General features: G+C 63.3%; 55 protein-coding genes and 1 pseudogene (2 of these 56 running past the window's edge). 23 read left to right on the top strand and 33 right to left on the bottom strand.

Translation table 11 applies throughout. From position 1 onward, the window contains the following. Positions 1 to 694, top strand: the 3' portion of a protein-coding gene (locus RPG13_RS01170) for a fatty acid desaturase (RefSeq protein ID WP_095488368.1). 329 nt of this gene lie to the left of the window's left edge; 694 of the gene's 1023 nt are visible here — the last part of the coding sequence; its start codon lies beyond the left edge, outside the window; it ends in the stop codon at positions 692 to 694. 202 nt (positions 695 to 896) lie between these two features. On the opposite strand, the gene RPG13_RS01175 is transcribed toward RPG13_RS01170, so the two are convergent. From RPG13_RS01175 to cysG, 5 genes are all read right to left on the bottom strand, one after another. Further along, positions 897 to 1433 (bottom strand): DUF934 domain-containing protein, encoded by a 537-nt coding sequence (locus RPG13_RS01175; RefSeq protein ID WP_292224213.1) that lies wholly within the window; start codon positions 1431 to 1433, stop codon positions 897 to 899. Between the two features lie 159 nt (positions 1434 to 1592). After that, complete coding sequence (locus RPG13_RS01180; RefSeq protein WP_126104874.1) at positions 1593 to 2357, bottom strand: phosphoadenylyl-sulfate reductase; 765 nt, start codon at positions 2355 to 2357, stop codon at positions 1593 to 1595. Beyond that, a complete protein-coding gene (locus RPG13_RS01185) occupies positions 2332 to 4002 on the bottom strand; it encodes a nitrite/sulfite reductase (RefSeq protein WP_127292686.1) in 1671 nt (556 codons plus the stop codon). Before RPG13_RS01185 ends, RPG13_RS01180 begins: the two co-directional genes overlap by 26 nt. 46 nt (positions 4003 to 4048) lie before the next feature. Further along, positions 4049 to 4354: a DUF2849 domain-containing protein gene (locus tag RPG13_RS01190; RefSeq protein WP_337124248.1), complete on the bottom strand. Its 306-nt coding sequence runs from the start codon at positions 4352 to 4354 to the stop codon at positions 4049 to 4051. Further along, positions 4351 to 5805, bottom strand: a complete 1455-nt coding sequence (gene cysG, locus RPG13_RS01195) for a siroheme synthase CysG (protein WP_292503387.1) — start codon at positions 5803 to 5805, stop codon at positions 4351 to 4353. Before cysG ends, RPG13_RS01190 begins: the two co-directional genes overlap by 4 nt. A 440-nt stretch (positions 5806 to 6245) precedes the next feature. Between cysG and RPG13_RS01200 the strand changes: the two genes are divergently transcribed. Further along, positions 6246 to 6695 carry a baeRF12 domain-containing protein gene (locus RPG13_RS01200; protein WP_095488474.1) on the top strand — a complete coding sequence of 150 codons (450 nt, stop codon included), beginning with the start codon at positions 6246 to 6248 and terminating at the stop codon, positions 6693 to 6695. A gap of 9 nt (positions 6696 to 6704) precedes the next feature. Here RPG13_RS01200 and RPG13_RS01205 read toward each other — a convergent pair whose 3' ends face one another. Further along, positions 6705 to 6896 carry a hypothetical protein gene (locus tag RPG13_RS01205; RefSeq protein WP_126104871.1) on the bottom strand — a complete coding sequence of 64 codons (192 nt, stop codon included), beginning with the start codon at positions 6894 to 6896 and terminating at the stop codon, positions 6705 to 6707. Positions 6897 to 6901: 5 nt separating this feature from the next. Between RPG13_RS01205 and ybaL the strand changes: the two genes are divergently transcribed. Continuing rightward, on the top strand, positions 6902 to 8680 hold the full coding sequence (ybaL, locus tag RPG13_RS01210; protein ID WP_337124249.1) for a YbaL family putative K(+) efflux transporter: 1779 nt from the start codon (positions 6902 to 6904) through the stop codon (positions 8678 to 8680). Between the two features lie 89 nt (positions 8681 to 8769). Here ybaL and RPG13_RS01215 read toward each other — a convergent pair. After that, positions 8770 to 9578, bottom strand: a pseudogene (locus tag RPG13_RS01215) (AraC family transcriptional regulator). 243 nt (positions 9579 to 9821) lie between these two features. Between RPG13_RS01215 and RPG13_RS01220 the strand changes: the two are divergent. Then, positions 9822 to 10742 carry a zinc-binding dehydrogenase gene (locus tag RPG13_RS01220; RefSeq protein WP_127204935.1) on the top strand — a complete coding sequence of 307 codons (921 nt, stop codon included), beginning with the start codon at positions 9822 to 9824 and terminating at the stop codon, positions 10740 to 10742. A 20-nt stretch (positions 10743 to 10762) separates the two neighbouring features. On the opposite strand, the gene RPG13_RS01225 is transcribed toward RPG13_RS01220, so the two are convergent. From RPG13_RS01225 to RPG13_RS01265, 9 genes are all read right to left on the bottom strand, one after another. Continuing rightward, entirely contained in the window at positions 10763 to 11515 is a 753-nt protein-coding gene (locus tag RPG13_RS01225; RefSeq protein WP_023675240.1) for an SDR family NAD(P)-dependent oxidoreductase, read from the bottom strand. A gap of 104 nt (positions 11516 to 11619) precedes the next feature. After that, positions 11620 to 13875, bottom strand: a complete 2256-nt coding sequence (locus tag RPG13_RS01230) for a transglycosylase domain-containing protein (protein WP_337124250.1) — start codon at positions 13873 to 13875, stop codon at positions 11620 to 11622. A 453-nt stretch (positions 13876 to 14328) separates the two neighbouring features. Continuing rightward, positions 14329 to 14718: a hypothetical protein gene (locus RPG13_RS01235; protein ID WP_095488347.1), complete on the bottom strand. Its 390-nt coding sequence runs from the start codon at positions 14716 to 14718 to the stop codon at positions 14329 to 14331. 198 nt (positions 14719 to 14916) lie between these two features. Continuing rightward, a complete protein-coding gene (locus RPG13_RS01240; RefSeq protein ID WP_337124251.1) occupies positions 14917 to 15807 on the bottom strand; it encodes a YncE family protein in 891 nt (296 codons plus the stop codon). 183 nt (positions 15808 to 15990) lie between these two features. After that, the gene (locus RPG13_RS01245; protein ID WP_292406057.1) at positions 15991 to 16137 is read right to left on the bottom strand and encodes a hypothetical protein; all 147 of its coding nucleotides are present in this window, start codon (positions 16135 to 16137) and stop codon (positions 15991 to 15993) included. 25 nt (positions 16138 to 16162) lie between these two features. Then, complete coding sequence (locus RPG13_RS01250) at positions 16163 to 16417, bottom strand: GlsB/YeaQ/YmgE family stress response membrane protein (RefSeq protein ID WP_126104867.1); 255 nt, start codon at positions 16415 to 16417, stop codon at positions 16163 to 16165. 105 nt (positions 16418 to 16522) lie between these two features. Continuing rightward, a complete protein-coding gene (locus RPG13_RS01255) occupies positions 16523 to 16768 on the bottom strand; it encodes a hypothetical protein (RefSeq protein WP_126104866.1) in 246 nt (81 codons plus the stop codon). Positions 16769 to 16818: 50 nt separating this feature from the next. Next, complete coding sequence (locus RPG13_RS01260; protein ID WP_292627555.1) at positions 16819 to 17439, bottom strand: ribonuclease D; 621 nt, start codon at positions 17437 to 17439, stop codon at positions 16819 to 16821. Positions 17440 to 17557: 118 nt separating this feature from the next. Continuing rightward, positions 17558 to 18943, bottom strand: coding sequence for a M20/M25/M40 family metallo-hydrolase (locus RPG13_RS01265; protein ID WP_337124252.1), 1386 nt, complete (start codon positions 18941 to 18943; stop codon positions 17558 to 17560). 402 nt (positions 18944 to 19345) lie between these two features. Between RPG13_RS01265 and polA the strand changes: the two genes are divergently transcribed. Both polA and RPG13_RS01275 read left to right on the top strand, forming a co-directional pair. Continuing rightward, entirely contained in the window at positions 19346 to 22312 is a 2967-nt protein-coding gene (polA, locus tag RPG13_RS01270; protein WP_126104863.1) for a DNA polymerase I, read from the top strand. Between the two features lie 7 nt (positions 22313 to 22319). Beyond that, positions 22320 to 22808, top strand: coding sequence for a macro domain-containing protein (locus RPG13_RS01275; protein ID WP_127204943.1), 489 nt, complete (start codon positions 22320 to 22322; stop codon positions 22806 to 22808). 7 nt (positions 22809 to 22815) lie between these two features. Here the strand turns inward: RPG13_RS01275 and RPG13_RS01280 are convergent, their stop codons facing one another. The 8 genes from RPG13_RS01280 to RPG13_RS01315 form a co-directional block, all read right to left on the bottom strand. Beyond that, positions 22816 to 23220: a Fur family transcriptional regulator gene (locus RPG13_RS01280; protein ID WP_127204944.1), complete on the bottom strand. Its 405-nt coding sequence runs from the start codon at positions 23218 to 23220 to the stop codon at positions 22816 to 22818. A gap of 244 nt (positions 23221 to 23464) precedes the next feature. Further along, positions 23465 to 24511, bottom strand: coding sequence for an L-glyceraldehyde 3-phosphate reductase (gene mgrA / locus RPG13_RS01285; RefSeq protein ID WP_337124253.1), 1047 nt, complete (start codon positions 24509 to 24511; stop codon positions 23465 to 23467). Positions 24512 to 24661: 150 nt separating this feature from the next. Next, complete coding sequence (locus tag RPG13_RS01290; protein WP_127204945.1) at positions 24662 to 25825, bottom strand: Gfo/Idh/MocA family protein; 1164 nt, start codon at positions 25823 to 25825, stop codon at positions 24662 to 24664. Between the two features lie 12 nt (positions 25826 to 25837). Continuing rightward, on the bottom strand, positions 25838 to 26584 hold the full coding sequence (locus tag RPG13_RS01295; RefSeq protein ID WP_127204946.1) for a sugar phosphate isomerase/epimerase family protein: 747 nt from the start codon (positions 26582 to 26584) through the stop codon (positions 25838 to 25840). A 68-nt stretch (positions 26585 to 26652) separates the two neighbouring features. After that, positions 26653 to 27762, bottom strand: a complete 1110-nt coding sequence (locus tag RPG13_RS01300) for an ABC transporter ATP-binding protein (RefSeq protein ID WP_128243618.1) — start codon at positions 27760 to 27762, stop codon at positions 26653 to 26655. Positions 27763 to 27773: 11 nt separating this feature from the next. Then, complete coding sequence (locus RPG13_RS01305; protein ID WP_127204948.1) at positions 27774 to 28709, bottom strand: carbohydrate ABC transporter permease; 936 nt, start codon at positions 28707 to 28709, stop codon at positions 27774 to 27776. Then, positions 28702 to 29595, bottom strand: coding sequence for a carbohydrate ABC transporter permease (locus RPG13_RS01310; protein ID WP_127204949.1), 894 nt, complete (start codon positions 29593 to 29595; stop codon positions 28702 to 28704). Before RPG13_RS01310 ends, RPG13_RS01305 begins: the two co-directional genes overlap by 8 nt. Before the next feature lie 114 nt (positions 29596 to 29709). Beyond that, the gene (locus RPG13_RS01315) at positions 29710 to 30948 is read right to left on the bottom strand and encodes an ABC transporter substrate-binding protein (RefSeq protein WP_095488322.1); all 1239 of its coding nucleotides are present in this window, start codon (positions 30946 to 30948) and stop codon (positions 29710 to 29712) included. A gap of 421 nt (positions 30949 to 31369) precedes the next feature. Between RPG13_RS01315 and RPG13_RS01320 the strand changes: the two genes are divergently transcribed. Continuing rightward, positions 31370 to 32419 carry a LacI family transcriptional regulator gene (locus tag RPG13_RS01320; RefSeq protein WP_337124254.1) on the top strand — a complete coding sequence of 350 codons (1050 nt, stop codon included), beginning with the start codon at positions 31370 to 31372 and terminating at the stop codon, positions 32417 to 32419. A 237-nt stretch (positions 32420 to 32656) separates the two neighbouring features. Here RPG13_RS01320 and RPG13_RS01325 read toward each other — a convergent pair whose 3' ends face one another. Beyond that, a complete protein-coding gene (locus RPG13_RS01325) occupies positions 32657 to 32782 on the bottom strand; it encodes a hypothetical protein (protein ID WP_280953389.1) in 126 nt (41 codons plus the stop codon). A 133-nt stretch (positions 32783 to 32915) separates the two neighbouring features. On the opposite strand from RPG13_RS01325, the gene RPG13_RS01330 reads away from it, so the two are divergent. From RPG13_RS01330 to RPG13_RS01340, 3 genes are all read left to right on the top strand, one after another. Next, entirely contained in the window at positions 32916 to 33731 is an 816-nt protein-coding gene (locus RPG13_RS01330) for an oxidoreductase (RefSeq protein WP_337124255.1), read from the top strand. A 79-nt stretch (positions 33732 to 33810) separates the two neighbouring features. After that, complete coding sequence (locus tag RPG13_RS01335; RefSeq protein ID WP_095488315.1) at positions 33811 to 34401, top strand: TetR/AcrR family transcriptional regulator; 591 nt, start codon at positions 33811 to 33813, stop codon at positions 34399 to 34401. A 65-nt stretch (positions 34402 to 34466) separates the two neighbouring features. Then, positions 34467 to 35375: an alpha/beta hydrolase gene (locus RPG13_RS01340; protein WP_337124256.1), complete on the top strand. Its 909-nt coding sequence runs from the start codon at positions 34467 to 34469 to the stop codon at positions 35373 to 35375. 201 nt (positions 35376 to 35576) lie between these two features. Here the strand turns inward: RPG13_RS01340 and RPG13_RS01345 are convergent, their stop codons facing one another. The 7 genes from RPG13_RS01345 to RPG13_RS01375 form a co-directional block, all read right to left on the bottom strand. Continuing rightward, positions 35577 to 35807, bottom strand: coding sequence for a hypothetical protein (locus RPG13_RS01345; RefSeq protein WP_192243035.1), 231 nt, complete (start codon positions 35805 to 35807; stop codon positions 35577 to 35579). 187 nt (positions 35808 to 35994) lie between these two features. Beyond that, on the bottom strand, positions 35995 to 37422 hold the full coding sequence (gndA, locus tag RPG13_RS01350; protein ID WP_292626674.1) for an NADP-dependent phosphogluconate dehydrogenase: 1428 nt from the start codon (positions 37420 to 37422) through the stop codon (positions 35995 to 35997). A gap of 172 nt (positions 37423 to 37594) precedes the next feature. Continuing rightward, positions 37595 to 39232: a copper resistance CopC/CopD family protein gene (locus tag RPG13_RS01355; protein WP_337124257.1), complete on the bottom strand. Its 1638-nt coding sequence runs from the start codon at positions 39230 to 39232 to the stop codon at positions 37595 to 37597. 56 nt (positions 39233 to 39288) lie between these two features. Next, positions 39289 to 39807, bottom strand: a complete 519-nt coding sequence (locus tag RPG13_RS01360) for a YcnI family copper-binding membrane protein (RefSeq protein ID WP_337124258.1) — start codon at positions 39805 to 39807, stop codon at positions 39289 to 39291. 41 nt (positions 39808 to 39848) lie between these two features. Beyond that, the gene (locus tag RPG13_RS01365; RefSeq protein ID WP_337124259.1) at positions 39849 to 40388 is read right to left on the bottom strand and encodes a copper chaperone PCu(A)C; all 540 of its coding nucleotides are present in this window, start codon (positions 40386 to 40388) and stop codon (positions 39849 to 39851) included. 104 nt (positions 40389 to 40492) lie between these two features. Continuing rightward, positions 40493 to 40849, bottom strand: coding sequence for a DUF2946 family protein (locus RPG13_RS01370; RefSeq protein ID WP_095488301.1), 357 nt, complete (start codon positions 40847 to 40849; stop codon positions 40493 to 40495). Positions 40850 to 41068: 219 nt separating this feature from the next. Continuing rightward, positions 41069 to 41971, bottom strand: a complete 903-nt coding sequence (locus tag RPG13_RS01375; RefSeq protein ID WP_095488299.1) for a GntR family transcriptional regulator — start codon at positions 41969 to 41971, stop codon at positions 41069 to 41071. A 273-nt stretch (positions 41972 to 42244) separates the two neighbouring features. Here RPG13_RS01375 and RPG13_RS01380 point away from each other — a divergent pair, with 273 nt between their 5' ends. The 6 genes from RPG13_RS01380 (at position 42245) to RPG13_RS01405 (ending at position 49847) form a co-directional block, all read left to right on the top strand. Continuing rightward, the gene (locus RPG13_RS01380) at positions 42245 to 43750 is read left to right on the top strand and encodes a UxaA family hydrolase (protein ID WP_337124260.1); all 1506 of its coding nucleotides are present in this window, start codon (positions 42245 to 42247) and stop codon (positions 43748 to 43750) included. Positions 43751 to 43811: 61 nt separating this feature from the next. Then, positions 43812 to 44810, top strand: a complete 999-nt coding sequence (locus tag RPG13_RS01385; RefSeq protein ID WP_337124261.1) for an aldo/keto reductase — start codon at positions 43812 to 43814, stop codon at positions 44808 to 44810. Between the two features lie 346 nt (positions 44811 to 45156). Next, positions 45157 to 46152 (top strand): ABC transporter substrate-binding protein, encoded by a 996-nt coding sequence (locus RPG13_RS01390; protein WP_095488293.1) that lies wholly within the window; start codon positions 45157 to 45159, stop codon positions 46150 to 46152. Positions 46153 to 46243: 91 nt separating this feature from the next. Then, positions 46244 to 47797 (top strand): sugar ABC transporter ATP-binding protein, encoded by a 1554-nt coding sequence (locus tag RPG13_RS01395; RefSeq protein ID WP_292647086.1) that lies wholly within the window; start codon positions 46244 to 46246, stop codon positions 47795 to 47797. Continuing rightward, on the top strand, positions 47794 to 48759 hold the full coding sequence (locus RPG13_RS01400; RefSeq protein ID WP_095488290.1) for an ABC transporter permease: 966 nt from the start codon (positions 47794 to 47796) through the stop codon (positions 48757 to 48759). The genes RPG13_RS01395 and RPG13_RS01400 overlap by 4 nt, the downstream gene beginning before the upstream one ends. A 68-nt stretch (positions 48760 to 48827) precedes the next feature. Next, positions 48828 to 49847, top strand: coding sequence for a zinc-binding alcohol dehydrogenase family protein (locus tag RPG13_RS01405; RefSeq protein WP_337124262.1), 1020 nt, complete (start codon positions 48828 to 48830; stop codon positions 49845 to 49847). A 337-nt stretch (positions 49848 to 50184) separates the two neighbouring features. Here the strand turns inward: RPG13_RS01405 and phnF are convergent, their stop codons facing one another. Further along, positions 50185 to 50928, bottom strand: a complete 744-nt coding sequence (gene phnF, locus RPG13_RS01410) for a phosphonate metabolism transcriptional regulator PhnF (protein WP_337124263.1) — start codon at positions 50926 to 50928, stop codon at positions 50185 to 50187. A gap of 122 nt (positions 50929 to 51050) precedes the next feature. Here phnF and phnG point away from each other — a divergent pair, with 122 nt between their 5' ends. The 7 genes from phnG to RPG13_RS01445 all read left to right on the top strand — a co-directional run. Next, a complete protein-coding gene (phnG, locus tag RPG13_RS01415) occupies positions 51051 to 51512 on the top strand; it encodes a phosphonate C-P lyase system protein PhnG (protein WP_095488284.1) in 462 nt (153 codons plus the stop codon). Further along, complete coding sequence (gene phnH / locus RPG13_RS01420; RefSeq protein WP_095488282.1) at positions 51512 to 52123, top strand: phosphonate C-P lyase system protein PhnH; 612 nt, start codon at positions 51512 to 51514, stop codon at positions 52121 to 52123. The genes phnG and phnH overlap by 1 nt, the downstream gene beginning before the upstream one ends. A gap of 1 nt (position 52124) precedes the next feature. Further along, positions 52125 to 53237 (top strand): carbon-phosphorus lyase complex subunit PhnI, encoded by a 1113-nt coding sequence (locus RPG13_RS01425; RefSeq protein WP_337124264.1) that lies wholly within the window; start codon positions 52125 to 52127, stop codon positions 53235 to 53237. Then, entirely contained in the window at positions 53234 to 54145 is a 912-nt protein-coding gene (locus tag RPG13_RS01430) for an alpha-D-ribose 1-methylphosphonate 5-phosphate C-P-lyase PhnJ (protein WP_337124266.1), read from the top strand. Before RPG13_RS01425 ends, RPG13_RS01430 begins: the two co-directional genes overlap by 4 nt. Continuing rightward, entirely contained in the window at positions 54142 to 54918 is a 777-nt protein-coding gene (gene phnK, locus RPG13_RS01435) for a phosphonate C-P lyase system protein PhnK (protein WP_095520288.1), read from the top strand. Before RPG13_RS01430 ends, phnK begins: the two co-directional genes overlap by 4 nt. Positions 54919 to 55126: 208 nt before the next feature. Next, positions 55127 to 55834, top strand: coding sequence for a phosphonate C-P lyase system protein PhnL (gene phnL, locus RPG13_RS01440; RefSeq protein ID WP_126104837.1), 708 nt, complete (start codon positions 55127 to 55129; stop codon positions 55832 to 55834). Next, positions 55831 to 56242, top strand: partial view of a DapH/DapD/GlmU-related protein gene (locus RPG13_RS01445; protein WP_337124267.1) — the 5' portion only. Its footprint extends 206 nt past the window's final position; 412 of the gene's 618 nt are visible here — the first part of the coding sequence; the start codon lies at positions 55831 to 55833; its stop codon lies off the right edge, out of view. The genes phnL and RPG13_RS01445 overlap by 4 nt, the downstream gene beginning before the upstream one ends.

The following is a 56242-nucleotide window of genomic DNA, read 5'->3' on the forward strand; positions in this document are numbered from 1 at the left end:
CTGGCGACGCGCCCACGCAACCCATCACGCCAGCGCCGGCAATCTCGATGAGCGCGGCACGGGCGACATCAGGACGCTGACTGTTGCCGAATACCGGCAAATGTCCTGGCGGGGCCGCCTTGCCTATCGTCTCTATCGCCATCCGCTGGTCATGTTCGGCCTCGGCCCGATTTGGCTTTTCATCTTTGAGCAGCGACTGCCGGTCGGCATGATGCGAGGCGGCCTCACGCCCTGGGTCTCCTCAATGGCCACCAATGTGGCCATCGCGGTTGCCGCCGCTGCCCTCATTTGGTTCGTCGGCCTCGAAGCGTTCCTGGTTGTCCATTTGCCCATCGTCGTCCTCGCCGGTTCCGCCGGCATCTGGCTGTTCTACGTTCAGCACCAGTTCGAAGAGACCGAGTGGGCGAAGGATTCCGAATGGGAATTCCAGCATGCGGCGCTGCACGGCTCGTCCTACTATGACCTGCCGCCGGTGCTGAACTGGTTCACCGGCAATATCGGCGTCCATCACGTGCATCACCTCTCCGCCAAGGTGCCGTGCTACCGGCTCCAGGAGGTCCTGAGGGACTATCCGGAACTGCGCGAAATCGGCCGCGTCACGCTTCTCGACAGCCTGCGCTGCGTCAAGCTCGCACTGTGGGATGAGAGCCGCAGCAAGCTGGTGTCGTTTCGCGAAGCGCGGATGACTGCATAAAACGCGCAGCCGCACCTAGAGCAATTCCAGGAAAAGTGCGTAGCGGTTTTCCGTCCGGAATTGCGTAAAAATAAATACTTAGAGCGGTTCGGCGATTCTATCAAAAGCTGAACCGCTCTAAGTGCGGCGGTTTCCCAAGAGCCGACTCAAGCCGCTTTGCGTTCGTCGCGCGTCAGGATCTCGCCGTGGCCGGCGCAGGCGATCAGTCGGCGCGCACGCGCCGCCAGGAATATTTGGGGCCTTTGGCCTCCGGCTTCTCGGTCGGCTGATAGTGCAGAGGCAGGCCGCCAGTGCGGCCGGCCTCGAGCCTTTTCAAGAGCACCGGATGCGACACCTCGAACTCATCGAAGCCGAGGCGCAGCATATGCGGTAGCTGATCGACCAGAACCTGCCCGGTGGCGCGGACCGCGCCCTCGAAACGGTGGCGGCTGCGCAGCAATTCGCCCTTGGAGAAAGACCGGCCGTCACTGAAAGCCGGGAAGGCCAACGCCACCAGCGATGTCTGGTCGAGCAGGTCGGCGATCTTTTCGAGCTGGTCGCCGGGCTGAAGCAGCACGCCGATGCGTTCCTTCGCCGACCGGCGCACCGCTGGGTCGAGGTCGAGAAACACCTGCAGCGGCAGGATGAAGCGGCCATTGCCGGACAGTGCGTCGGCACTTTCCGCATGGGCCCACTCGTCCTCGCGAAAACCCTTCGGGGTCCAGAGGCGGGTAACGGTCACCGGCGTCGGTTCAGTCATCAAAAAATCCTAAAGTCCAAAAAATCCTAGGGTGGACTGAGATTCAGGTCCGGGCCGGGGATGGAGGCTTCCGAGAACCGGAGCGGCGCGCACTCTGGATACGTCAGCACCGAAGCGCAGGAACCTGCCGTTCGCAGGCCGGCTGAATATCAACATACCCTAAAGCGACGCGTCGGTCAGTGACTTCTCCAGCCCCGACAGATGGATGCCGCACTCGGTCTTGGCATGCCCTGCCCAGCGGCCGCTGCGCGCGTCCTCACCCGGCTGCACCGGCTGCGTGCACGGGAAGCAGCCGATCGAGAGATAGCCATAGGCGACCAGCGGGTTTTCGCGCAGCGCATGGGCGCGCATGTAGTTGGCCTGGTCAGCGGTCGTCCAATGCGCCAGCGGATTGATGCGGATGCGCGAGCCGACCGCCTCGAACACCGGAAGCGCCGCCCGCGTCGTCGCCTGAAAACGCTTGCGGCCGGTGAACCAGGCGCGGAACGGCTCAACGCCGCGCGCCAGCGGCTCGACCTTACGGACATCGCAGCAGGCGTCGGTGTCGGTCTCGTTCAGATTGCCGGTCGGATCGATCCGTTCGAGCGCCGCTTCTTCGGGCGTGATCACCCTTATATCGGTCAGCCCGAAATCGGCAACGAGCGCGTCGCGATAGCCGAGCGTCTCCTCGAAGTGCTTGCCGGTGTCGAGGAAGATGATCGGCAGCGTCCGGTCGATCTTGGCGATCATGTGCAGCAGCACGGCTGAATCGGCGCCGAAGGAGGAAACCGCGGCGATTTCACCGTGAAAGAATTCCTGGGCCGACCGCTCGATGATCTCCAGCGGCTTCAGATGACCATAGAGCGCATCGAGCCCCGCCGCTTCGGCAGCGATGCCGGCCTCGACGTCGACAATACGATCAAGCGGCCTTGGCTTCGCCAGCATAGAGCGCCTCCTTGAACGGCGCGGGACCGACACGGCGGTAGGCGTCGATGAATTTTTCGTTTCTGTCGAGCCGAAGGCCGAGATAGGTCTCGACGATCTGCTCGATGGCGTCGGTGATTTCTGCCGACGAGAAGCCGCGGCCGATGATCTCGCCGACCGATGTGTTCTCGTCGGCCGAGCCGCCGAGCGTGACCTGATAGAGCTCGGCGCCCTTCTTCTCGACGCCGAGGATGCCGATATGGCCGACATGGTGATGGCCGCAGGCGTTGATGCAGCCGGAAATCTTCAGCTTCAATTCACCGATCTCGCGCTGCCGCTCAAGCGAAGCGAAACGAAGCGAGATTTCCTGTGCCACCGGAATGGAACGCGCCGTGGCCAACGCGCAATAATCGAGGCCAGGGCAGGAGATGATGTCGGTGATCAGGTTTGAATTGGCCGTCGCCAATCCGATGTCGACCAGAGCGTCATAGACCGCCTTGAGGTCGGCGCGCGCAACATGCGGCAGGATCAGATTCTGCTCGTGGCTGACGCGCAGCTCGTCGAAGGCGTACTTTTCGGCAAGGTCGGCGATCGCTTCCATCTGGCTGTCGGAGGCATCGCCCGGCGCTTCGCCGATGCCCTTGAGCGAGATGGTGACGGCGGCATAATCGGGATGGCGGTGGGTCACCACGTTCTGGTCGAGCCATTCCGAAAAGCTCTTGGAATCGAGGCGGGCAAGCTTGACCGCCTCGTCGCCTTCCGGCCGGTCCGTCAGCGCCGGCGGCGCGAAATAGGCATCGATGGCGCGAATGTCGGCTTCCGGCAGCTTCAGGTCCGCATCCTTCAGCTCCTGCCATTCGGCCTCGACCTGGCGGGTGATCTCCTCGACCCCGGTTTCGTGGACGAGGATCTTGATGCGCGCCTTGTATTTGTTATCGCGGCGGCCGTAGAGGTTGTAAACGCGCAGGATCGCTGTGCAGTAGGACAGAAGGTCGGCCTCGGGCAGGAAGTCGCGGATTTTCTTGGCGATCATCGGCGTGCGGCCCTGGCCACCGCCGACATAGACGGCGAAACCGAGTTCGCCGGCCGCGTTCTTCTTCAAATGCAGGCCGATGTCATGCGTCTGGATGGCGGCGCGGTCGCGCTCGGCGCCGGTCACCGCGATCTTGAATTTTCTCGGCAGGAACGAGAACTCCGGATGAACCGACGACCATTGGCGCAGGATTTCCGCATAGGGGCGCGGATCGGCGACTTCGTCGGCGGCGGCGCCGGCGAAATGGTCGGCGGTGACGTTGCGGATGCAATTGCCACTGGTCTGGATGGCGTGCATCTCGACGCTCGCCAGATCGGCCAGGATCGCCGGAATATCCGACAGCGCCGGCCAGTTGAACTGGATGTTCTGGCGCGTCGTGAAATGGCCGTAGCCCTTGTCGTATTTGCGGGCGATATGGCCGAGCATGCGCAGCTGCTTGCTGTTCAGCGTGCCGTAAGGCACCGCGATGCGCAGCATGTAGGCGTGCAATTGCAGGTAAACGCCATTCATCAACCTCAGCGGCCGGAACTGATCCTCGGTGATCTCACCGGCAAGCCGCCGCGCGACCTGGTCGCTGAACTCGGCGACGCGGGCCTGGACGAAATCGTGATCGAACTCATCGTAACGGTACATGTCTGGTCTTTCCGGGCGCGTCCGCCCGTTTCATCAATGTGGTCGTTTACGCCGCCCGAGCGGCTTCCGGGCGCGCCTGCTTGCCCAGGTCGTTGCGGTTGGTCGGGCCGGCGGCGCGGATCTTTTCACGCAGCCGGACCGGCTCGACCACGCCATTGGCGACGGTCACGTCGATCAGATTGACGTCGACCACTTTGTTGTTGGCATAGGCCGTGGCGCCGATCGCCTCCAGCCGGTCTTCAGCCCCCTTGTCATGGGCGACGTCGGCATGGTCGATGGTCTCGGCCCAGCCGCCATTGGCGTACCAGACGGCTTCGCCATCGGTGAGGCGGTTTGCGGTCAGAACTTTCATCGTTCAGCTCCTTCGGCGGCCGTTTGGGCCGCGCCTTCATGCCTGTGTGCCGCGAGCGGCTCGGAACGTTCAAAGTTGGCGCCGGCGACCGCATCGCCAATGATCGTCATGACCGGGCCGGTAAGGTCGGCGCGGACCTCCAGCGACGGTAGGTCGGCGAGCGTGCCGTGGAAACGGCGGCGGTTGGCAAGGCTGGCATTCTCGACCACGGCGACCGCCGTGTCCGGCGACAGGCCCGCCTCGATCAGCCGGCCGGCAACCTCGGCCGCGACCGAGCGGCCCATATAGACGGCGACGGTGGCGCCGGAAATGGCGAGCTTTGCCCAGTCGGGCAACGAATTTCCCTTGAGGTCGTGGCCGGTGGTGAACACCATCGATGACGACACGCCGCGCAGCGTCAGCGGCAACTCGAAATCAGCGGCGGCGGCGAAGGCCGCGGTGACGCCCGGAACCACCTCATAGGCGACGCCGGCATCGCGCAGCGCTGCCATTTCCTCGCCCGCCCGCCCGAACACCAGCGGATCACCGGACTTCAGCCGCACGACGCGCTTGCCGTCGCGGCCGAGCTCGATCAGCAGCGCGTTGATCTCGGCCTGGCTCTTGGTGTGGCAGCCCTTGCGTTTGCCTACCGGCAGGCGCTCGGCGTCGCGGCGGCCCATGGCGACGATCGCCTCCGGCACCAGCGCATCATGGACGATGACATCGGCTTCCATCAGCAGGCGGTGAGCGCGCAGCGTCAGCAGGTCTTCGGCACCCGGACCAGCCCCCACCAAGGCAACATGGCCCGATGCCGGCGCATTCGAAAGCAACAGATCGACGGCGGCATCATGCGCCTGCGAAAGCTGGCCGGCCGCCATGGCGCGGGCCGGCGAGCCGCCGAAAAAGTCGCTCCAGAAGCGGCGGCGGGCATTGCCTTTCGGCAGCAATCTCTCGGCGGTGCCGCGCAACGAGGCAGCAAGCGAAGCAAGCGGCCCGAGCGACGGCGACAGCATGCGGTCGATGCGGCTGCGCAGCATTTGGGCAAGCACCGGGCCGGCCCCTTCCGTGCCGATTGCAATGGCGACAGGCGCGCGGTTGACCAGCGCCGGAGTGAAGAAATCGCACAGCTCCGGCCGGTCGACGGCATTGACCGGAATGCCCAGCCGGCGCGCATCCTCGGCAACGCGACGGTCGAGCGCCTCATTGCCGCTGGCGGCAAACACCATCACCGCGCCTTCGAGATGCGCGGCATCATAGGCAGCAGCGATGTGTATGGCGGCGCCATTCGTGGCGATGAAGGCCAGCAACTCAGGCTCGGCGGCATCGCTGACGATGCGCAGCACCGCGCTGGACTGGCCGATCAGCCGCGCCTTGGCCAGAGCCTCCTCGCCGCCGCCGACGATGGCCACGGCTTCGCCCTCGACCCGCATGAAGACGGGAAAGGCGTTGAGCTTGGGTGTGGCCTGCGGCATGGCGAGTGGAATCCTGAATATGCTGTCAGTTCTACGCGCGGGAGCGAAAAAGCAGAAGGAAAGCACTCGCGCATCGCTTCGTGCGAAGCAATCGCTTTTCTGCAAGCACCAAAGGCAGGAGAAAAAAATTCCACACCCACGAATGGAGCGGATCCAAGCCGCTGTTGCGGGCCTTGATCTGCGGCCGTTCTAGCGGCAAGCGAGGTGTATCGCAAAACAATTTTTTCTAAATTCTACCAATCTAGTAGATTAAAGCCGACACGCGCAGAACACCGTCATCCTCGTTGGTCGGCTTGCTCGCTCGCTGTTGTTGTCGTCATCGGAACATTCCTGCCTCGACGCGCGTTTGCCCTGCGAATCCGAGCCTGGCTGTTCAGCTGCGGCAATGGCTCCAGAGAAGGGCCTAGAAAACCATGAAAAACAGGAAAAAGGAGCGCTCCGTGAACAACCTCAAGCTGAAACGCGGACTGTGGATCGTGGTGGCCGACGGCGAGAAGGCGCTGTTCCTCGAGAACCGTGGCGACACCCAATATCCCGACCTCCAGGTCGTGCAGGAGATGGAGCAGGCAAATCCGGCGACGCGAGAGCAGGGTTCGGACCGCCCCGGCCGCTACAGCGACGGCCCTTCCGTCCACCGCAGCGCAGTCGAGGACACTGACTGGCATCGCCTCGGCAAGGAGCGTTTCGCCGACGAAATTGCCGAGCGGCTGTACAAGCTTGCGCACCGCGGCGCCTTCAAGGAAATGGTGCTGATCGCACCGCCGCAGGTGCTGGGCGACATGCGCCGAAAACTGCACAAGGAAGTTGCCGAGAAGATCACAGTGGAAATTCCGAAGACACTGACCAACCACACCATCGTCGATATCGAGAACCTGCTGCAGGCGGCCTGATCGCAGGCATCAGCCGCGCAAGCCTTCTCCTTTTTGCAGCAACCATTGCCAGCCTCGAGGCGGCTTGCCTTCTGCCATTCTTGTCATCGATTTCATGGCATTATGGGTTGCCTCGCGGCCGCCCGAGCCCCCATATTGCCAAAGCGGCGGCTTTTTTTGGCGGCGCATATCCGACATCGTGATTTTTGAAAGGCGCTCCATAGACCATGCCGCATGACACGCCCCTTATCGCCACCATCGTCGCCGGTCTGGGGCTGGCTTTCGTCTTCGGCGCAATCGCCAATCGCTTCCGCATCCCACCGCTGGTCGGTTACCTCATCGCCGGCGTTCTGGTCGGGCCGAACACGCCGGGCTTCGTCGCCGATGCCGGCCTCGCCAATGAACTCGCCGAAATCGGCGTGATCCTGTTGATGTTCGGCGTCGGCCTGCATTTCTCGTTGAAGGATTTGTTGTCGGTCCGCGCCATCGCCGTGCCCGGCGCCATCGTGCAGATCGGCTTCGCGACAGCGCTTGGCGCCGGTCTTGCCTGGCTGCTCGGCTGGTCGATCGGCGCCGGACTGGTATTCGGCCTGGCTTTGTCGGTCGCCTCGACGGTGGTGCTGTTGCGTGCCTTGCAGGAACGGCGGCTGATCGAGACGGAGCGCGGCCGCATCGCCGTCGGCTGGCTGATCGTCGAGGACCTGGCGATGGTGCTGGCGCTGGTGCTCTTGCCGGCGTTGGCTGGCGTGCTGGGCGGCCAGCAGCAAGTGGAGGCCCATAGCAGCCTGCTGTCGCTGCCAGCCAGCTACGGCATCTGGGGCGTCGTTGGCGTCACGCTGGCCAAGGTCGCGGCCTTTGTCGTCGTTATGCTGGTGGTCGGCCGCCGGGTCATCCCCTGGATCCTGCACTACGTCGCCCATACCGGGTCGCGTGAATTGTTCCGGCTGGCGGTGCTTGCCATCGCGCTCGGCGTCGCCTTCGGCGCGGCCAAGCTATTCGGCGTCTCGCTGGCGCTGGGCGCGTTCTTCGCTGGCATGATCATGAGTGAATCCGAACTCAGCCATCGGGCGGCCGAGGAATCGCTGCCGCTGCGCGACGCTTTTTCCGTGCTGTTCTTCGTTTCGGTCGGCATGCTGTTCGACCCGTTCAGCCTGATCAGCAATGGCCGGCCGGTCCTGGCGACACTGGCCATCATCGTCATCGGCAAATCGCTGGCGGCCTTCGTCATTGTCGTCGCCTTCCGCTATCCGATACCGACCGCGCTGATGATTTCGGCAAGCCTTGCCCAGATCGGCGAATTCTCGTTCATCCTGGCCGAGCTTGGCGTCGGGCTGAAGCTGCTGCCCGAACAAGGACGCGACCTCATCCTCGCCGGCGCTATCCTGTCGATCGTTCTCAACCCGCTGATGTTCCTTGCCGTCGACTGGATGAAACCGTGGCTGGAAAGGCGCGCCGGCAAGACGGCGCCGCTCGACGAGGCAAAGCCGATTGGCCCCGCGACGGAGCCAGGCCAGTTGGCTTCGGTTGCGGCACCGGTGAAAGAGGACGGGCCGCCGCCCAGGACAGCGCTTACCGGCCATTCAATCCTGGTCGGCTACGGCCGTGTCGGCAGCCTCGTCGGCGCATCATTGAATGAGGCCGCCCTGCCCTTCCTCGTCATCGAGGATGCCGACAAGACGCTGGCGAAGCTCAGGGACGACGGCATCGAAACCGTGTCCGGCAACGCCGCGAACAGCGAGGTGTTCGCCGCTGCCAATCCCGAGGGCGCGAAGCGGCTGATCCTTGCCATCCCCAATGCCTTCGAGGCGGGACAGATCGTGCTGCGCGCACGCGCCGCCAACCCGAAGATCAACGTCATCGCCCGCGCCCACTCCGATGCCGAGGTCGAGCATCTCAAAGGGCTCGGTGCCGACACGGTGATCATGGGCGAGCGCGAAATCGCCCGTGGTATCGTCGAAGTGGTGCTTGGTCACAAGCCAGAGGCGGCTGAACCGTCCGCTGCCTGAGCCGATCTTGCACGATCATGCGTACTGGTCGCCACTGGCCGATGGCCGGCGGAAGATCGCACAGTCGATCTCCGCCCGCAGCGAGTTGATCACGCCACGAATGCAGAGCCACCATTTTGAGTGATACTGCCGAGGTATTTTGCCGGCGGCTTCCCAAGCGCCTTCTTGAACATGGTGATGAAGGCCGTGACGGAACCATAGCCGAGATCACCCGAGACCTGCTGTACGCTGGCACCGGAGGCCAGTTCTCGAATTGCGACGATCAAGTGCAATTGCTGGCGCCAGCGCCCGAAGCTCAGCCCTGTCTCCTTAACCACGAGGCGAGCGAGACTGCTCTCGCTGAGCGCGACGCGGTTGGCCCATTCCGCCAATGTGCTACGGTCGGCAGGGTCTTGCGCCAACGCTTCGGCGATCCTCCTCAAGCATGGCTCGGATGAAATCGGCAGATGCAGCCGCTGGACAGGCATACGCGGCAATTCGGTCAGCAGGGTCTTGGTCAAAAGCTCATCCCTCGCGTGGTCGTCTTGCACGCCATCAGACAGCTCGATGATCAGTCGCGGAGCAGCGGCGAGATTGAAAGGGTGCAGCACCGGTCCGGCAGATCGGCGGCTTCCGGCTCAACGTACACGAAAAAAATCAGGGCGTTGGCCGTCGCAACATTGCTGTGCTCCATGTCGCCGGGAATCCAGACCCCGCAATGAGGCGGGACCATCCATAGGCCGCTTGGAACGTGGCACGTGACGCCGCCTCCGAGCGCGAAGACGAGTTGGCCTTTGCGGTGCCGATGGACGGGCACCTCCGCTCTGGTTTCGGTGACGTCAACGCGCACCGCAATCGCCGGCGCGAGCACATCATCCACATCGAGATCGGGCCAGGGCCAGCGAAGAGGCTGTCTCATGATTGACGGCTTTTAGCGATTAAACGCCGTGATAGCTAAATTCTTTAACCGGGAAAGTCGATAGGCTTCGGTTTGCGCCCCCCGGTCAAAAATATGGCAGGCAGCAGTTGATCGCGTTGACGCTGCGCGCGCGCCCATCGCCGGCATGACTTGCGATCTCGATGAGTATTCTGAGTGGGCCAGCTTGCCGTGCTTTCCAGGAGGAAGCTGGCGTCCACAAACCAGTATGAAGGTACGATCCCCATGCTCGCCCTAGTCACGTCTCCCGACAGCGCCACCGGGCTGAGGTTCGCCGAGTCCGAGGAACCTCAGCCCCTCGCGAACGAGGCGCTTGTCTCGGTCCACGCAACCTCGTTGAACCGCGGCGAACTGCGCCTGCTCACCATACGTCCGAACGGCTGGATACCCGGCCAGGACATCGTTGGGGTTGTCGAACGGGCAGCAGCCGATGGCTCCGGGCCAGCCGTGGGCAACCGCGTTGCGGCTTTGGTCGACCAGGCCGGCTGGGCCGAACGTGTTGCCGTTTCAACCGATCGTCTCGCCGTCCTGCCGGATGGAGTCAGCTTCGTTTCCGCAGCCACGCTTCCGGTCGCGGGCACGACGGCGCTAAGGACATTGCGCCATGGCGGCGACCTGGCCGGCCAGCAGATCCTGATCACCGGCGCAAGCGGCGCGGTCGGTCGTTTCCAGATCCAGATCGCCCGCCAGGAGGGCGCGTCTGTGACCGCGATCGCCGCCGCCCGGCATGCCGACGATCTCCGCGGCCTTGGAGCCGAGCAAGTTGTCGAGTCGATCGAATTGGCTGAGGGGCCGTTTTCGCTGATCACTGAGTCAGTCGGCGGTGAAAGCCTCGCACACGCGATCGAACGTGTCACACCTGGCGGGATCATCGTCATGTTCGGTTCGAGCAGTGGCGAACTCACATCAGTTGGATTCCGTCAGTTCGTTCCGGGTCACGAGGGGGCGAGGCTTCAGACTTTCGCGTACTACGCCTCTGGCCCGGGCATTGGCGCGGACATCGCCTCGCTGCTCGCTCTGGTCGCGGCTGGCCGGCTAGAAACCCGCGTGGCCTTGACCGTGCAGTGGACAGACATCGCCCAAACCCTGGACGCACTGCGACGGCGCAGCATTAGCGGCAAGGCTGTTCTCACCATAACCGGATGAGCAGTCCTTAGCCTCAAGTCTCACACGTGCTGGCCGCCATTGATGTGGATTTCCGAGCCCGTCACATAGGAAGCCTGCTGCGAGCACAGGAAGAAGATGATGTCGGCGACTTCTGCCGTGGTGCCCAGCCGCCGCAGCGGAATCGTCTCGACGATCTTTTCGGTGCCCGGCGACAGGATCGCCGTGTCGATCTCGCCGGGTGCAATGGCGTTGACGCGGATGCCGTGCGGGCCGAAATCATGCGCCATTTCGCGCGTCAGCGAGCCGAGCGCCGCCTTCGACGTCGCATAGGCGGTGCCGGCGAAGGGGTGCACGCGGGTGCCGGCGATCGAGGTGACGTTGACGATCGAGCCTTTGGCCGACGCCAACTCCTTAAACAATCCTCGCGCCAGCATGATCGGCGCGAAGAAATTGACCTGGAAGACGTCGCGCCAGACATGCATCGGCGTGTCGATCGAATTCATGCGGCTGTTGCCGTCCTTGAGCTTCGGCGAGATGCCGGCATTGTTGACCAGCGCATGAAGCTGGCCGCCATGCGCCTCCAGCCGATGGCGGATTTCCGAGATCGCGATGCCGACATCCTCCTGGTCGGCGAGATCGACCTTGATGTGGTCTTCCGGACCGGCCGGCCACGGGCAGTCCTCGGCAAAGGCCTGGCGCGAGCAGGTGATGACGCGCCAGCCTTCACGCGAAAAGCGCTTGACCGTGGCATGGCCGATGCCGCGGCTGGCTCCGGTCAGCACGATTGTCTTTCTGGTGTCGGTTTCGGCCATTTCGCGATCTCTCTAGGGCGACGTGCGTCCCTTTGGACGCACAAAGTACGCTCTAGCACTTTTAACCCGGAGATGTAGCGGAACACTGTCGCGATGACGAGGGGTCAGCCGCCGGTGAGGATGTCGAGGATCGAGGTCTGCCGCTTCTTGACCGGGCCGCCGACATCGCCCGGCGGCACCGGGCGCTTGATCGATGCGGTGGCGCTGTCACCGCCCGGAATGCCGAAGCCGCCGCCATCGACCGTTTCGGCGGGACGCACAGCGCGAGGCGATGACGCTTTTTGGGCGGACGGCGCGGATTGGCCAACCGAAGCGGACGGCACCGGCGCCGGTTGCGCCGTGTTGGACGGTATTTCGTCCTGCACGATCGTATCCGCAGGCGTCGACCGCCAAGTTCCAGGCAGCGGCCGCACCGGCACGCCTTCATGCGCGGCGACCATGAACTCATGCCAGGCCTGCGCCGGCAGCGCGCCGCCGGTGACCTTCTTCATCGGGCTGCCATCGTCATTGCCGAACCAGACGCCGGTGGTGAGATTGGCGGTATAGCCGATGAACCAGGCATCGCGCGAATTCTGGCTGGTGCCGGTCTTGCCGGCTGCCGGCCAGGCAAAGGCCGCCTTCCTGGCAGTGCCGATTTCGACCGTGCCGGTCATCATCGAGTTCATCATACCGACGATCTCGGGCTTGACGACGCGCGGGGCGCCGCCGCCATTGTTGTCGTAGAGCACCTTGCCGCCGGTTGTCGTCACGCGGCGGATGAAATGGACCTCCGGCCGGTAGCCGCCATTGGCGAAGGGGACATAGGCCGACGTCAATTCCAGCGGCGTCACTTCAGATGTGCCGAGCGCGATCGAGGTGTTGGCCGTGAGGTCGGACTGGATGCCCATGCGATGCGCCGCCTCGACCACGGCGTCAGGTCCGACTTCCATGGTCAGCTGGGCGGCCACCGAGTTCAGCGACTTCGCCAGCGCCGTCGCCAGCGTCACCTTGCCGAAATACTTGCCGCCGTAATTGGTTGGCGTCCATTTGCCTATTCTGATCGGCGCGTCATTGCGCACGCTGTCGGGCGTGCGGCCGGCCTCCAGTGCCGCCATGTAAACAAAGGGCTTGAACGCCGAGCCCGGCTGGCGGCGCGCCTCCGAGGCACGGTCGAACTGGCTGGTCGAATAATCATAGCCGCCGACCATGGCACGCACCGCGCCGGAATTGTCGATCGACACCAGCACACCCTGGCTGGCATTGAGCTTCTTGCCGCTCCCGTCGATCAGCCGGCGGATCGATTGTTCGGCGAGCTTCTGCAGCGTGAGGTCGACGGTGGTGTCGACTATGATGTCGCTGCGCATATCGCCGATCAGGTCGGGCAGTTCTTCCACGATTGTGTCGGCGACATAGTTTTCCGAGCCCGTCCAGTAGGATGCCACCCGCGTCGCTGGTGCGCTCATGGCCGTGGTCAGTTCCTTGGCGCTGATCTTGCCTTCGTCGCGCATGGCGGCAAGAACGAGCTGCGAGCGCTGCTCGGCCGCCTTCGGGTCACGCGCCGGAGACAGTCGCGACGGCGCCTTCAACAGGCCAGCGAGAAGTGCGGCCTCGGGCAGCGTGACATCGCGCGCGCTCTTGCCGAAATAGCGGCGCGAGGCCGCTTCGACACCATAGGCGCCGGAGCCGAAGTAGACCCGGTTGAGATACATTTCGAGGATCTGGTCCTTGGTGTGCTTGTGCTCGAGCCACAGCGCCAAAAGCACTTCCTGCACCTTGCGTTCCAGCGTGCGATCGGGTGTCAGGAACAGGTTCTTCGCCAATTGCTGGGTCAGCGTCGAGCCGCCCTGCGAAAAACGCCCGCCGACAACGTTGGCCACCATGGCTCTGGACAGACCAATCGGATCGATGCCCAAATGCGAATAGAAGCGGCGATCTTCGATGGCGATGACAGCCTCGGGAATATAGGTCGACATTTCATGCAGGCCGACGGCTTCGCCGCCGCTCATGCCGCGATTGGCGAGCAGCTTTCCATCGACGGAGACGATCCTGATATTGGGCGCGCGGTCGGGAATGGCCCAGGTGGTGGCCGCCGGCATTTTCGCACCGTAGTAGACGACGATGCCGGCAGTCGCGATCCCGCCCCAGATGGCCAGCACGAAGCACCAGTAGAACAACCGGCCGAGCACGCCGAACAGACCGCGCCGGCTTTTGCCGCGTCCGCGACGCGACGATTTTGTCTTGGCCGATTGGCGCTTTGCAGAGGTCTTCCGGTTGCTCGGCACGACGCGATCCTCCTCGCTCACCGAAAAACCGGCCGAGGATTTCGCCCGTGGCGGTCCCTCGAAGCTGGGTTCGATGCGGCTGTCTCTGCGGTTCGCCATGCGCTGTGCTGTCTATCCCGATGCCTATCGCATCGGCCCGAAATCGGAATCGATTTTCGGAAAGCACGATGCGAAGCTTCAAGAGCGTACTCTGTGCGTCCGAACGGTCGCACGTCGCTCCATGGCGTCCGGGGTGGAGAGTAGATGCGGCGATTTAAGGGCGGGTTAAATGGTTCAAAGTTAATTCAATGCGTTATGCATGTCACCGCTGCGTTTCTTGCTTCTGGCGGTCTGCAACAACGGAATCCCTGGCGAGACGGCGGCGCCTTCTCGCATTCGGCGTCAACTGCTCAGCCACCGTCGTTCGGCGCGAACCGCTCATAGCAAGGTAGCCGTAATTTATGCCGTCATTAGAGCGCGACCGGTAAAGTGGGTTTACATTCGATCGCGCTCTAAACAATTGAATCTGCATATGACTTGTCACCAAAGTCATTCACCTTGGTGGATCTTCCGTTAGTCGATCGCATCACGAACGCAAAGCGCTGCCCGGGATGATTGCATCGTCTCGCCCACATGGCAGTAGCAGACGATTTCGTGGAGCTGATCGTCGGTCAGTTCGAAGAAACGCTTTGCTTCGCCATAAGTGTCGTCTTTCAACCCCTCATCGCGCAGAATCGGATCGTCGAAGGCAACCGATATTGGCGAGCCTTCGCCACGCATTACGTCGCGCTCGGGCGACGAACGATATTCGGTCCCGGTAAGTGCGGTAAGGAGCCGATTGGGCTGCCGCTCGAGAAGTTTTGACCAACGTTCGAGACGCTGGGTTCGGTCCATTCCAGGAGGTGTTGGGTCTCTGTGTACCTTTGCCACCGTATGCAGTTGGTCCAGTGTTTGGTGCCTCATGGCAACCTCCTAAAAGTAGGTGGGTTGGCCCCAAAACTCCCTGTGCCAAGATCATACCGCGGATGTGTCGACACGTCACTCTCATTCCATATTCGGCTTGGCTTTTCTCTCCGGGCGCATCGAAGGATGGAGCGGCCCTGCCTTGGCGTCAATTTTTGGTCTCGTCGGCAATAGCGGCAACAAAACCAATGACTTGCATTAACTGGGCTCAAACTTCGGTGGTCGACCGGTTATCGATGTCAGCGAGAAGAAGGCCAGCGTCTGCTCTTCGCAGGTCACCGCCACAACGCTGTTCGAGCGATCGATGTCGAGACCCTTCGGGCCGCCTTCTTCGACACTGGCCCTGCCACGCCCGAAAGTCTCGTCGTCAAGGACGGCAACAGAACGGGAGGGCGTGCGGCTGCCGCTCCAGCCCGCATCGCGATCGTACACGTGAAGCAGTGGACTGCCTGCATCGGCGACAAGGATCTGCCGGTCATCGCCCGTAAAACGCAGGCCATGCGGGTAATTGGCGTTCTGCAGGATTCCGGCGGGTTCGGTATCCGGCCCCAGCGGAGCAGACATGTTGTAGAGCTTCACATCGTTGGTGCCGTGGCTGCTGACGGCGATCCATTGGCCATCATGACTGAGCGCAATGCCGTCGGGTATGCTCAGGCCGCGCTTCAGAAGCGCCTGGTTCTTCCACGCGCGGTAGCCCCACCGGTCGACGACATGCCGCGTGACCCGGTCCCTGTAATTGTTGCAGACCAGGAGGCTGACTCGGCCACGCGACTCATGCCTGGCCGCGACCGACCCTGGCGTTTTCAGCTTGCAAAACAGCCCGCCCGTGATCTCGCGAATGGGTACAATGTCGCACTGGCGGCCGGCCGGCTCTCCCGAGGGCAAGGCAAATATCGCAACCAGCCCATCACGATTGGCAATCACCAGGGTTCGGTCATCGATGAAATCGAGACCGTGGACCTCGCCCATGCTTTCCGACGTCAGCTCCATGAAATCATGGACGGTGACTCGTGGGCCGCTCGGCGCCGCTTCGACGTCGACCCGCAGGATCAGACAGCGCTCTCGCGTGTATCCAGCAATTGCCAGCAATCGATTGTCCGGCGAAAAGCGCAGGTCTTCCGTGCGTCCGATGGTCGAGAGCGCGGCTCGTACAGAATCGCTGGCTTTGAAGTCGATTCGGGATATCACCTGAGAGCCTGGCCTGAAGGGCGAGAACGACGGACAGGATGGGGTAATGTCATCGGCACCCTTGCGCGGCAGAACCCGGCGCGCTCAGTTCTGCTGGATCGAAATACCTTTATCGTCGATCTTAAGCTCCACGCCCTTCGGCCTGGTTTGCTCGCGATAGACATAGATGCCGAGCGCGATGACCACGACGACGAGAGCGCCGATAATGAGATAGAGCGTGTTCTGTTTCATGGCGCCCTTGATGTCTTTCGAAGGATCAGGCCTGCTTCACCAGCTTGATCAGCACGAGCAGGATGACCGCGCCGATCGTGGCGTGGACGATGGAGGCAAATATGCCGCCGCCTATCGCGAATCCCAGCCTTGGGAAGAGCCAGCCAGCGATAAAGGCACCGACAATGCCGACGGCGATATTGCCGACAAGGCCGAGGCCGAAACCCTTGACCATCAGGCCGGCGAGCCAGCCGGCGATCGCACCGATGACGATGAAGACAAGCAGGCTCTCAGTGCCCATTGCAGATCCCTCCTGAGCGAACGGTCGTGGAGCAGAAAGCTCCGAATCGACCCCCGATTGCAACAGGCCCAAACTATTGGAAACGAGACGGCCCCGCCAGCGGCGTCATTCGTCGTCGTCCCCAGATGCAGGCCGCCAGCTGATCGGCTCAATCTTCCTTTGCGTATGACCGTCCGTATAGGCCCACCAGCCGGTGTCGTTCTCGTCCCAGTCGCCGCCGGCCGCTTTCAGCCGGTCGAGCGACCGGTACTGCGCGATGGATTCGTTCATCACGCCGTCGCTGTCCTTCCAGTAGACGGTGACCTTGGAACCATCCTTGGGTGCCGTTTCGATTGGTTTCCGGGCAGCCATTTCATCCCCTCCGTGGACCGACAGAACGTCGCGGCGAACATCTGGTTCCGTTAGCTGTGGGCGAAGATGTCTGCCTCATCCCAGCCCATCAGGTCGAGTTTTGCACGCGTCGGCAGGAAGCGGAAGCAGGCCTCGGCCTCCTTGGCCCGGTTGTCGCGCGCCAGCCGCGCCGTCAGCACATCGCGCAGCTGGTGCAGATAGAGCACGTCGGAGGCTGCGTATTCGAGTTGTTCGGGAGACAGCGTCTCCGCCGCCCAGTCCGACGATTGCTGCGCTTTCGATAGGCTGACGCCGAGAAGCTCAAAGCAGATGTCCTTCAGCCCGTGCCGGTCGGTGTAGGTTCGGGTAAGCCGCGAGGCGATCTTGGTGCAGAACACCGGCTCCGGCATGACGCCGAAGGCATTGTAGAGCACGGCGAGATCGAAACGGCCGAAATGGAAGAGCTTGGTTATGCTGCGGTTCCTGAGCAGGCTGACGAGGTTTGGCGCCTTCTTCTGGCCGGGCGCGATCTGGATGACGTCGGCGGAACCGTCGCCCGGCGAGATCTGAACCACGCAAAGCCGGTCGCGATGCGGATTGAGCCCCAGCGTCTCCGTGTCGATAGCGACCGACCCGACGTCGTAGTGCAAGAGCCCGGGCAGGTCGTTCTTATGGAAGCGGATATCGCTCATCGTATTCTCCGGTCGCAGCCCGTGCGGTGATTTGTGCACCCAACCGGACGCACGTCGCTCTAGCCCGTCCTCGCCGCGATCCGATGAAAAATCAACAGAAAGTTGAATTCTTGCCCTGTCAGCGTGTCAGCGCATCGAGAATGCGTGCCCAGGAGCGTTGTCCCTTGTGGAAGGAACTCATCTCGTACTTCTCGTTCGGCGAATGGATGCGGTCATCGTCGAGCCCGAAACCGACCAGCAAGGACTCGATGCCGAGATAGGTCTGGAAATCGCCGACCACCGGGATCGAGCCGCCGCTTCCGGTCGTCACCGCCGGCTTCGGCCACTCGTCGGACAGCGCGTCCTTGGCCTTGGCGAGAAACGGCGAGTCGTAGGAAAGCTGGATCGCCGGCGAGCCGCCATGTGGGTGGAAATCGACTGAGCAGTCGGCCGGGATGCGCTCCCTCACGAAGGCCTGGAAAGCGGCGCGGATCCTTTCCGGGTCTTGCTTGTGGACGAGGCGGAAGGACACTTTTGCAGAGGCTTCCGCCGCGATCACTGTCTTGAACCCCTTGCCGGTATAGCCGCCGGTAATGCCGTTGAACTCGGCCGTCGGTCGCGCCCAGGTGAGCTCGAGCACCGAGCGGCCCTTTTCGCCAGACGGGATCGACAGTCCGACAGGCCCAAGGAATGTCTCGGCGGTCTCGCCGAGCGTCTCCCATGACTTCAGGATCTGCGAAGGGGTCTCCTCGACACCGTTATAGAACCCCGGAATGGTGACATGGCCGTCCTTGTCGTGGATGTCGGCCAGGATCCTGGCCAGGATGCGAATTGGATTGGCGGCAGCACCGCCATAGAGACCGGAATGCAAGTCGCGGTCGGCGGCTTTCACCGTGATCTCCTCGCCGACTAGCCCGCGCAGCGCGACGCAGATCGACGGCGTATCGCCGTCCCACATGCCGGTGTCGCAGACAAGCGCGAAGTCGGCCTTGAGCTCGGCGGCGTTTGCTTCGAGGAACGGCTTCAGCGAGGGCGAGCCGGACTCCTCCTCGCCCTCGAACAGGATCGTGATGCGGCATGGCAGCCCGCCATGCACCTGCTTCCAGGCGCGGCAAGCCTCGACGAAGGTCATCAATTGCCCCTTGTCGTCTGCCGAGCCACGTCCCGTGATCACCTGATGGCCGGGCTCGATCTCCTTCACCGAAGGTGCGAACGGATCGCTTTCCCAGAGCTCGATCGGGTCGACCGGCTGCACGTCGTAATGGCCGTAGAACAGGACATGCGGCGCGCCCGCCGGCCCGTCATGATGCGCCACCACCATCGGATGGCCTGGCGTGTCACGCACGCTGGCGTCGAAGCCGATCAGCTTGAGCTCCGCCACCAGCCATTCCGCCGCCTTGCGGCAGTCTGCGGCGTAGGCCGGATCGGTGGAGATCGACTTGATCCTGAGCAGGCCGAACAGGCGCTCCAGGCTCTCGTCGAGGTTTTTGTCGAGGCGGTCGAGGACGGGGGAAACTGCGGACATTTTATCAGCCTTTCGATTCTGAGCGGCAACCCTAAAGCTGCGAGGCAGAAACGAAAAGCCGGCGGTCGTTGGACCACGGGCGTCGAAAGGTAAAAAAATGCCGCCGTGGTGGAGGGGGAACCACGGCGGCCTTTACTCGAAACGATGCGGCAGCCCGGAGAGGGGGGATAGGCTGCCGCAAGTGTCCGGGATAGGCGGGGGACGGGCCTTGCTCCGGACTTCGGCGAAAAATGCCGATGGCGTTTATCTGTGTCTCCGAACGTGGCGATTCAAGGGCACGAAGATTACACTTTTGTAACATACCCGTGATCCGATCGACTTGTCAGGGATGTTGCGGGAACCGGTGGTTGAGGCCGCCTTTGGCATGGACCACGGCGCTGCGCCGCGCTATCCCTTCGTCCCATGAAAAAAGGCGATCATCTCTTCCTTGTCGACGGCTCCGGCTACATCTTCCGTGCCTATCACGCACTGCCGCCACTGACCCGCAAATCCGACGGGCTGCCGACCAGTGCCGTGCTCGGCTTCTGCAACATGGTGTGGAAGCTGACGCAGGACGCCCGCAACACCGATGTCGGCGTGGTGCCGACGCATTTCGCCGTCATCTTCGACTATTCGTCGAAAACCTTCCGCAACGATCTCTACCCCGAATACAAGGCCAACCGCTCGGCGCCGCCGGAGGATTTGATCCCGCAATTCGGCCTGATCCGCCAGGCGACCAGGGCCTTCAACCTGCCTTGCATCGAGATGGAAGGCTTCGAGGCCGACGACCTGATCGCCACCTATTGCCGGCTTGCCTGCGAAGCCGGCGCCGACACCACCATCATCTCCTCCGACAAGGACCTGATGCAGCTGGTCGGCGCAACGGTCGGCATGTACGACCCGATGAAGGACCGCCAGATCGGCATTCCCGAAGTCGTCGAGAAATGGGGCGTGCCGCCCGAAAAGATGATCGACCTGCAGGCGCTGACCGGCGATTCGGTCGACAATGTTCCGGGCGTGCCCGGCATCGGGCCGAAGACGGCGGCGCAATTGCTCGAGCAGTTCGGCGACCTCGACGGGCTGCTGGCGCGCGCCGGCGAGATCAAGCAGGACAAGCGTCGCGAATCGATCATCGCCAATGCCGACAAGGCGCGCATCTCGCGTGAACTGGTGACGCTGAAGAACGACGTGCCGGGGATCGGTGGGCTCGATGATTTCGTGTTGCACCCGCCCGACGGGCCAAAGCTGATCGGCTTCCTCAAGACGATGGAATTCTCCTCGCTGACCCGCCGCGTGGCGGAAGCGACCGGAACGGATGCGGCTGATGTCAAGGCCGTTCCCGTCATTATCGAGCGCGCGGACACCGCGCATGGTCCCGATGTCGGGTTTGGAGTGCCGGCAGCCGCCGAAAGCGCAGCAGGCGCAGTGACAGACGAAGCCGGGGAAGCGGTGCCGGCCACCGTCAAGGTGGAACCCAAGGAAGGCGACACCCCTTCGCTTCTCTCGGCGCTTCGCTTCGAGGACGCCACCGCCAGCAAGATCGACACCAGCGCCTACGTCACCATCCGCGACACAGCAGCGCTGAAGGCGTGGGTGGCCGAGGCGATGGAGACCGGCATCGTCGCCTTCGACAGCGAGACCACCTCAGCTGACCCAATGCAGGCCGAGCTGATCGGCCTCTCCATGGCCACCGCGCCCGGTCGCGCCGCCTATGTGCCGCTCGCCCACAAAAGCGGCAACGGCGACCTGCTCGGCGGCGGAGTGGTCGAAAACCAGATTCCGATCCGTGAGGCGCTTGGCATTCTGAAGCCGCTGCTGGAGGACAGGTCGGTTCTCAAGATCGTTCAGGAGCTGAAATACGACCTCGTCGTCATGAGCCGCCACGGCATCGATATCGCCCCCTTCGACGACACCATGCTGATTTCCTACGTGCTTGATGCAGGCACGTCCGGCGGCCACAGCATGGCGGCTCTCTCGGAAAAATGGCTCGGCCACTCGACCATTCCGCTCAAGGAACTGGCCGGCTCGGGAAGGAGCTTCGTCGGCTTCGACCAGGTCGATATCGACAAGGCAACGGCCTATGCCGCCGAGCACGCCGATGTGACGCTCAGGCTCTGGCGGGTGCTGAAACCACGGCTTGCCGCCAAGGGCCTCGTCTCGGTCTACGAGCGGCTGGAACGGCCGCTGGTGCCGGTGCTGGCAAGGATGGAGCAGCGCGGCATCTCCGTCGACCGGCAGATCCTGTCGCGGCTCTCCGGCGAACTGGCACAGGGCGCCGCGCGGCTAGAGGATGAAATCTACCAGCTCGTCGGCGAGCGCATCAATATCGGCTCGCCAAAACAGCTCGGCGACATCTTGTTCGGCAGGATGGGCCTGCCCGGCGGCTCCAAGACCAAGACCGGCCAGTGGTCGACCTCGGCGCAGCTCCTGGAAGACCTCGCCGCCGAAGGCCACGAGCTGCCGCGCAAGATCGTCGACTGGCGCCAGCTGACCAAACTAAAATCGACCTATACCGATGCGCTGCCCGGTTTCGTCCATCCCGATACGAAGCGCGTCCACACCTCCTACGCCCTTGCTGCGACGACGACCGGCCGGCTGTCGTCCTCCGATCCCAATTTGCAGAACATTCCGGTACGCACGGTCGAGGGGCGGAAGATCAGGACGGCTTTCATCGCCGACAAGGGCAACAAGCTGGTTTCCGCCGACTACAGCCAGATCGAGCTGCGTGTGCTCGCCCATGTCGCCGAGATCCCGCAGCTCAAGCAGGCGTTTGCCGACGGCGCCGACATCCACGCCATCACCGCGTCGGAGATGTTCAACGTGCCGGTCGAGGGCATGCCCTCGGAAATACGCCGCCGCGCCAAGGCGATCAATTTTGGCATCATCTACGGAATTTCCGCCTTTGGCCTGGCCAACCAGCTCTCGATCCCGCGCGAGGAGGCGGGCGCCTACATCAAGAAATATTTCGAGCGCTTCCCCGGCATCCGCGACTATATCGACGCAACCAAGGCCTATGCCCGCGAGCACGGCTTCGTCGAAACGATCTTCGGCCGCCGCATCCATTATCCGGAGATACGGTCGTCGAACCCTTCAATCCGTGCCTTCAACGAGCGCGCCTCGATCAACGCACGCCTGCAGGGCACCGCCGCCGACATCATCCGCCGCGCCATGATACGTATGGACGACGCGCTGGAAAAGGCGAAGCTTTCCGCCCGCATGCTGCTGCAAGTGCATGACGAGCTGGTCTTCGAGACGGTGGAAGCGGAGGTCGAGGCGACGATCCCCGTCGTGCGCCATGTGATGGAGAACGCCGCGATGCCGGCGGTCTCGATGTCGGTGCCGCTGCATGTCGACGCCCGCGCCGCCAACAATTGGGAAGAGGCGCATTGAAAGTGCGATGATCGTTTTTGTCGCTGGAGACCTGCTTGCAGCAGAGGAAAACTACATCGCCCAAGGGGTGGCAGAAGGCAATCAAGAGGGCCTTGGTACCGGACTTGCACTGAAGATTTCGAGGAAGTGGCCAAATGTGCAGGCCGCGTTCAAAAAACACGCTCGGACCGGCAAGTTTACAGGTGGTCAGCTTTGGACGTCAGAGCCAGACGGCGACCAGCCAGGATTCATCTATTTAGCAACGCAACCGGATATGTACCACGCCACGCTTCCCTACCTGCGCAAAGCAATTCGCGGGCTTGCTAAATGGGCCGACAGGAACTCGGTGGAATCCGTTGCCTTGCCGAAAATCGGCTCAGGACTTGGCAAACTATCCTGGCAGGACGAGGTAAGACCCCTGCTTGTCGAGCAGCTGGCACATCGGACCACGCGGTACGTGGTCTATGAGACTTTCTTGAACGAGTTCGAAAACGCCACAACGCCGCCGCTGAAGTAGAGGCGCCTCAAGCCGCCTTGGCCAGGCACTTCGCGCACGTCCCGCGGAACTCGATCACCGCCTTCTTGGCGGCAAAGCCGGTCGAGCGCACCCATTCGTCGAGCCGGTGCCCGACATCATGGTCGGAAAATTCGGTCACCTGCCCGCATGTGTCGCAGATGGCAAAGGCGGTCATCGAATGGCTGTGGTCGTGCGGCTCGGCGCAGGCGACAAAGGAATTGAGGCTTTCGAGCCTGTGCACGAAACCGGACTTAACCAGCGTGTCGAGCGCGCGATAGACCTGCAGCGGTGCGCGGAAGCCCCGCTCGCGAAGCTGGTCGAGCAATGTATAGGCGCTGAGCGGACCGCTGGCGGCCTCGAGTTTCTCGAGCACGCACAACTGGTTTTTCGTCAGCACATCCCTTGCCGCCATGATCCTGTTTCCAACCCGTTCGCGCCGCTCGCACGTCATTTCCGCATACAAGCGGCTCCAGTCCTATCCAGATAGCGACGAACGGGCGTTTTTGCTACTGTTTCTGTGACGGCATGGCCCAGAAGCCGACCAACTCCGAGCTGGCCCAAACTTCGAGGCAGACATTGGCGGGCCGAGTAAAAACGGCGGGAAAGTTCCCGCCGCACGTGTTCGGCTATGCGTTGCCAGTCACTTCCATAGTGGATCACTTCCGTGGCGGACCCTGGCGCTCGGCGGAGGCGGCCCACAGATTGATGTCGGCTTCGCGTGCGTAGGTGTCGATTTCGGCGAGCTCGGCATCGCTGAGGTCGAGCACCTTCAGCGCGCCGACGCAGTCCTCGACCTGCTCCGGCCGGCTGGCGCCGATCAGCGCCGAGGTCACCCGGCCCTTGCGCAGCACCCAGGCCAGCGCCATCTGCGCCAGCGTCTGCCCGCGTCGGCCGGCAATCGCGTTCAGCGCCTTGATGTTGGCGATGGTCTTGTCGTTGATGAAGGCCGCCTTCAGCGACTTGCCCTGGCTGGCGCGGCTGCCCTGCGGGATACCGCCGAGATATTTGTCGGTCAGCATGCCTTGCGCCAGCGGCGTGAACACGATGGAGCCGACGCCGAGCCCCTCCAGCGTATCGAGCAGACCGTCGTCCTCGACCCAGCGATTGAGCATCGAATAGCTCGGCTGATGGATGACGCAAGGCGTGCCGAGCTGCTTCAATATGTCGGCGGCCTCGCGCGTGCGCTGCGAATTGTAGGAGGAGATGCCGGCATAAAGCGCCTTGCCCGAGCGCACCGCGTGATCGAGCGCACCCATCGTTTCTTCCAGCGGAGTATCGGGGTCGAAGCGGTGCGAATAGAAGATGTCGACATAGTCGAGCCCCATCCGCTTCAGGCTCTGGTCGAGGCTGGCCAGCACATATTTGCGCCCGCCCCATTCGCCGTAGGGTCCGGCCCACATCTCATAGCCGGCCTTGGTCGAGATGATCAGCTCGTCGCGATAGGAGGAGAAATCCGTCCGCAGGATTTCGCCAAAAGCCGTCTCCGCCGAACCGGGCGGCGGGCCGTAATTATTGGCGAGGTCAAAATGCGTGATGCCGAGATCGAAGGCTTTGCGCGCGATCGCCTGCTTGGTCCGATGCGGCGTGTCGTTTCCGAAATTGTGCCAGAGCCCGAGCGAGATCGCCGGCAATTTCAGGCCGGATCGCCCGCAGCGATTGTAGATCATTTTCTCGTAGCGGTTTTCGGCGGGCACATAGGGCATGGGAGATCCTCAAATCAAAAGCGAGCCCGGCAGTTGCCACCGCGAAAAAGGGTGAGTCGGCTCTGCCCCTCACCCTTAGCCTCTCCCCGTTTCTATGGGGAGAGGGGTCGACGGTAAACAGCACGTGTCGCAATCACTGAAGCGCTTACCCTATTTCTTCTTCGCCAAGAGCCCTTTCTTCTTTGCCAAGAGCCCTTCCGCATCCTTGACGCCCAGTGCCGCAGGCCGTTCGCAGGTGGTCTGCATGGCAACGAACTTTCCGCTCGCGCCCGACCGCAACATGCCGGTCATCACATCGACGGCATGCAGCGCCAGTTCCATCGAGCATCGATGCGGCCGGCCTTCCGCAATCGCCAGTGCCATGTCGGCGAGACCGGCGGTGCGGTAGTTGGCCATCATGCCATGCGAATGCATCTGGTTGGGCACGCCGAACGGATGCTTCCATTTCGGCAGCTTCTTGACCGGCTTGGCGGCGTCGGTGACGCGAACGTCGCCGCCGAAGAAATTCGGATCCGGCAAGAACACCGTGCCCAACTCGCCGTAGAGCTCCATCGGCGCATGGCCATGGCTCCACACGTCCCAGCTGGTGTTGAGCGTCACCACGGCGCCATTCTCGAACTCCATCACGCCGTGGATCGTCGTCGGCGTTGCGACCAGGATTTTTTCGCCGGCGCGAGGCTTGGACGAGATCGTGCGCTCTGTCTTCGGGATCGAAGCGAAGGCTGCCACCTGCTTCACCGGCCCGATCAGCTGGATCAAATTGGTGATGTAATAGGGTCCGATATCGAGCACCGGACCAGCGCCAGGCTGGAAGAAGAAGTCCGGATTGGGGTGCCAATGCTCCATCCCATGGCTCATCACATGGCATGTGCCGCTGGTGATCTTGCCGAGCTTGCCAGTGTCGATCAGGTTGCGGACAAGCTGATGCGCGCCGCCGAGGAAAGTGTCGGGCGCAGAGCCGATGCGCAGTCCATCTCTCTCCGCCAGCTTCTTCAGGTCGAGCCCTTCCTTGACCGACAGCACGAACGGCTTTTCCGAATAGACGTGCTTGCCGGCATCGAGGATCTGTTTCGACACCTCATAGTGCACCGCCGGAACGGTGAGGTTGACGATGATGTCGATATCGTCAGCCTTGAGCAGCCCTTCGACTGTGTCGGCGCGCAGCTTAAACTCCTTCGCCCGCGCCTTGGCCGCATCCATGTTGATATCCGCGCAGGCGCGCATCTCGATGCCGCGAAACAGCGGCGCAAACGAGAAATACGCCTTCGAAATGTTGCCGCAGCCGATGACGCCGATCCCAAGTTTTTTTGCCATGCTGGTTTGCTCCTAATAGGTCTTGGCGGCTGCGATCGAGCGGCGGGCGAAGCGCGCGATGTCGTTGGGGTTGTCCTGTTCCATGACGTAGTATTTGGCGGCGCTCTTGGCGCGTAGCGCCTTGATCAGACCAGCCCAGTCGATCGTGCCGTGGCCGACATCCGACCAGCCGTCCTCATCGAGTCCCTCGCCGGGCTTGGCAATGTCCTTGACATGGACGGCGGCGATGCGTTTGCCATACTTCTCGATCCAGGGCAGCGGATCGTCGCCGCCGCGCACCACCCAGGCCACGTCCATCTCCCAGCCGATGTCGGGCGCTGCCGCCAGGATATGGTCCTGCGGCACCGAGCCGTCGGCAAGCTTCTTGAACTCGAAATCATGGTTGTGCCAGGCAAAGCCGTAGCCGGCTTTCTCAGCCGTCTCGCCGACCTTGGCCAGGCGTGCTCCGAAGCCGCGCCAGCCTTCCGTGTCGGTCGGCCTGCTCTCGGCGACCAAATAGGGGCAGATCAGCAGTGTGATGCCGAGCGCATCGGCGATTTTGCGCACGCCGTCGAAATCCTTCTCGAGCGCATCCATCGAGAAATGGCCGGTCGGCATGGTGAGGCCGTTCTTGTCGAGTTCGGCACGAAATGCCTTGGGGTCGTCATAGACGCCGCCGAACCCCTCGACTTGCGCGTAGCCGAGCTCGCCGAGCATCTGGAGCACCCCTTCCCAAGGTTGGAAATTGCGGGCGCTGTAAAGTTGGAATGACCAATTCATCGTCTCTGTCCGTTCTCTGGGGATGGATGTGTTTGAGGTGAAATTCTTGGGATTGAGGTTCTGGAGAGTTAAAGGCGGGTGCCGGTTGCGGCGTCGAACAGCGAAGCGCGCGTCGGATCAAAACCGATGCTCACGGTGTCGGCGCTGTTTGGCGTGCGCTCAGATGTCACCCGCACCGTGAAATTCTGATTTCCGAGCTTCAGCCAGACCAGCGTGTCGGAACCCATGGGCTCGACGACCACGACATTTGACATGGCTGTGAACGGCCATCCAGCGCCGCTGTTGAACGCGACATGCTCGGGCCGGATACCGAACACGGCCGCCCCCGGCACGGGCTCCTTTTCGAAAGCGTAGGTGGCAAGCGGGATCCGCACATCCTCCACGACGAAGTGCCAGTTGCCATCGTCCTTCTCCAGCCGGCCGTCGAGGAAATTCATCGCCGGCGAGCCGAGGAAGCCGGCGACGAAACGGTTGACCGGGCGATTGTAGATCGTCTGCGGTGCGTCGAGCTGCTGGATCACGCCGCCCTTCATCACCGCGATGCGGTCGGCCAGCGTCATCGCCTCGATCTGGTCGTGGGTGACATAGATCATGGTGTTCTGCAGCTTGCTGTGCAGCAGTTTGATTTCGACACGCAGCTCCGCCCGCAGCTTGGCGTCGAGATTGGAGAGCGGCTCATCGAAGAGGAAGACGTCGACGTCGCGCACCAGCGCCCGCCCGATGGCCACACGCTGGCGCTGGCCGCCCGAAAGCGCCGACGGCTTGCGTTGCAGCAGTGGCTCGATCTGCAGGATCTCGGCGGCCCGCGCGATCCGCTTGGCGATCTCGTCCTTGGCGATGCCGGCGACGCGCAGCCCGAAGGACAGGTTCTTCTCCACCGTCATCTGCGGATAGAGCGCATAGGACTGGAACACCATGCCGATGCCACGGTCCTTGGGCTCCTCCCAGGTGACGTTCTTGCCCTTGATGAAGATGCGGCCGTCCGAAACGTCGAGCAGGCCGGCGATGCAGTTGAGCAAGGTCGACTTGCCGCAGCCGGACGGCCCGAGCAGCACGATGAACTCGCCCTCGGCGACATCGATGTTGAGCGTCTCCAGCACCGACACCGCGCCGAAATTCAGCGACAGGTCCTGGATCGAGACACTGGGATTCTGGATTGAACCAATGGGATTTTCCATTCTTGTCATCATCATCCTTTCACCGCGCCGGCGGCGATGCCACGCACGAAGAGCTTGCCGGAAATGAAGTAGACGACGAGCGGTACCAGGCCGGTCAGGATGGTGGCGGCCATGTTGACGTTGTATTCCTTCACGCCTTGCACCGAGTTGACAATGTTGTTGAGCTGCACCGTCATCGGATAGGTGTCGGGGCGGGTGTAGACCACACCGAACAGGAAGTCGTTCCAGATGCCGGTCACCTGCAGGATGATGGCGACGACGAAGATCGGCAGCGACATCGGCAGCATGATACGGAAATAGATGCCCCAGAAGCCGGCGCCGTCGACGCGCGCCGCCCGGAACAGTTCCTCCGGCATGGAAGAAAAATAGTTGCGGAACAACAATGTCAGGATCGGCATGCCGAAGATGGAATGGACGATCACCAGGCCGCTTAGGCTGCCGTAGAGGCCGACTTCGCGCAGGATGATGACGATCGGATAGATCATCACCTGATAGGGGATGAAGGCGCCGACAATCAGGATGACGAAGAAAGTGTCGGCCCCCTTGAAGCGCCAGTTGGCGAGCGCATAGCCGTTCACGGAAGCGATCGCGATCGACAGGATGACCGACGGAACGGTGATGCGCACCGAATTCCAGAAGCCGCGCGAGAGCCCGTCGCAGTTGAGGCCGGTGCAGGCGCTGGACCAGGCCTTCACCCAAGGCTCAAAGGTGATCTCGAGCGGCGGTGAGAAGATGTTGCCGAGGCGGATCTCCGGCATGCCCTTGAGCGACGTCACCACCATCACATAGAGCGGCAGGAGATAGTACAGCGCCACCACGATGAGCGTGCCATAGAGGAAGATGTTGCGGCGCGAGAACACATGCCGCGGCTTCGGCCCTCGCGGCCCGGATGCCTCAAGCCCGATAGAGCCCGTGCCGGCAGGCAGGGAAACGGCATGGTCAGACACGCTTCTTGCCTCCGAATTCGAGATAGGCCCACGGCACGATGACGACCACCACCGACAGCAGCATCATGGTCGAGGCGGCGAAGCCCTGGCCCAGGTTCTGGGCGAAGAACATGTAGTCATAGACATATTTGGCCGGCACTTCGGAGGCGATGCCGGGACCGCCGCTGGTCTGCGCGACAACCAGGTCATAGACCTTGACAATGCCGGCAGCGATGATGACCAGCGCGGTGATGAAGACCGGGCGCATCATCGGGATGATGATGAAGAGATACGTCTTCAAGGTGGGTATCCCATCCACCCGCGCGGCCTTCCAGATATCCTCGTCGATGCCGCGCAGGCCTGCCAGCATCAGGCACATGATGAGCCCCGTGCCTTGCCAGAGCGCGGCGATCAATATGCCGTAGATGACGATGTCGGAATTGTAGAGCGGATCGAAGTTGAAGCTCTCCCAGCCGAGGCCGCGCACCACCCCCTGGATTCCGAACTCCGGATTGAGCAGCCATTGCCAGACAAGGCCGGTGACGATGAACGAGAGCGCGAAGGGATAGAGGAAGATGGTGCGGAACGTGTCCTCGAAGCGGATCTTCTGGTCGAGCAGCGCCGCCAGCAGGAAGCCGATCACGAGAGAGAACACCAGCGACAGCACGCCGTAGACCAGGAGGTTCTCAATGGAGACCAGCCAACGCGGCGTCGACCATAGCCGATAATACTGGTCGAGCCCGACGAAGTTCAGCCGCGGCAGCAGCTTCGAATTGGTGAAGGAATAGAGCACCGTCCACGCGCTGCCGCCGACGAAGATCACCAGTGCGGTGAGGACCATCGGAATAGAGGCAACCTTGGCGTTAAGGTTGCGGAAGAGTTGATTGGGACGTTCGCTCTTGCTCATCTGCACAGCCGGGCTGGATTGGGTAAGGACGGGAGGGTCAAGGCCGAAGGGTTAGGGCCTTGACCCTGAGCTCCCGGCCCCGCGGCGGGCCGGGAGCGAGCGGTTCGTCGATCGTCAGTCCGCTGAGGCGACGATGTCGGCGAAGCGCTTTTGCGCTTCTTCCACGGTCATGTCCGGCTTGGCGAAGAACTCGGAGAAAAGGTCCTCTTTCTGCTTTTGGGTGTCCTGCGACAGCAGCTGGTCCGTCCAGGGCATCACGCTGCCCTTGGCCAGGATGTCGAGCCCTTTCTTCATGCAGTCGTTCGCGGCCTTGAGGTCGATATCGCCGCGCACCGGCAGCGAGCCCTTCTTGAGATTGAAGGCGACCTGCGTCTTGGGATCGAGCAGCGTTTCGGCCAGCGCTTCCTGCGCCTTGGATTTTTCAGCGTCCTGCAGCAGCGGGAAGTAGAAGGCATCGCCGCCGGTGGCGATGACCTCGTTCAGGCCAAGGCCGGGAAGACACGTATAGTCCTTGCCGGCGGTCTGGCCGGCAACCTGGAACTCGCCCTGCGCCCAGTCGCCCATGATCTGGCCGCCGGCCTTGGCGGAGATGACAAGATTGGTGGCCTGGTTCCAGTCCTGCACATTGGTGTTCTTTGCCATCTTGCGGGCATCGTCCGCGGCCTTGAACACCTTGGCGACCTCGGGCCCGGCGGCGAATTCCGCATCCTTGTCGCGATAAACCTTCAAGAAAGTGTCCGTGCCGCCGACCGCCGTGAGCAGCACATCGAAGGCGCCCGAGGATTGCCAGGGCTGCCCGCCGAGCGCGAGCGGTATGATGCCTGCCTTCTCCAGCGCGGGCGCAGCTGCAACATATTCATTCCAATTCTTCGGCACCGGCACACCGGCCTTTTCGAATGCCGCGTTCGACAGCCACAGCCACTGCCAGGAGTGAATGTTGACCGGCACGCAATAGATCTTGCCGTCGAGGGTGCAGCCGTCGAGCAGGCTCTTCGGCTGCACGATTTCCGCCCACTTGTCCCTGGTGGCGAGATCGGTCAAGTCCCGCATCAGACCGGCCTGCACCAATTCTTCCGCTTGCCGGCCATGGTTGAACTGGGTGGCGCCCATCGGATCGCCGCCGGTGATGCGGCTGATCATGATCGGCCGTGCCGTGCCGCCGGAGCCGGCGATAGCGCCGTCGACCCAATGATTACCTGTCGCGTCGAATGCCTTGGCGAACTCGGCGACCGCCGCCGCTTCGCCGCCCGAAGTCCACCAATGGGTGACTTCCAGATCCGTCGCTGCCGCCGGGCCGGCGAATTGCAGCGCGGTTGTCACCGCCAACGCAGCGGTCATGACTTGGTATCGCATTTCGGCTCCTCCCAGAATCTGAAACGTTACAGATTTTCGATACGGCAATTGCGTTGGGCGTGCAACCCCCGAAATAGGAGCGGCTCGACATTTTTTTCGAGCCGCGAACAAATCCGCATGCCAATTGCCGGCCGTTGCGTCGCAGCAAGACAGGTTGCACCGCAAAAAATGATGCTGCACGCATGAAAGTCGGCCAAATTCTGTTTCCCGCTGGCAAGCCCTTGCCAACGTCCAACGACTTTGCCTCGAATGAAACGTCGCGCGTGCAGAGAACCTGCCCCGAACCGCTGCGCGATGGCAAGTGACAATCTGTAACGTTTCAGTATATAGGATGTTCACCAGGCGGAGAGTCGCTGGCGAGCCGCAATCCGCCGATTGCCGGCCTGCACGGCAACTGCTATGCGCCTGACGGGCGGGGTGAATGGACAGACATCGAACGGAAAAGGACGACGAGGCGTCGGGACAGGGCCGGCCGACGCTGAAGACGCTTGCCTTCATGACCGGGCTGGGCGTCACCACCGTGTCGCGGGCGCTGAAGGACGCGCCCGAAATCGGCGCCGAGACCAGGCGGCGCGTCCAGCTCGTCGCCAAGCAGATCGGCTACCGCCCCAACCGTGCCGGCGTGCGCCTGCGGACCGGAAAGACCAACGTCATCAGTCTCGTGCTCAACACCGAGCACGAGATCATGAGCTTTGTCTCGGATATCATCTACGGTGTCTCGGAAGTCATCGCCGACACGCCCTATCACCTGATCGTCACGCCGTACTCACGCTCGCAGGATCCCCTGGACCCGATACGCTATCTGGTGGAAACCGGCTCCGCCGACGGCGTCATCATTTCGCGAACCCAGCCGAATGACCCCAGGGCCCGTTACCTGCTGGAGCGTGGCATCCCCTTTGCCACGCACGGCCGCACCGATATGGGGTTGATCCACCCCTATCATGATTTCGACAACTACGCGTTCGCGACCGAGGCTGTGCGCCACCTGGCCGGCATCGGCCGCCGCAGGCTGGCTCTGCTGGCACCACCAGTCGAGCTGACCTATCACCGCCATGCGCTGAACGGCTTTACCGATGCGCTGAGCGAGGTCGGCGCCAGCGAGATCCCGTTCAACACCGTTTCGATCGACCACTCGATCGAGCAGATCAGGATGAGGACCGCGCAGCTGATGCGTCGCGACGTCAGGCCGGATGGCTTCGTCAGCAGCGCCGCCGCCGCGACACTCGCCATCGTCGCCGGCATCGAGGACGCCGGCCTCAAGCTCGGCCAGGACGTCGATGTGGTGTCCAAGCAATCGTCGGACCTGCTGCATCTGTTCCGCAGGGAATTGCTGGTCGTCAACGAGGACTTCCGGCTGGCCGGCGCCGAGCTGGCCCGTTCCGTGCTGGGCTGGATCGGCGGCGCCGCACCTGGCTCACTGCAGAGCCTGAGCGTGCCGACCGAAGTCCTGGCCTATCGCCGTCCCGACTAGAGCGGGATACGTTCAAATTGAACTGGGCATCCGGCTCCATCTATTTGCCTTAGCCGCATTTCTGCGACGCCAGTGATTCCACTTGCCTGCAAAAAACGCGCTGCTGACTGGCAGCCTTGGGGCCGAAAGCGCCTGTCTGCTTTTTGGCGTCGAAACGCGGATAGCGGTCACTCCGACGGGACCACCGTTCGGATGGCACACGCACCGGATTGCAAATTAGCTGCAACATCAATGATTTCAACAGAGGCTGCGGCCATCGACGATCAGCCTCGCCAGATAGCCCTCCAGGATCTCGACCACGGTCGCTGGATCGCAGATGCAATCCACGTCGGCCACGAAGGCCGGCTCATGCGAGACCGGCATACCTTCGCCCGTCCGGCCCGCTGTGGTCCTCGTCTCGCCCTCCATGAAAGTACGAACATAATTTAATCGTTGCTTTGCGACTACCAAACGGCTATTGTCGTACGAACGTAATTCAAAACTTCAGGAGCTCATGATGACAACAACTCCGCAGGTTGCGCTCGTAACAGGCGCCACCTCAGGCATCGGCAAGGCCACAGCGATCGCCTTGGCCGCCGCAGGTTTCCAGGTGATCGGAACCGGCCGCAACACCGCGCAACTCACCGCGCCCGCCGGGGTGACCTACCTCGACCTCGACGTGACCAGCGACGAGTCGGTCGCCTCAGCGGTCAAGCAGGTGATCGATCGGCTCGGCCACATCGACGTCCTGGTCAACAACGCCGGCGTTGGCACAACCGGCGCAGCCGAGGAGTTCTCGATTACCCAGACGCAGGACATCTTCGACATTAACGTCTACGGCATCATGCGGACGACCAAGGCGGTCCTGCCGCACATGCGCGTCCAAGGCCGCGGACGCATCATCAATGTCTCCTCCCTCAGCGGATTCGTCCCCAGCCCGTTCATGGCCCTCTACGTCTCGACCAAGCACGCGGTCGAAGGCTACTCCCAATCGCTGGACCACGAGGTTCGCGATTACGGCGTCCGGGTCCTGCTCGTCGAGCCCGGCCCGATCAACACTCCGTTCGCAGGCCACAGCGTGGAGGCCGACACCCCCATGCCGCTCTACGCGGCGGGACGGCGCAACTACGACGAGCTGCTGGAGAAGAACCTCAGCAGCGGCGACGACCCCGCCGTCGTCGCCAAGGTGATCGTCGCGGCGGCCACCGACCGGAACCCAAAACTACGGCGCACCGCCGGTACGACCGCCCGGATCATCAACGCGGTGCACCGCGTCGCCCCGGCCCGGATCTTCGACCGCGTCATCCGCAGATTCAACCGGATGCCGAGCTGATCGCTGCTTAGATCCACTGACAACTGACCAAGACATAGCGGTATCCGGAGCGCGAAGCCCGGTTGAGATGGAGGAACGCATGGTGCGTTACACGAAAGAACACAAGCAGGAGACAAGGCAGCGGATCGTTGCGACGGCCGGTCGACGGCTCAAGCGGGACGGTATCGACGGCTCCGGAGTCGCGACGCTGATGAAGGACGCGGACCTGACCAACGGCGCCTTCTACGCCCACTTCGAATCCAAGGACGGCCTCGTCGCGGAGGCGGTCACCGACCAACTGCACACACTGCACGCGAACATCGTCGAGCTGGCGGAGCCCGGCCTGGCCGGCCTCGAACAGATCGTGCGCTGGTACCTGTCGGCCCACCACCGTGACAACCCCGGCGACGGCTGCCCCAACGCCGCCCTGCTCGACGAGATCGGGCGCAGCGCGGACGCAATCAGGCAGGCGTACACCGACGGCGTGCTGGTCGTCATCGACGGCCTCGCCGCCCGCATGGCACCCGAAGATCCGCCCTCGGCCCGCGTGAAGGCGCTCAGCCTCCTCGGCCTGATGGCCGGGACGCTACAACTCTGCCGCGCCCTGACCGACCGACAACTCTCCGACGACCTCCTCGAGCAGGGCCTCCGCAACGCCCTGGCCCTGGTGGACGCCGAGCTCCGACCATGACCCTCATTTCTGTGACAAGCCCCGGCACACCCGGCGACGTCGCCCTCCATCAGACAGGAACCACGATGACCGAGCAACCCTTCAACCCACAACTGCGAGCCGCGCGGTTCCTTCCCCGCACCATCATCACCGCCGGAACGCTTCCCGCGCTCCGTCTCCTCACCAAGCTCACCGGGATCACCCGGCGGCCGGACGCGCAGGTCGTATCCGTGGACGCCAACGTGTCGGTACACGTCTTTCGCCCGGCTTCGGCCCGGCCTCGGACTCCTGCACTGTTGTGGATCCACGGCGGCGGAATGGTGCTCGGCGACGCGGCGCAGGACAGCGCCTTCTGCCGCCTGATCGCCGATCAGCTCAACATCGTCGTCGTCTCGGTGGAGTACCGGCTCGCGCCCGAGCACCCGTTCCCGGCGCCGCTGGAAGACTGCTACACCGCGCTGCAATGGCTCGCCGGCCAACCCGACATCGATCCCGCACGCATCGCCATCGGCGGCGCCAGCGCCGGCGGCGGTCTGGCCGCCGCGTTGGCGCTGCTGGCGAAGGAACGCGGCGAGATCCGTCCGGTCCTGCAACTGCTGTCCTACCCAATGCTGGATGACCGGACCACCACCCGCATCGACATCGACCCGCGGCGGCTCCGCCTCTGGAGCCCGGCCAGCAACCGGTTCGGCTGGCGCTCCTACCTCGGCCCAGCCACCGCGGACGGCAACGTGCCCCCGCTAGCCGCGCCGGCCCGCTATGACGACCTCTCCGGCCTGCCGCCCGCATGGATCGGCGTCGGCACCAACGACCTGTTCCACGACGAGGACGTCACCTACGCTCGGCGACTGCAGCAGGCCGGCGTCGCCAGCACCCTGCACGTAGTGCCCGGCGCCTACCACAACTTCGACGCCATCGAAGCGAAAGCCGCCATCTCCCAGGCCTTCGTCAAGGCCCAGACGACGGCACTGGACGAAGCACTCAACAGCGGCTGAACGGAACTCCGATGACCGCGCCCAAGGCCGGCCATGCCTGCACCACGCTGCATGTCGGCAGGTCACCGGCAGCTTTCACGGCAGCCTCAAGGCGACCCAACCGGCCGAAATGTAGCGCAGTCCCGACGTCCAGATGGCGAACCGCCGGACCGGCCCGAGAACTCCCAACGGCGCGCTTGAGATCACCCGCGCGCGGCTCTACTAATCCGAAAACCTCACGCTCACGCCGCGCTGCCGAAAATAGGCCTGCATCAACTTGCGGCCCGAGCGGTTGTTCTGCGCCAACTTGGTCGGATCGAACACCGCCTGTTTTATCCCTTCTCGTGTCAGCGCCGCTTTAAGCGTCGCGATATGTGCGTCGATGTCGGCATTGTCCGCCCGCAGCGAGGCATAGATACTTTCGGTCGCCTCGGCCACGGTAGGTTCGCTCACAGGTGTCGTCCTTTGGTTGGTTGAGCGGCGGCTTACCACAGATTCGCGGCTCCGCCGATACCGATGAGACCGTCAATCGTCTCTACTGGCATAGCAGGTTCCTGGCACGACCCCGGCACCCAGTTGGTCGCTGGAGATGTCTGCTTTCTGGCAACCGCAAAATTGGACTCTAGTCCAAGTCTCGGCGTTAGCCTGCCGCGCCACTCCCCCACGGCCCATGGAACGCGCCCGGCCCGTCGAGGCGTTCGAAGCCATGCGCGCCGAAGAAGTCGCGTTGCGCCTGGATCAGGTTCGAGGTGCCGCGGCCCTGGCGGTAGCTGTCGAAATAGGCCAGCGCGGACGACAGCGCCGGCACTGGCGAGCCAGCCTCCGATGCCCTTGCCACGATGCGCCGAAGCGATGGATGCGCCTCCTGCATCATCGCAATGAAAGCCGGTGCCATCAGCAGATTGGTGGCCGCCCCGCCCGTACCGAAGGCTTCCGCCATCGTGTCCAGCATTTGCGAGCGGATGATGCAGCCGGCCCGCCAGATCTTGGCGATGGTCGGCATCGGCAGGTTCCAGTTGAATTCCTTCGACGCGCCGCTCATCACCGCGAAGCCTTGCGCGTAGGCGGCGATCTTGCCGGCGAACAGCGCCAGTTCGAGATCGTTGAGAAGCGCGTCCTTGTCTCCGGAAATCTTGGTCACACCGCCATTGCCATAGGCCTTTTCGGCGGCCAGGCGCTCGTCCTTTATCGACGACAAGACGCGCGCTGCCACCGCCGCCTCGATCGCGGTGGCGGGAATGCCGAGCTGCTGCGCCTCGATGACCGACCATTTGCCGGTGCCCTTCTGGCCGGCGCGGTCGAGGATGATGTCGACCACCGGCTTGCCGGTCTTCGGATCGTCGGCGGCCAGCACCTTGGCGGTGATTTCGATCAGATAGGAGTTGAGCCGGCCCTTGTTCCAGCCGGCAAACACTTGTGCGATCTCCTTCGGCCCCATGCCTAAGCCGTCGCGCAAGATGCCGTAGATCTCGCCGATCATCTGCATGTCGGCATATTCGATGCCGTTGTGGATGGTCTTGACGAAATGCCCTGCGCCATCGGTGCCAAGCCATGCCGCACAGGGCTCATCCCTGAACTTGGCCGAAATGGCGGTCAGCACCTTCTCGACGCGTTTCCAGGACTCTTCCGTGCCGCCGACCATGATCGACGGTCCGTGGCGCGCGCCCTCCTCGCCGCCGGACACGCCCATGCCGATGAAGGTGAGACCCGAATCGGAAAGCTCGGAAAAGCGCCGCATCGTGTCGCGGAAATTGGCGTTGCCGGCATCGATGACGATGTCGTTGGCCGACAGCACGCCGCGCAGCGCCGCGATCTGCTCGTCGACCGGCTTGCCGGCCAGCACCATGATGATGATCGGACGCGGCGGCCGGATGGCGGCGGCGAGCTCCTCCAGGCTGTAGCAGGGCACGACCATGTTCTTCAGCGCGCCGGCATTCTCGACAAAGGCGTCGGTGCGCGCGGCGGTGCGGTTGAAGACGGCTATGCGGTGCCCCTTCTCGGCGATGTTGAGCGCCAGGTTGGAGCCCATCGTGCCAAGGCCGATCAGGCCGATTTCGGCTTTTTCCATCGTTTCTTCCCTGCTTTCGGATCTTTTGTTGAGGCCGCGATTTGTAGCGATGCCCATTCTTCCTGGGATGCCATTCTTGTCGAGATGCCAATCTTGCCGAAATGAATGACGGGCCTCCAAGGCTGCGTCAACCGCCTCGCCGAAATGTGTTGCGCAGACTGCCGGCTGGTCCTCATCGCCTGATATCGATCGGGGCCTCTATCTTCACGATCTCGAAATCCGAGACGAGAATATCGAGCCGCGCCGCCCATCGGCCCGGGACCGGGACGACGAGATCGTCGACACGCCAAGTGGCATCACCGCGCTTTGTCGCCGCGCGTTTGATCGGCTCGATGCCGGCATCGGGTTTTGACAACACCAACGTCACTTGCTCAGCATTGAGCGGACCGAAATCGCCGGTCATGATGACGATAGACGCGGCAACCGGCCCAACATGGCCGGGCGTGATGCTGAGGTCGGCCATCGCCTGCGGCGTGTGGATATGGATCGATGCCGGCTGCGCTGCTGCGATCGCCAGGGCGCGTGGCGGCGGCGTGAAGCGCCAGCCGGCGGCAACGCCGAAGATCGCTAGAATGATCAGCATTTCAACGCCGATCGAGCGGACCAGCCTCCTTTGTACTTCCGTCTCTCCCGCTTCGGCCGGACCAGTCAGTTTCCAGCGATTGGTCGCAGCGAGCGTGAACAGAAAGAACAGCAGCACCAGCTTTATCAGCAGCAGCCGGCCATAGGCGGTGCCGAGCAATGCCGCGGGCGCCTGCACCTGGATGATAGCCAGCACGATGCCGGTGGCAGCAAGCATGGCCACCACGAGCAGGATCGCTTGGGAAAACCGGCGCAGGAAAGGCATGGCCTCGACCGGCTTCCGCCTCATGGCGAGACCGAGCGGCGTCAGCGCCCCGGCCCAGAAGGCAATGCCGGCACCGTGCAGAAACACCATCGGCCTTGTCAGCCATTGTGGTTCGGCGGCACTTGCGTGACCGCTGGCGGCGAGAGCGGCACCGACACCGGCCAAGCCGGCAAGGGCAGACAGTTTTGCACCGCCGCGCGGCCCGACCAGCGACAGCAGGCCAAGCCCGAGCGCCACCAGCGCGACCAGCACCGTCCAGCCGAAGCTGGTGCCGAGCCCGGCCTGCCAAACGCTCGGCTGCGCCAGCCGGGCGAGCGGTGCACCGAGCGCGTCCAGTCCCTGGAAGCCGAGCGACAAGGGTGCCGCGACAAGGCCGCACAGGATTGCGGTGATGACGAAGCGCTGGCCGGAACGTCCGCCCTTCGCCAGCCAGGCGATGGCAAAGGCACCGCCGACACCAAGAAAGAGACCGATATAGAGAAAGACCTTGCCGATCCAGATCGCCGACCTCAGGCCCCGGTCGACAGCTTCGGAGACGGCCGGCGCAGCACTCGGCGCACCAATGGAAAACAGCACCGAGCCGCCGACCGGATGGCCATCGGCGGAAATCACCCGCCAGCTCACCACATGCATGCCGGATCCAAGCGTCTGCGGATTGTCGATCTCGACCGTCTGGCCATTGCGCCGAAAGGATGTCAGCGGAACCGCCGTCCCGTCAGGCCGCACCAAGGTCAGCACCAGCGGCGAGACCGGCTCGCTGAAACTCAGCGAGAAGTGCGCTGGGCTCTGTGCCAGCACCGTGCCGTCGGCCGGATCGGCTGTGACCAGCGCTGCGTGGGCAAAAGCCTGGTTTGGCGCGGTAATGACGGCGAGCAGCATGATCGCGGCCAGCAGGCCAATGGCAGGCCAACCGGCGCGCTTGTCGAACCTGCAGGTCGTCCACCGAAAAGATGCCAGGCTCATGTCAATGTCACAAAAGCGGCGGCGCGCTCTTTCGAATAAAGCGCGCCGCCAAAAAATCATTTCTTCGGCGAAAGCTTGAGGCCGGGCGCCGGATATTCCAGCGCATCCTCATCCTGGCCGCCCACCGGAATCTCGATCCAGCGCTCGGCAGCGCCGTCGCATTCCTGCACCACCGGGAAGTAGAGCGTTTGGCCGGCCGGCAGGTCTACCGCCAGAGTCCCGCGGAAGACGAATTCGTCGTAGAATTCGTCCGGCAGGCTGCCGCCGCTCCAGTCGACTTCCTTGACGCCGTTGCTCACCTCTTGACCATGGAGCTGATAGGATTTCTCGTATCTGCCTTTCTTGACCTGCAGCGTCCAGCCCGGCTTCGGCATCGGCTTCACCGAAATCACCCCTTCCGGGATCTGCACGCGCACGGCGGTCGTCGCCTTGCCGTCGCAGCCATGCGGCACGCGCAGGACGGCCTTGTAGGTCGAACCGACCGCCGCCTCCTGCGTTTCGAGTGTGATGTGGGCAAAGGCCGCGCTTGTCCCCAAGACGAGAAACGCGCCGGCCGACAAAAGATACCTGTTCATGATGGTTCCCTCAAATTTCGAATTGTCCGGATCTGGCCGGGTCAGTTGGCATGGTTGTCCATGCCGCCTGTCTCGCCGATGCCTTCCACGGCGAAGTCGACGGTGACGGCGCCGGCCTTCTCGAAGGTCAGCGTGGCTGGAAACGTCTCGCCTTGCTTCGGTTGCCGCTTCAGCCCGACGAACATCAGATGATAGCCGCCGGGTGCCAGCGCGAGCTTGCCGCCGGCGGGAATTTCAAGGCCGCCGGTGACCGGCCGCATGGTCATGACGCCATCGCTCACGCCCATTTCATGCAGTTCGGCCTTGGCCGAAATTTCCGAGGAAATCGACAGCAGCCGGTCCGGCGAACTGCCGGTGTTGGTGACGGTGAAATAGCCGCCAGCCACTTTGGCGCCGGGCGGTGTGGCGCGCGACCAGGGATGCCCGACCTCGAGGTCGCCAACCCTGAACTCATGCGCGAAAACGGCCTGGGCGCTGACGAACAGGAGGGCGAGGACGAACACGGTGATGCCGAGCCGCTCCTCAAAGCGGCGCAGGAAGAGGCTGTTGCGGCCGAACGGCGCGCGGAAAGAGTGAGACATGATAGCTCCAAGAACTGAGAAATCGCGCCGTCGGCCGGTCGCGAACAGTTTCGATGTTGAATGAATGCGCTTGCGAAGGCTTTCGCAAGGCGATCTGGAACGGATCAGGCCGACGCCGGCGGCGCGCGCGGATTCGACGGCGAGCGGTCGCGGCTGAAATCGAGGTGCCGGAACGCTGGCAGCACAAACGCGACGGTTTCGACGGGAAAATTGCCGGGCACCATCCCGGCAGCGGGCGGCGGCACGTAAGCAGCCGAGGCCACACCGCAGCCAAGCATGCAGCAGGCCGGCATGTGCTGCTGGTGCGGATCGCCGCCCGGAAGCTGGGCGGCGCCCTCCTGAGTGCAGATGACATTGCCGAAAGCGTCGAGTTGCGAGGCATTCGGGCTTAAGCCGAAGGCGAATGCGCCAAGCACCGACTGGAGCACGAGCAAATAGGCCGCGGCGAACGCGGCCGGCATGCTCCATCGTCTCCGCCGGATATTCAAAGACCTGCCTCTTCACGCAGCAACGGCCAGATATCTAGCACGGGCTCAGCAGGTGGAAAATCGCCAAATCATTGCTGCGGCAACGCGGCGCGATCAATGCATGTCGCCCAAAAGTGCGCAGCGGTTTTGGGAGAACGACATGCACAAGAACAAGAACTTAAAGCGCGTCGCATTGTTCAGACGCGACGCGCTTTAAGCCCGTTGCGGCTGCTGGCCCTCGGGGATCGAAGTCAGCAGCGTATTGCGCGCCGACTTCAGATGCTTGCGGCAGGCGGCGTCGACCTTGCCGAGATCGCGCGATTTGAGCGCGGCGATATAGGCCAGATGCTCGGTGACGGCCACCTCGTTGCGCTCGCGCTCCTGCGCCTTGTTCCATTGGTAGTGGTAGTGGAAAATCATGGCGATGACGTCGTAGAAATCGACGATGAAGCGGTTGTGCGATGCGCGGTGGATCAGCCGGTGAAAGCGCTCGTCGAGCTCCGAGAATTCATTGAAGCGCGTGGCGATCTCGCGCGCCAGCAGGCGATGCTCGCCTTCCAGGAGGTCTAGGTCGGCCCAGACCGGGCTGTCTTCGGGCAGGGCGGCGAAGGCGGCGGCCGAGCGCAATTCGAACATCTCGCGGATTTCGGTCAATTCCAGCGCGAAAGCGCGGGTAAAACCTTTCAGCACCCAATGGCTGTTGCGGCGTTTCTCGATCAGCCCGAAGCGGGAAAAGCGGATCAGGAACTCGCGCACGCTGGTGGTGCCGACGCCGATCTCGCGCGCCAGCTCGAGCTCGTTGATCTGCATGCCGGGCTCGGCGCCGCCGGCAAGCAGCCGCCGCATGAAAGAGCGCTCGATGATCTGCGACAGCGTGTCGGTCTCTTCCTCGGGGAAAAAATCGTCCGGTCGCGGCACGCGCAAAACCGTCTTGCTACGCTTGTTCCAGGCGATCAGCCCCGTCTCTTCCATGCGCGCAAGGATGGTGCGGATGGTGGTGCGGCTGACGCCGAGCAGCGTGCCCAGCTCGGGCTCCGACGGCAGGCTTTTCGTTTCATCGAGCAGCCGCAGACCGCGATTGTAGGCGTCCTTGTAGACGTTGTTGCTCTTTGACATCCCCTGCCTCATTGCGCGCCAGCGCTTGCGGCGGCCGGCTTGAAGCGCGATATGGACAAACGTTGCTAGCGCAGGCTCCCAAAAAGCGGAATCGCTTTTCGGAAGTCAGCCCTGGTTCCAGTGTCCGGCCCTTTGCACATCCATTAAGAACGCACGACGCTTTCGCGAAAAAACAATTGACGCAAAACTGTTTTTTCACGATAAAAGACATTATCTTTTAACAGGCGCGTGTCAATCCGCTCGCACATCCCAGGAACACCCAGGAAACTGCCCGTGAACGCCGCAAACAGCATTCTTCTGTCTCCCGCTGACAATGTCGCGGTCGCCAATGGCCGCATTGAGATCGGCGCGGTGCTGCCGGACGGCGCCGTTGCCACAGCGTTGATCGAACCCGGGCACAAGGTTGCGATCAAGCCGATCGCCGCTGGCGAGGCCGTGGTCAAATACGCTCAGGCGATCGGCCGCGCCACTGAAGCCATCGCGCCCGGCGAGCATGTTCATTCGCACAATCTGGTCTTCGAGTCCGGGCGTTTGCCGGTGGTGCCGCCGAGCGAAGCCGTGCACGCGACCGAGGCCGATCGCACCCGCACCTTCATGGGCTATCGTCGCGCCGACGGCCGTGCCGGCACGCGCAACTTCATCGGCATTCTCGCCAGCGTCAATTGCTCGGCCACCGTTTGCCACGCCATCGCCGATGAGGCGAACCGCACGCTCCTGCCCAGATATCCGGGGATCGACGGCTTTGTCCCTATCGTTCACGGCCAGGGCTGCGGCATGAGCGCCACCGGCGACGGCATGATGGTGCTACACCGCACGCTTGCCGGCTATGCCCGCCATCCGAATTTCGGCGGCGTGCTGATGGTTGGGCTCGGCTGCGAGGTCAATCAGCTCACCCTCTATGGCCAGAAGGGCGTCGCCGCCGGAAAACGCCATTTCAACATCCAGGAAGCCGGCGGCTCGCGCAAATCGGTCGAGAAGGCGATGCTGGTGTTGGCCGAGATCGCCGAGGAGATCGGCAAGCTTGAGCGTGAGCCGATCCCGGTCAGCGAGATCGTCGTCGGCCTGCAATGCGGCGGCTCGGACGGCATGTCCGGCATAACCGCCAATCCGGCGCTGGGCGCCGCGGTCGACATCCTGGCGGGCGTCGGCGGCATCGGCATCCTCTCCGAGACCACGGAAATCTACGGCGCCGAGCATCTGCTCGCCTATCGCGCGGCGACCCCGGAGATCGCAGCCAAGCTGGACGGCTATGTGAAGTGGTGGGAAGACCATGTCGCCAAGCATGGAGCCTCCATCGACAACAATCCCTCGCCCGGCAACAAGCGCGGCGGCCTGACCACCATTTTGGAGAAGTCGCTTGGCGCGGTCGCCAAGGGCGGCCAGACGCCGCTCAACGGCGTCTTCGGCTATGCCGAGAAGGTCACCGGGCACGGGCTGGTGTTCATGGACACGCCCGGCTACGACCCGGTTTCGGCCACCGGCCAGGTTGCGGGCGGCGCCAACGTCATCGTCTTCACCACCGGCCGCGGCTCCTGCTTCGGCTGCCGGCCGACACCGTCGATCAAGGTCGCCACCAATTCGACCATGTATCATCAGATGGAAGAGGACATGGACGTGAATTGCGGCGTCATCGCCTCGGGCGAAAAGACCATTGCCGGCATGGGCCGCGAGATCTTCGAACTGATCGTCGAGACGGCTTCCGGCCGCAAGACCAAGAGCGAGGAGTTCGGCTACGGCGACAACGAGTTCGTGCCCTGGCACCTCGGCGCGACCCTCTAGACCAGCCACTAACTGACTTACGACATAGACGGCCAGGCAAATGGCCGGTGGGAGGCTTTGCATGAAGAAACGCCGTGTCGGCAGCACCGCGCTGGAAATAACCGAGGTCAGCTTCGGCGGCGCGGCGGTCGGCGGCCTCTACCGAGCTTGCCCGCGCGAGGCGGCGATGCAGACGCTGCAGGTCGCCTGGGATGCTGGCCTGCGCTATTTCGATACGGCGCCCTTCTACGGCTTCGGCCTCTCGGAACGCCGCTTCGGCGATTTCCTGCGCGACAAGCCGCGGGACTCCTACGTGCTGTCGACCAAGGTTGGGCGCCTGTTCCGGCCGGTGCCGAAAGACCAGATTCCGGACCATTCCTATGTCGATCCGCTGCCCTTTGCGCTCGACTACGACTATTCCTACGACGGCATCATGCGCTCGGTCGAGTTCAGCTATGCGCGGCTTGGCCTCAATCGAATCGACATCCTGTTCGTCCACGACATCGGCGTCTACACGCATGGCGTCGAGAAAACGAAGCTGCATTTCCGCCAGTTGATGGACGGCGGGCTGAAGGCGCTGGAAGAACTGAAGTCGTCCAAGGTCATTTCCGCCTACGGCCTTGGCGTCAACGAGGTGCAGATCTGTCTCGATGTGCTGCGCCAGGCGCCGCTCGACTGCATCCTGCTTGCCAGCCGCTATTCGCTGCTTGACCGTACCGCCGAAGCCGAATTGCTGCCGCTTTGCCGGCAGCGGCAGACCTCGCTGATCATCGGTGGCGTCTTCAATTCCGGCATCTTGGCGACCGGCCCGGTGCCGAGTGCGCATTTCGACTACCTGCCGGCCACCCAGAACATTCTCGACCGCGTCGGCGCCATGGAAAAAATCGCCGCCGAGGGCGGCTATCCGCTTGCCGCGGCGGCGTTCCAGTTTCCGCTGCATGAGCCTGTGGTAGCTTCTGTGCTGACGGGCACCGCCAAACCGGCCAATCTGGCGCGAAATCTCCAACTGCTCGACATCCCGGTGCCCGAAACAGAGTTCGCCAAATATGATCCCTACACAGTCGTACAGAAACTTGGCTGATGCGCTGCGGCCTTCGCCGTTCGCCGGTTAAACGGCGGACGGTGCGATCAGGAGGCGTCACAATCGTACGCCTCAAAAAAGAATGAATATTCCATATTGACTGGTTAGTGGAATTAATATTCCATACCTTTCGAAGAGGATCTGTAGGGTTGGAAATGAGGATCGGCAAGGAGGCCCCTTCCGGTCCAGCCATCTGGAGACCGATACGAAACACCGCTTGCGCCGGCCCATCCTATGCACTATCAAAATGCGGTAAATGTTTTTTATTGATAAAGTTCCGTTTGGGCTGCGCCTATCCAAACCGAGCTTCCGCAACCTTCACCGGGCGACTTAGGGAGGAAACCTAATGAAATTCGTGACCAGCATTCTCAACCGCCGCGCATTCGTGGCGCTCGCTGCCGCCTCGATGCTTGCCGGCGTGATGCATTCGGCGCCGGCTTCGGCGGCGGACGTGACCATTCCGATCATCGTCAAGGACACCACCTCTTTCTACTGGCAGATCGTTCTGGCCGGCGCCCGCAAGGCCGGCAAGGACCTCGGCGTCAACGTGCCGGAACTCGGTGCCCAGGCGGAGACCGATGTCAACGGCCAGATCTCGATCCTTGAAAACGCCGTCGCCGGCAACCCCGCCGCCGTCGTCATCGCACCGACCGAAGCCAAGGCGCTCGGCAAGCCGATCGATGAGGCTGCCAGCAAGGTCAAAATCATCGGCATCGACTCCGGCGCCGATTCCAAGGCCTTCACCTCGTTCCTGACCACCGACAACATCCAGGGCGGCCGCGTCGCCGCCGACGGCCTGGCGGCAGCCATCGGCGAGGCCAATGGCGGCAAAGTCGAGGGCGACGTCGCCCTGATCACCGCGCTTCCGGGTGCCGGGTCGCTCGAACAGCGCGCCCAGGGCTTCAAGGAGCAGCTTGCTGCCAAGTATCCGGGCCTCAAGCTCGTCGCCGACAAATATGCCGACGGCCAAGCCACGACCGGCCTCAACATCGCGACCGACCTGATCACCGCCAATCCGAACCTCAAGGGCATCTTCGCCTCCAACCTGATCATGGCGCAGGGCGTCGGTCAGGCGATCGCCGAGAACAGCCTGGCCGGCAAGGTCGGACTCGTCGGCTTCGACAGCGACGAGAAGCTGATCAAGTTCCTCAACGACGGCGTCATTTCGGCTCTCGTCGTCCAGGATCCGTACCGCATGGGCTATGACGGCATCAAGACGGCGCTCGCCGCCTCGAAGGGCGAGAAGGTCGAGGCCAATGTCGATACCGGCGCCAACCTCGTCACCAAGGCCAATATGAAGGATCCGAAGATCGACGCGCTGCTTAATCCGAAGCTCGACTGAGCACCGGCATTGGCGCACCGTTTCCGGGGCTTTTCGCCCCGGAAACGACCTACACTCGTGCCACTCGTGAGGCCAATCTGGGAGGATTGTCATGACATCGACGGCGCAGGAACTGCATCCGGCCCCAACGCTGGAACCGGGCAGGACGATCCTCGAACTCAAGGGACTGGAAAAGCGATATCCTGGGACGCACGCGCTGAAGCCGGTTAACCTCGCCTTCAAGGCCAGCGAAATCCACGCCATCGTCGGCGAGAACGGCGCCGGCAAATCCACCCTGATCAAGCTGCTGACCGGCGTTATGCCGCGCACTGCCGGCGACGTCATCTGGGAGGGCAAGCCGGCAGCGCTGGCGACCCCGCATGAGGCGATGGCGCTCGGCATCAATGCCGTGCATCAGGAGGTCGTTCTGTGCCGCCATCTCACTGTCGCGGCCAACATGTTCCTCGGCGAGGAGGATTCCCGCTTCGGCATCCTGCAGCAGCGGGCTATGGTCAGGGAAGCGCAGAAGATCATCGACGATCTCGGCTTCGATCTGCCGGCGCATGTCGTGCTGGGTGACCTGACCATAGGCCAGCAGCAGCTGATCGCCGCCGCCCGCGCCACCGTGCGCGGCACCAAGTTCCTGATCTTCGACGAGCCGACCGCCTACCTCACCCGGAAGGAAGCCGACCAGCTGTTCACGCTGATCCGCCGGCTGAAGGGCGAAGGCGTCACCATCATCTACATCAGCCACCGCATGGAAGAGGTGTTCGAGCTCGCCGACCGCGTCTCGGTGCTGCGCGACGGCACGCTTGTCGGCACCAGGAACATCGCCGAGACCAACGACGCCGAGCTGGTCAAGATGATGATCAACCGCTCGATCGAGCAAGTCTACCACAAGGAGCATTTTACCCCGGGCGCGACGCTCCTCGAAGCCAGAAATCTCTCCGGCAAGGGCTTCGAAAATGTCTCGATGACGGTCCGGGCCGGCGAAATCGTCGGGCTCTACGGCCTGATCGGTGCCGGGCGCAGCGAGTTCGTCACCACGCTCTACGGCCGTCATCGCAAGTCGGCCGGCCAGATCCTCTGGGAGGGCAAGGAGGTTCAGGTCAACTCCGAGCATGACGCTATCAGGCTCGGCATGGCGCTGGCGCCGGAAAGCCGCCGTGACCAGGGCCTCTGCCTCAACCTGCCGGTCGGCCTCAATCTCAATCTGCCGATCTACAAGCGCATCTCCAGCAATCTGCTGATCTCCAGCGCACAGGAGAAGACCGAGGCGGATCGCCAGATCGCCAATCTCAGGATCAAGACGCCGACGCGCAACGCGCTCGCCTCCAGCCTGTCCGGCGGCAACCAGCAGAAGATCGTCATCGGCAGATGGCTGGCGCACGGCGCCAAGCTGTTCATCTTCGACGAGCCGACAGTTGGCGTCGATGTCGGCACCAAGGCGGAGATCTACCGTCTGTTCGGCGAACTGTTGTCCAAGGGCGCCGGCATCATCCTGATCTCGTCCTATCTGCCCGAGGTCTATGAACTGGCCGACACGCTGCATGTATTCCGGCGCGGCAAGCTGGTGGCCACGCATGGTTTCCGCACCGCCAATCATGAGGACATTCTCAATCAGGCGCTCGCCGAGAAACAAGAAAAACCGGGAGGACAGATATGAGCACCGAGGCGATCCCGGCCGAAAGGCCGAAACGCAACTACAACGCGCTGTTCGGGCTGACGCTGCTGGCGCTGCTGGTTCTTTTGTGGATCATCCTGTCGGTGGCGACGCCGAGCTTCGCCTCCGCCAACAATATCTCGAACCTGCTGCGGCAGGGCTCGATGATAGCCATCCTGGCGGTCGGCCAGACCTTCGTCATCATCACCGGAGGCATCGACCTTTCCGTCGGCGCCGTGGTCGGCTTCGCCACCGTCATCGTGGCGATGCTGATCAACGCCGGGGTGCCGGTCTTCCTCGCCATCCTGGTCACCTTGCTGGTCGGTGTCGCCATCGGCATGTTCCACGGCTTCGGCATCGTCAGGATGGGCCTGCCGCCCTTCATCATCACGCTGGCGACACTGACCTCGCTGCGTGGCATTGGCCTTTTGATGACCAACGGCAACTCGATCTCGATCAACAACGACGCCTTCCAGTTGTTTTCGCGCAGCTCGTTTCTCGGCGTCCCCAATCTGTTCTGGATGGTGATCCTGGTCGGCATCCCCGCCTACATCTTCCTGCATCACAGCCGCTGGGGCCGGTATCTGTTCTCGGTCGGCTCCAACGCCGAGGCCTCGCGTCTGTCCGGCGTCAATGTCCAGCGCACCATCTACATGGCCTATACGCTGTCGGGCCTGTGTGCGGCTTTCGTCGGCGTGCTGCTCGCGTCGCGCATCGGCATCGGCAATCCGACGCAGGCCGAGGGCTGGGAGTTGCAGGCGATCGCCTCGTCGGTGATCGGCGGCACCTCGCTGTTCGGCGCCGTCGGCTCGGTGCACGGGCCGCTGCTCGGCGCCTTCATCCTCGCCACCATCAACAACGGCGCCAATCTCTTGAACGTCAATGCCTTCTGGCAGCGCATCATTACCGGCGTGCTAATCATCGTCATCGTCTATTTCGACGGCCTGCGCCGCCGCGGCAAGTAGACTATCTTAACAACCGCCGGCCCGGCGCAACCGGGGCCGGCGGTGCCATGAACCGACTGGATCAAAGCATGAAAGCCGTCGTCTGCCGCTCGCCCGGTGAGCTTGTTCTGGAAGACCGCCCGGCGCCAGGCACTCCGCCCTCTGGCTGGGCGCTGGTCGCGGTCAGTCATGTCGGCATCTGCGGCACCGACTATCACATCTTCGAGGGCAAGCATCCGTTCCTCGCCTATCCCCGCATCATGGGCCACGAGGTTTCTGGCACTGTGATCGAGGCCGGCGAAGGCGTCGATCTGTCCGTCGGCGAACCGGTGATCATCAACCCCTATCTCGCTTGCGGCAAATGCATCGCCTGCCGGCAGGGCAAGCCGAATTGCTGCGTCAGGATCGAGGTGCTCGGCGTCCACCGCGACGGCGCCATGTGCGAACGGATCCTGGTGCCGGCGCAAAATCTCTATCCGGCAAACGGCCTGTCGCTGGCGGATGCCGCCGCCGTCGAATTCCTGGCGATCGGGGCGCATGCCGTGCGGCGCTCGCTGGCGCAGCCAGGCGCGCGCACGCTGGTCATCGGCGCAGGGCCGATCGGCCTCGGCACGGCGCTGTTCGCCCGCATCGCCGGTCTCGACGTGACGCTGCTCGACATGAGCGCGGAGAGGCTGGGTTTCGCCGCAAACGAACTCGGCTTTGCGACCCTCGACGGTTCGCAGGCGTCTGCGACCGATCTGGTGCGGGAGGCGACCGGCGGCGAAGGTTTTGACGTGGTTTTCGACGCCACCGGCAACACCCAGTCCGTTCAGTCGGCCTTCGCCCATGTCGCGCATGGCGGGACGCTGGTCCTGGTCAGCGTCGTCAAGGACGACATCGTCTTTTCCGATCCCGAATTCCACAAGCGCGAGATGACGTTGATCGGCAGCCGCAACGCGCTGCGCGCCGACTTCGACCATGTCGCCGCCTCGATCCGCGATGGTGCTGTGCCGCTGGCAAAGCTCATCACCCATCGCACGACGCTTGGCGAGACGCCGCGCGACCTCGCCCGCTGGGCGCATGAGAAATCCGGCCTGATCAAGGCGGTAATCGAAGTCGGGTCATAACACGGCAGGCGGTGAACCGGCCCGAATGACAACGCCCCGCGCAGGTCGACCCCCACTCCGTCTCGGCTTCGCCGAGCCACCTCTCCCCCGATCGACGGGGTAGAGGAAGGGTGCGAGCCTATTGCAGCCAACGCTCCCTCAACCAGACTCCTTCTCTCGCCGTCAGCGGGCTCCCTTCCTCTCCCTCCGGAGGGGGGAGAGGTGGCTCGGCGAAGCCGAGACGGAGTGGGGGAAGGCGGTCCTCAAACGCCAAGCCGCTGACATGTAAGCGCGACCGAGCTGGTATGACATCAGCGTGAGTCAGATAAATCACGGTCTCGTATAAGACCGGCACTACCTACAGCGCCGACAGTTTGAGCTCGACGCGCTCAGCCGGAAACCGCGTTTCGGCGAACTGGATCGGCTGGCCGTCCGGCGTGATGTTGACGGCGACCGTGACCAGCACGATGGCGCCGGGCTGCAGATCGAGATCGGCAAGGTCGGCGGCATCCGCGTGGCGCGCCGACAGCACCGTCGATTGCCTGAGATAGTCACTGATGCCGAAACGCTGGAGCGAGGCGGTGATCGATCCTGTTTCAGCCATGGCAGCATCGATGCCGGCGAAGCGTCCCGCCTCGAACCAGCCGGTGGCACGCGAGACCGGCTGTCCATCGGCTTCGCCGCGTGTCTCAAGGCGTATCACATTCGAACCCTTGGCAAGCCCCAGCCCTTCGGCGACGCGCCGGCTGGCCGGCTCGACCGCCGATTCGAGCAGTACGCTGCGGCGCTCGGACGCCTGCCCCTGCAAGCCCTCCGAAAAACGGGTGCGGGCGCCGATCGGATAGGACAGGCGCTTGCGCGAAAGCACGAAAGTGCCGCGCCCCTGCTCGGCCCTGAGCACGCCATCCTGCACCAGTGCTGCGATGGCGCTGCGCACCGTATGGCGGTTGACACCATAGCGCTCGGCCAGCGCGACTTCCGGCGGCAGCGCGGTATTCTCGGCAAAGTCGCCGACGGCGATCGAACGCAGGATTTGATCGGCGATCTGCCGCCACAGCGAGACGCCGCTGCGCCGCTCTATGCTGCTGGGCTGCCCGATCATGTCTTGCCCCGATCTTTTCGCCGGTGTCATGCACCCGTCATAGACACGCATTAGATAATAGGTATAATTTGTATAATTGTCTATATCAATAGACGAATTTTCGATGCAAGGGAATGTTAACCATGCGAGGACAGGAAGCGCGCGATCAGGCTCAGCGCAAGGCCGTTATGGCAACGCTGGCGCAATCGACCGGCGACGATATCGTCCGGCTGTGGAACGAAGCCGGCCTGCCTTCTGAGGCGGAACTCCTGCGCGGCCCCGAAACCGGCTTGGTCACCGTGCGCGGCCGCATCGGCGGCGGCGGCGCGCCGTTCAACGTTGGCGAGGCGACGGTCACCCGCGCTACCGTCCGGCTCGCCTCCGGACAGGTCGGCCACTGCTACGCGCTGGGCCGTGACAGGCAGAAAGCAAAACTGGCGGCGATCGCCGACGCGCTCTGGCAGGACCCTGCCCTGCGCCGTGAGGTCGAGACCAAACTCATTGCGCCGCTGCAGGCCGCACTGGCCAGCGCACGTGAACGGCGTCGCGCCGAGACGGCGGCAACGAAGGTCGATTTCTTCACCATGGTACGCGGAGAAGACTGATGGACATCGTAACCCAAGCGATCGAAGGCGGCTTTGCCGATCCGGTGTTCGACGCCCAGACGGTGTTCCGCGCCGTGATGGACGCAATGGCGCGGCCGGGCACCCTGCAGCCTCTGCCGGTCTTTGCCCGCCCGCCGGCGCCGCTGTCAGCCACCGCGGGCGCCATTGCGCTGGCGCTGTGCGACAACGACACGCCGCTGTGGCTCGACCCCGTTTTGCAGGCCCCGGTAGCGGTGAAATCCTGGCTCGGCTTCCACACCGGCGCGCCCCTGGCCAACACGCCGGCCGATGCGCATTTCGCGCTGATCGCCACGCCGGCCGAAATGATGGCGCTCGACGGCTTCTCACAAGGCACCCAGGATTATCCCGACCGCTCCACGACGCTGATCCTGCAAGTCGGAGATCTCGTTTCAGGCGCCCCTCTGTTGCTCGAAGGTCCTGGCATCGAAAAGACTGCAAGCATCGCGCCGGCACAGATGCCGCGCCATTTCGTCGAACAGTGGAAGCAGAACAACCAGCGCTTTCCGCGTGGCGTCGACATCGTCCTCGCCACCCCGGACGGCGTCGCCTGCCTGCCGCGCACGACGCGCATCAAGACGATGGAGGCGTGATATGTATGTCGCGGTAAAGGGCGGCGAAGCGGCCATTGCCAACGCCCACGCCCTGCTCGCCGACCGCCGGCGCGGCGACCGCTCGGTGCCGGCGCTTCGCCTCGACCAGATCGTCGAGCAACTTGCGCTCGGCGTCGACCGGGTGATGAGCGAAGGCTCGCTCTACGACAGGGAATTGGCGGCGCTCGCCATCGTCCAGGCGCGCGGCGACATGATCGAGGCGATCTTCCTGGTTCGCGCCTATCGCACGACGCTGCCACGCTTCGGCTACACCAAGGCGATCGACACCGGCGCGATGCTGGTCGAGCGGCGTGTCTCGGCGACCTACAAGGATCTTCCCGGCGGCCAGCTTCTCGGCCCGACCTTCGACTACACCCACCGGCTGCTCGATCCCGAGCTTGCCGCGGGCGGCGACGTCGCCGAGCCGCAGCAGCGTGCCAGCGAGGCGGAAGCCATGCCCCGTGTCTCCGCCATCCTCGCCCGCGAAGGCCTGATCGAGCCCGACGGCGACATGCCGCAGGACCATGTCCCCGGCGACATCACCCGCGAGCCGCTGGAATTCCCGATGGCGCGCGACATCCGCCTGCAGGCGCTGTCACGCGGCGACGAGGGTTTTCTCCTCGCACTCGGCTATTCCACCCAGCGCGGCTATGCCCGCAACCACCCCTTCGTCGGCGAGGTTCGCATCGGTGAGGTCGAGTTGGAACTCGATGTCGCGGAGCTGCCCTTCGCGGTACCGCTCGGCTCCGTTCGCGTCACCGAGTGCCAGATGGTCAACCAGTTCAAGGGCTCGGCCAAGGCGCCCCCGCAATTCACCCGCGGCTACGGCCTCGTCTTCGGCCAGAGCGAGCGCAAGGCGATGGCCATGGCGCTGTGCGACCGGGCGTTACGCGCTTCGGAATTCGGCGAAGATGTCGTCGCCGCGGCCCAGGACGAGGAGTTCGTCATCTCGCATTCCGACAATGTCCAGGCGACCGGCTTCGTCGAGCATCTGAAGCTGCCGCACTATGTCGACTTCCAGGCCGAGCTCGACCTCGTGCGCCGCATGCGCGCCGAGCATGATGCTCGCGAAAACGCCGGCAAAGCCGAGGAGAAAAGGGAGGCAGCGGAATGACCGCACAACCGACCGACATCGCCGCCTACAACTTCGCCTATCTCGACGAGCAGACCAAAAGGATGATCCGCCGGGCGATCCTCAAGGGCATCGCCATTCCCGGCTACCAGGTGCCGTTTGCCTCACGCGAAATGCCGATGCCCTATGGCTGGGGCACTGGCGGCGTCCAGGTCACCGCTTCGATCATCGGCCCGGACGATGTGCTGAAAGTCATCGACCAGGGCGCCGACGACACCACCAATGCGGTTTCGATCCGTGCCTTCTTCAAGAAGGTCGCCAATGTCGCCGTCACCACCGAGACGGCGAAGGCGACCATCATCCAGACCCGCCACCGCATCCCAGAACATCCGCTGACATCAGGCCAGGTGCTGGTCTTTCAGGTGCCGATTCCCGAACCTTTGCGCTTCCTCGAGCCGCGCGAGACCGAAACGCGGAAAATGCATGCGCTGGAGGAATACGGCCTCATGCATGTGAAGCTCTACGAGGACATTGCCAGGCACGGCCGCATCGCCACCACCTACGCCTATCCGGTCAAGGTCGAGGGCCGCTATGTGATGGATCCCTCGCCGACGCCGAAATTCGACAATCCGAAGATGCACCGTTCGCCGGCTTTGCAATTGTTCGGCGCCGGCCGCGAAAAGCGTATCTATGCAGTGCCACCCTTCACCGAGGTGGTCAGCCTCGACTTCGAGGACCATCCGTTCGAGGTGCAGACCTTCGACCAGCCCTGCGCGCTATGCGCGGCCGAGAACGTCTATCTCGACGAGGTCATCCTCGACGATCATGGCGGCCACATGTTCGTCTGCTCCGACACCGACCATTGCGAGAAGCGGCGCGAACAAGGCCATCGCGGCCACCTTGCGCCTGAAACCCCTCTTGCCCTGGAAAAAACGGAGACGGCGCAATGACCGACGAGCCGCTGCTGCGCGTTTCCGCGCTTTCCAAATTCTATGGCTCGCGTGTCGGCTGCGAGAACGTCACCTTCGACCTGTGGCCGGGCGAGGTGCTGGCGGTGGTCGGCGAATCCGGTTCCGGCAAGACGACGCTGCTCAACTGCCTGTCGACCCGGCTGCTGCCGAGCTCCGGCACCGCCAGCTATCGCATGCGCGACAGCCAGTTCCGTGAGCTCTACCGGATGAGCGAGGCCGAGCGCCGCTTCCTGATGCGCACCGACTGGGGCTTCGTCCACCAGAACCCGGCCGATGGCCTGCGCATGACGGTGTCCGCCGGCGCCAATGTCGGCGAGCGGCTGATGGCGGTCGGCGACCGCCATTATGGGAAAATCCGCGCCACTGCCGTCGACTGGCTGTCGCGCGTCGAGATTGACGAAGACCGCATCGACGACGAGCCGCGCGCCTTTTCCGGCGGGATGCGCCAGCGCCTGCAGATCGCGCGCAACCTCGTCACCGGGCCGCGGCTGGTGTTCATGGACGAGCCGACCGGCGGCCTCGACGTCTCGGTGCAGGCGCGGCTACTCGATCTGTTGCGCGGCCTTGTCACCGATCTCGGCCTCGCGGCCATCGTCGTCACCCACGACCTTGCGGTGGCGCGGCTTTTGTCGCAACGCATGATGGTGATGAAGGACGGCCGCGTCGTCGAAAGCGGCCTCACCGACCGCGTGCTCGACGATCCGCGCGCGCCTTATACGCAATTGCTGGTTTCCTCGATTTTGCAGGTTTGACGATGGCGCCAAGTCACCCCCCTCTGGCCTGCCGGCCATCTCCCCCTCAAGGGAGGAGATTAGCAGCTTTCATGCCTCGCCCCTTCTGCAACGCAGGAGAATGGCGAAACCGAATACGACAGCCGATCTCCCCCCTTGAGGGGGAGATGGGCGGCAGGCCAGAGGGGGGTGCTGTCCCGCCAACGAACGACGATTGGAGCACCTTCTGATGGCAACCCCTCTCGTCGTCTCCGATGTCGCCAAGAGCTTCACCATGCATCTGCGCGACGGCATCAAACTGCCTGTCGTCGCCGGCGTCTCGTTCTCGATCAGGAGCGGTGAATGCGCAGTGCTCGGCGGCCCCTCTGGCGCCGGCAAGAGCTCGATCCTGAAGATGCTCTACGGCAACTACGCCGTCGACGCAGGCCAGATCATCGTCCAGCACGAGGATGGGCTCATCGATCTCGCAACGGCCAGCCCGCGCACCGTGCTTGCCGTGCGCCGGCTCACGATCGGCTATGTCAGTCAGTTCCTGCGCACCGTGCCGCGCGTCTCCGCCCTCGACGTTGTCGCCGAACCGCTGGTCGAGCGCGGCGCGGACCGTGAGGTCGCGCGCAATAAGGCGCGCGCCTTGCTGGCGCAGCTCAACCTGCCCGAAAAACTCTGGATGCTGCCGCCGGCGACCTTTTCCGGCGGCGAGCAGCAGCGCGTCAACATCGCGCGCGGCTTCATCACCGAGCATCCGATCCTGCTGCTCGACGAGCCGACCGCCTCGCTCGATGCCAGGAACCGCGACGTGGTGATTGCGCTGATCGCGGCCAAGAAGGCGGCCGGCGTCGCCCTGCTTGGCATCTTCCACGACCACGACGTGCGCGAGGCGGTAGCCGACCGCGTCATCGACGTGACCGCTTTTGCCGCCGGGAAAATCGCCGCATGACCAGAAAACTGTCGGAAGCGCCGCTTGTCCACGAGACGGCGGAAGTCGAGAACTCGACGCTTGGCCGCTGGACCGAGATCGCCGACCGCTGCCGGGTTTCGGAAAGCACGCTGGGCGACTATTCCTACATGATGCAGGACTGCGGCGTCTGGTGCGCGACGATCGGCAAATTTGCCAACATTGCCGCCAATGTGCGCATCAACGCCACCAACCACCCGACCTGGCGGCCGACGCTGCACCATTTCACCTATCGCGCCTCGGACTATTGGGACGACGCCGAGCACGAGAGCGAATTCTTCGCCCAGCGTCGCGCCAAGCGCGTCACCATCGGCCACGACACCTGGCTTGGCCACGGCTCGACCATCCTGCCCGGCGTCACCGTCGGCGATGGCGCAGCGGTCGGCGCCG

The organism is Mesorhizobium sp. ISC15 (genome assembly GCF_037162615.1).
Taxonomy (GTDB): Bacteria; Pseudomonadota; Alphaproteobacteria; order Rhizobiales; family Rhizobiaceae; genus Mesorhizobium; species Mesorhizobium mediterraneum.

What these genes read in the sequence shown, in the direction of transcription:
- phnG (WP_095488284.1), top strand. Translation starts at nt 51,051, where the DNA reads ATGCGAGGACAGGAAGCGCGCGATCAGGCTCAGCGCAAGGCCGTTATG.
- RPG13_RS01250 (WP_126104867.1), bottom strand. Translation starts at nt 16,417, where the DNA reads ATGGGCACTGAGAGCCTGCTTGTCTTCATCGTCATCGGTGCGATCGCC.
- RPG13_RS01190 (WP_337124248.1), bottom strand. Translation starts at nt 4,354, where the DNA reads ATGAAAGTTCTGACCGCAAACCGCCTCACCGATGGCGAAGCCGTCTGG.
- RPG13_RS01225 (WP_023675240.1), bottom strand. Translation starts at nt 11,515, where the DNA reads ATGGCCGAAACCGACACCAGAAAGACAATCGTGCTGACCGGAGCCAGC.
- RPG13_RS01370 (WP_095488301.1), bottom strand. Translation starts at nt 40,849, where the DNA reads ATGCCGGCCGCGTTCGCCGCGGCCTATTTGCTCGTGCTCCAGTCGGTG.
- RPG13_RS01310 (WP_127204949.1), bottom strand. Translation starts at nt 29,595, where the DNA reads ATGAGCAAGAGCGAACGTCCCAATCAACTCTTCCGCAACCTTAACGCC.
- RPG13_RS01300 (WP_128243618.1), bottom strand. Translation starts at nt 27,762, where the DNA reads ATGGAAAATCCCATTGGTTCAATCCAGAATCCCAGTGTCTCGATCCAG.
- phnL (WP_126104837.1), top strand. Translation starts at nt 55,127, where the DNA reads ATGGCAACCCCTCTCGTCGTCTCCGATGTCGCCAAGAGCTTCACCATG.
- RPG13_RS01290 (WP_127204945.1), bottom strand. Translation starts at nt 25,825, where the DNA reads ATGGCAAAAAAACTTGGGATCGGCGTCATCGGCTGCGGCAACATTTCG.
- phnK (WP_095520288.1), top strand. Translation starts at nt 54,142, where the DNA reads ATGACCGACGAGCCGCTGCTGCGCGTTTCCGCGCTTTCCAAATTCTAT.
- RPG13_RS01375 (WP_095488299.1), bottom strand. Translation starts at nt 41,971, where the DNA reads ATGTCAAAGAGCAACAACGTCTACAAGGACGCCTACAATCGCGGTCTG.
- RPG13_RS01325 (WP_280953389.1), bottom strand. Translation starts at nt 32,782, where the DNA reads ATGCCGGTCTCGCATGAGCCGGCCTTCGTGGCCGACGTGGATTGCATC.
- RPG13_RS01355 (WP_337124257.1), bottom strand. Translation starts at nt 39,232, where the DNA reads ATGAGCCTGGCATCTTTTCGGTGGACGACCTGCAGGTTCGACAAGCGC.
- gndA (WP_292626674.1), bottom strand. Translation starts at nt 37,422, where the DNA reads ATGGAAAAAGCCGAAATCGGCCTGATCGGCCTTGGCACGATGGGCTCC.
- RPG13_RS01295 (WP_127204946.1), bottom strand. Translation starts at nt 26,584, where the DNA reads ATGAATTGGTCATTCCAACTTTACAGCGCCCGCAATTTCCAACCTTGG.
- RPG13_RS01255 (WP_126104866.1), bottom strand. Translation starts at nt 16,768, where the DNA reads ATGGCTGCCCGGAAACCAATCGAAACGGCACCCAAGGATGGTTCCAAG.
- RPG13_RS01425 (WP_337124264.1), top strand. Translation starts at nt 52,125, where the DNA reads ATGTATGTCGCGGTAAAGGGCGGCGAAGCGGCCATTGCCAACGCCCAC.
- RPG13_RS01330 (WP_337124255.1), top strand. Translation starts at nt 32,916, where the DNA reads ATGACAACAACTCCGCAGGTTGCGCTCGTAACAGGCGCCACCTCAGGC.
- RPG13_RS01360 (WP_337124258.1), bottom strand. Translation starts at nt 39,807, where the DNA reads ATGAACAGGTATCTTTTGTCGGCCGGCGCGTTTCTCGTCTTGGGGACA.
- mgrA (WP_337124253.1), bottom strand. Translation starts at nt 24,511, where the DNA reads ATGCCCTATGTGCCCGCCGAAAACCGCTACGAGAAAATGATCTACAAT.
- RPG13_RS01205 (WP_126104871.1), bottom strand. Translation starts at nt 6,896, where the DNA reads ATGGAGCGCCTTTCAAAAATCACGATGTCGGATATGCGCCGCCAAAAA.
- RPG13_RS01400 (WP_095488290.1), top strand. Translation starts at nt 47,794, where the DNA reads ATGAGCACCGAGGCGATCCCGGCCGAAAGGCCGAAACGCAACTACAAC.
- RPG13_RS01340 (WP_337124256.1), top strand. Translation starts at nt 34,467, where the DNA reads ATGACCGAGCAACCCTTCAACCCACAACTGCGAGCCGCGCGGTTCCTT.
- RPG13_RS01335 (WP_095488315.1), top strand. Translation starts at nt 33,811, where the DNA reads ATGGTGCGTTACACGAAAGAACACAAGCAGGAGACAAGGCAGCGGATC.
- RPG13_RS01245 (WP_292406057.1), bottom strand. Translation starts at nt 16,137, where the DNA reads ATGAAACAGAACACGCTCTATCTCATTATCGGCGCTCTCGTCGTCGTG.
- RPG13_RS01230 (WP_337124250.1), bottom strand. Translation starts at nt 13,875, where the DNA reads ATGGCGAACCGCAGAGACAGCCGCATCGAACCCAGCTTCGAGGGACCG.
- phnF (WP_337124263.1), bottom strand. Translation starts at nt 50,928, where the DNA reads ATGATCGGGCAGCCCAGCAGCATAGAGCGGCGCAGCGGCGTCTCGCTG.
- RPG13_RS01180 (WP_126104874.1), bottom strand. Translation starts at nt 2,357, where the DNA reads ATGCTGGCGAAGCCAAGGCCGCTTGATCGTATTGTCGACGTCGAGGCC.
- ybaL (WP_337124249.1), top strand. Translation starts at nt 6,902, where the DNA reads ATGCCGCATGACACGCCCCTTATCGCCACCATCGTCGCCGGTCTGGGG.
- RPG13_RS01260 (WP_292627555.1), bottom strand. Translation starts at nt 17,439, where the DNA reads ATGAGCGATATCCGCTTCCATAAGAACGACCTGCCCGGGCTCTTGCAC.
- RPG13_RS01280 (WP_127204944.1), bottom strand. Translation starts at nt 23,220, where the DNA reads ATGGCGGCAAGGGATGTGCTGACGAAAAACCAGTTGTGCGTGCTCGAG.
- RPG13_RS01220 (WP_127204935.1), top strand. Translation starts at nt 9,822, where the DNA reads ATGCTCGCCCTAGTCACGTCTCCCGACAGCGCCACCGGGCTGAGGTTC.
- RPG13_RS01405 (WP_337124262.1), top strand. Translation starts at nt 48,828, where the DNA reads ATGAAAGCCGTCGTCTGCCGCTCGCCCGGTGAGCTTGTTCTGGAAGAC.
- RPG13_RS01185 (WP_127292686.1), bottom strand. Translation starts at nt 4,002, where the DNA reads ATGTACCGTTACGATGAGTTCGATCACGATTTCGTCCAGGCCCGCGTC.
- RPG13_RS01395 (WP_292647086.1), top strand. Translation starts at nt 46,244, where the DNA reads ATGACATCGACGGCGCAGGAACTGCATCCGGCCCCAACGCTGGAACCG.
- cysG (WP_292503387.1), bottom strand. Translation starts at nt 5,805, where the DNA reads ATGCCGCAGGCCACACCCAAGCTCAACGCCTTTCCCGTCTTCATGCGG.
- RPG13_RS01365 (WP_337124259.1), bottom strand. Translation starts at nt 40,388, where the DNA reads ATGTCTCACTCTTTCCGCGCGCCGTTCGGCCGCAACAGCCTCTTCCTG.
- RPG13_RS01430 (WP_337124266.1), top strand. Translation starts at nt 53,234, where the DNA reads ATGACCGCACAACCGACCGACATCGCCGCCTACAACTTCGCCTATCTC.
- RPG13_RS01320 (WP_337124254.1), top strand. Translation starts at nt 31,370, where the DNA reads ATGGACAGACATCGAACGGAAAAGGACGACGAGGCGTCGGGACAGGGC.
- RPG13_RS01275 (WP_127204943.1), top strand. Translation starts at nt 22,320, where the DNA reads ATGATCGTTTTTGTCGCTGGAGACCTGCTTGCAGCAGAGGAAAACTAC.
- RPG13_RS01390 (WP_095488293.1), top strand. Translation starts at nt 45,157, where the DNA reads ATGAAATTCGTGACCAGCATTCTCAACCGCCGCGCATTCGTGGCGCTC.
- phnH (WP_095488282.1), top strand. Translation starts at nt 51,512, where the DNA reads ATGGACATCGTAACCCAAGCGATCGAAGGCGGCTTTGCCGATCCGGTG.
- RPG13_RS01235 (WP_095488347.1), bottom strand. Translation starts at nt 14,718, where the DNA reads ATGAGGCACCAAACACTGGACCAACTGCATACGGTGGCAAAGGTACAC.
- RPG13_RS01315 (WP_095488322.1), bottom strand. Translation starts at nt 30,948, where the DNA reads ATGCGATACCAAGTCATGACCGCTGCGTTGGCGGTGACAACCGCGCTG.
- RPG13_RS01265 (WP_337124252.1), bottom strand. Translation starts at nt 18,943, where the DNA reads ATGTCCGCAGTTTCCCCCGTCCTCGACCGCCTCGACAAAAACCTCGAC.
- polA (WP_126104863.1), top strand. Translation starts at nt 19,346, where the DNA reads ATGAAAAAAGGCGATCATCTCTTCCTTGTCGACGGCTCCGGCTACATC.
- RPG13_RS01175 (WP_292224213.1), bottom strand. Translation starts at nt 1,433, where the DNA reads ATGACTGAACCGACGCCGGTGACCGTTACCCGCCTCTGGACCCCGAAG.
- RPG13_RS01385 (WP_337124261.1), top strand. Translation starts at nt 43,812, where the DNA reads ATGAAGAAACGCCGTGTCGGCAGCACCGCGCTGGAAATAACCGAGGTC.